This is a genomic window from Micromonospora sp. WMMD734 (genome assembly GCF_049178975.1).
GTDB lineage: Bacteria > Actinomycetota > Actinomycetes > Mycobacteriales > Micromonosporaceae > Micromonospora > Micromonospora wenchangensis.
Window position 1 is genome coordinate 6,784,034 of sequence record NZ_JBMHMK010000001.1, and the last position, 57,048, is coordinate 6,841,081.

Annotated in this window: 50 protein-coding genes and 2 tRNA genes (1 of these 52 running past the window's edge); 34 read left to right on the forward strand and 18 right to left on the reverse strand. The window is 73.7% G+C overall.

From position 1 onward, the window contains the following. Positions 1 to 164: 164 nt before the first annotated feature. From ACN267_RS29655 to ACN267_RS29665, 3 genes are all read left to right on the forward strand, one after another. On the forward strand, positions 165 to 368 hold the full coding sequence (locus tag ACN267_RS29655; RefSeq protein ID WP_067374184.1) for a cold-shock protein: 204 nt from the start codon (positions 165 to 167) through the stop codon (positions 366 to 368). 225 nt (positions 369 to 593) lie between these two features. Continuing rightward, a complete protein-coding gene (locus ACN267_RS29660; protein ID WP_204957842.1) occupies positions 594 to 1,961 on the forward strand; it encodes a DEAD/DEAH box helicase in 1,368 nt (455 codons plus the stop codon). A 264-nt stretch (positions 1,962 to 2,225) separates the two neighbouring features. Then, entirely contained in the window at positions 2,226 to 2,426 is a 201-nt protein-coding gene (locus ACN267_RS29665) for a hypothetical protein (protein ID WP_204957843.1), read from the forward strand. An 82-nt stretch (positions 2,427 to 2,508) separates the two neighbouring features. Here ACN267_RS29665 and ACN267_RS29670 read toward each other — a convergent pair whose 3' ends face one another. Genes ACN267_RS29670 through ACN267_RS29685 form a run of 4 tightly spaced genes read right to left on the reverse strand, consistent with a single transcriptional unit; the run spans position 2,509 to position 5,692 of the window. Next, positions 2,509 to 2,976, reverse strand: a complete 468-nt coding sequence (locus ACN267_RS29670) for an RrF2 family transcriptional regulator (RefSeq protein ID WP_421490133.1) — start codon at positions 2,974 to 2,976, stop codon at positions 2,509 to 2,511. Position 2,977: 1 nt separating this feature from the next. Continuing rightward, positions 2,978 to 3,862, reverse strand: a complete 885-nt coding sequence (locus tag ACN267_RS29675) for an ABC transporter permease (RefSeq protein ID WP_281894393.1) — start codon at positions 3,860 to 3,862, stop codon at positions 2,978 to 2,980. Continuing rightward, positions 3,852 to 4,631 (reverse strand): ABC transporter ATP-binding protein, encoded by a 780-nt coding sequence (locus ACN267_RS29680; protein WP_204957846.1) that lies wholly within the window; start codon positions 4,629 to 4,631, stop codon positions 3,852 to 3,854. The genes ACN267_RS29675 and ACN267_RS29680 overlap by 11 nt, the downstream gene beginning before the upstream one ends. After that, positions 4,628 to 5,692 carry an ABC transporter substrate-binding protein gene (locus ACN267_RS29685; RefSeq protein ID WP_204957847.1) on the reverse strand — a complete coding sequence of 355 codons (1,065 nt, stop codon included), beginning with the start codon at positions 5,690 to 5,692 and terminating at the stop codon, positions 4,628 to 4,630. Before ACN267_RS29685 ends, ACN267_RS29680 begins: the two co-directional genes overlap by 4 nt. A gap of 187 nt (positions 5,693 to 5,879) precedes the next feature. Between ACN267_RS29685 and ACN267_RS29690 the strand changes: the two genes are divergently transcribed. From ACN267_RS29690 to nudC, 4 genes are read left to right on the forward strand one after another with little or no spacing between them, the layout of a single operon-like run. Continuing rightward, positions 5,880 to 6,965 carry an LLM class flavin-dependent oxidoreductase gene (locus ACN267_RS29690; RefSeq protein WP_204957848.1) on the forward strand — a complete coding sequence of 362 codons (1,086 nt, stop codon included), beginning with the start codon at positions 5,880 to 5,882 and terminating at the stop codon, positions 6,963 to 6,965. A gap of 54 nt (positions 6,966 to 7,019) precedes the next feature. Then, a complete protein-coding gene (locus tag ACN267_RS29695; protein WP_204957849.1) occupies positions 7,020 to 8,330 on the forward strand; it encodes a M16 family metallopeptidase in 1,311 nt (436 codons plus the stop codon). Next, a complete protein-coding gene (locus ACN267_RS29700; RefSeq protein WP_204957850.1) occupies positions 8,327 to 9,652 on the forward strand; it encodes a M16 family metallopeptidase in 1,326 nt (441 codons plus the stop codon). The genes ACN267_RS29695 and ACN267_RS29700 overlap by 4 nt, the downstream gene beginning before the upstream one ends. After that, positions 9,649 to 10,596, forward strand: coding sequence for an NAD(+) diphosphatase (gene nudC / locus ACN267_RS29705; RefSeq protein ID WP_204957851.1), 948 nt, complete (start codon positions 9,649 to 9,651; stop codon positions 10,594 to 10,596). The genes ACN267_RS29700 and nudC overlap by 4 nt, the downstream gene beginning before the upstream one ends. 116 nt (positions 10,597 to 10,712) lie before the next feature. Here nudC and ACN267_RS29710 read toward each other — a convergent pair whose 3' ends face one another. The 3 genes from ACN267_RS29710 to ACN267_RS29720 form a co-directional block, all read right to left on the reverse strand. Beyond that, positions 10,713 to 10,976, reverse strand: a complete 264-nt coding sequence (locus ACN267_RS29710) for a hypothetical protein (RefSeq protein WP_204957852.1) — start codon at positions 10,974 to 10,976, stop codon at positions 10,713 to 10,715. Positions 10,977 to 11,213: 237 nt separating this feature from the next. Then, positions 11,214 to 11,432 (reverse strand): DUF397 domain-containing protein, encoded by a 219-nt coding sequence (locus ACN267_RS29715; RefSeq protein ID WP_204957853.1) that lies wholly within the window; start codon positions 11,430 to 11,432, stop codon positions 11,214 to 11,216. Between the two features lie 73 nt (positions 11,433 to 11,505). Then, on the reverse strand, positions 11,506 to 12,480 hold the full coding sequence (locus tag ACN267_RS29720; RefSeq protein WP_204958196.1) for a helix-turn-helix domain-containing protein: 975 nt from the start codon (positions 12,478 to 12,480) through the stop codon (positions 11,506 to 11,508). A 232-nt stretch (positions 12,481 to 12,712) separates the two neighbouring features. Between ACN267_RS29720 and ACN267_RS29725 the strand changes: the two genes are divergently transcribed. After that, on the forward strand, positions 12,713 to 13,999 hold the full coding sequence (locus tag ACN267_RS29725) for an MFS transporter (RefSeq protein ID WP_204957854.1): 1,287 nt from the start codon (positions 12,713 to 12,715) through the stop codon (positions 13,997 to 13,999). Between the two features lie 65 nt (positions 14,000 to 14,064). Here ACN267_RS29725 and ACN267_RS29730 read toward each other — a convergent pair whose 3' ends face one another. Beyond that, a complete protein-coding gene (locus tag ACN267_RS29730; RefSeq protein ID WP_204957855.1) occupies positions 14,065 to 14,307 on the reverse strand; it encodes a mycoredoxin in 243 nt (80 codons plus the stop codon). Between the two features lie 89 nt (positions 14,308 to 14,396). Between ACN267_RS29730 and ACN267_RS29735 the strand changes: the two genes are divergently transcribed. From ACN267_RS29735 to ACN267_RS29745, 3 genes are all read left to right on the forward strand, one after another. After that, positions 14,397 to 16,577, forward strand: a complete 2,181-nt coding sequence (locus ACN267_RS29735) for an ATP-dependent DNA helicase UvrD2 (RefSeq protein ID WP_421490134.1) — start codon at positions 14,397 to 14,399, stop codon at positions 16,575 to 16,577. A 124-nt stretch (positions 16,578 to 16,701) separates the two neighbouring features. Next, positions 16,702 to 16,959: a hypothetical protein gene (locus ACN267_RS29740; RefSeq protein WP_204957857.1), complete on the forward strand. Its 258-nt coding sequence runs from the start codon at positions 16,702 to 16,704 to the stop codon at positions 16,957 to 16,959. Positions 16,960 to 17,090: 131 nt separating this feature from the next. Next, positions 17,091 to 17,456 (forward strand): WhiB family transcriptional regulator, encoded by a 366-nt coding sequence (locus tag ACN267_RS29745; protein WP_204957858.1) that lies wholly within the window; start codon positions 17,091 to 17,093, stop codon positions 17,454 to 17,456. 314 nt (positions 17,457 to 17,770) lie between these two features. Here ACN267_RS29745 and ACN267_RS29750 read toward each other — a convergent pair whose 3' ends face one another. The 3 genes from ACN267_RS29750 to ACN267_RS29760 all read right to left on the reverse strand — a co-directional run bounded on the left by ACN267_RS29750 (position 17,771) and on the right by ACN267_RS29760 (position 20,812). Continuing rightward, on the reverse strand, positions 17,771 to 19,102 hold the full coding sequence (locus tag ACN267_RS29750; RefSeq protein ID WP_204957859.1) for an ABC1 kinase family protein: 1,332 nt from the start codon (positions 19,100 to 19,102) through the stop codon (positions 17,771 to 17,773). 181 nt (positions 19,103 to 19,283) lie between these two features. Then, positions 19,284 to 20,396: a ThiF family adenylyltransferase gene (locus tag ACN267_RS29755; protein WP_421490135.1), complete on the reverse strand. Its 1,113-nt coding sequence runs from the start codon at positions 20,394 to 20,396 to the stop codon at positions 19,284 to 19,286. Between the two features lie 248 nt (positions 20,397 to 20,644). Further along, the gene (locus ACN267_RS29760) at positions 20,645 to 20,812 is read right to left on the reverse strand and encodes a DUF5679 domain-containing protein (protein WP_007464795.1); all 168 of its coding nucleotides are present in this window, start codon (positions 20,810 to 20,812) and stop codon (positions 20,645 to 20,647) included. A gap of 511 nt (positions 20,813 to 21,323) precedes the next feature. Between ACN267_RS29760 and ACN267_RS29765 the strand changes: the two genes are divergently transcribed. Together ACN267_RS29765 and ACN267_RS29770 are read left to right on the forward strand one after the other, a co-directional pair. Then, on the forward strand, positions 21,324 to 21,854 hold the full coding sequence (locus tag ACN267_RS29765; RefSeq protein WP_204957861.1) for a M48 family metallopeptidase: 531 nt from the start codon (positions 21,324 to 21,326) through the stop codon (positions 21,852 to 21,854). A 136-nt stretch (positions 21,855 to 21,990) separates the two neighbouring features. Beyond that, on the forward strand, positions 21,991 to 22,590 hold the full coding sequence (locus ACN267_RS29770) for a hypothetical protein (RefSeq protein WP_204957862.1): 600 nt from the start codon (positions 21,991 to 21,993) through the stop codon (positions 22,588 to 22,590). Positions 22,591 to 22,722: 132 nt separating this feature from the next. On the opposite strand, the gene ACN267_RS29775 is transcribed toward ACN267_RS29770, so the two are convergent. Further along, positions 22,723 to 24,021, reverse strand: coding sequence for a zinc-dependent metalloprotease (locus tag ACN267_RS29775; RefSeq protein ID WP_421490136.1), 1,299 nt, complete (start codon positions 24,019 to 24,021; stop codon positions 22,723 to 22,725). Between the two features lie 113 nt (positions 24,022 to 24,134). Between ACN267_RS29775 and ACN267_RS29780 the strand changes: the two genes are divergently transcribed. The 7 genes from ACN267_RS29780 to ACN267_RS29810 all read left to right on the forward strand — a co-directional run bounded on the left by ACN267_RS29780 (position 24,135) and on the right by ACN267_RS29810 (position 30,702). Then, positions 24,135 to 25,148, forward strand: a complete 1,014-nt coding sequence (locus tag ACN267_RS29780) for a YlbL family protein (protein WP_204957863.1) — start codon at positions 24,135 to 24,137, stop codon at positions 25,146 to 25,148. Between the two features lie 129 nt (positions 25,149 to 25,277). Beyond that, positions 25,278 to 28,274, forward strand: a complete 2,997-nt coding sequence (locus ACN267_RS29785; RefSeq protein ID WP_421490137.1) for a UPF0182 family protein — start codon at positions 25,278 to 25,280, stop codon at positions 28,272 to 28,274. 144 nt (positions 28,275 to 28,418) lie between these two features. Beyond that, a complete protein-coding gene (locus ACN267_RS29790; RefSeq protein WP_204957865.1) occupies positions 28,419 to 28,928 on the forward strand; it encodes a SigE family RNA polymerase sigma factor in 510 nt (169 codons plus the stop codon). Beyond that, positions 28,918 to 29,862 (forward strand): hypothetical protein, encoded by a 945-nt coding sequence (locus ACN267_RS29795; RefSeq protein WP_421490138.1) that lies wholly within the window; start codon positions 28,918 to 28,920, stop codon positions 29,860 to 29,862. The genes ACN267_RS29790 and ACN267_RS29795 overlap by 11 nt, the downstream gene beginning before the upstream one ends. A 56-nt stretch (positions 29,863 to 29,918) precedes the next feature. Then, positions 29,919 to 29,992: transfer RNA gene (locus ACN267_RS29800), tRNA-Met, on the forward strand. A 214-nt stretch (positions 29,993 to 30,206) separates the two neighbouring features. After that, positions 30,207 to 30,280 (forward strand) — tRNA-Met (locus ACN267_RS29805). Between the two features lie 152 nt (positions 30,281 to 30,432). Further along, the gene (locus ACN267_RS29810; protein ID WP_281894357.1) at positions 30,433 to 30,702 is read left to right on the forward strand and encodes a hypothetical protein; all 270 of its coding nucleotides are present in this window, start codon (positions 30,433 to 30,435) and stop codon (positions 30,700 to 30,702) included. 36 nt (positions 30,703 to 30,738) lie between these two features. Here ACN267_RS29810 and ACN267_RS29815 read toward each other — a convergent pair whose 3' ends face one another. After that, the gene (locus ACN267_RS29815) at positions 30,739 to 32,070 is read right to left on the reverse strand and encodes an ABC transporter substrate-binding protein (RefSeq protein ID WP_421490139.1); all 1,332 of its coding nucleotides are present in this window, start codon (positions 32,068 to 32,070) and stop codon (positions 30,739 to 30,741) included. Positions 32,071 to 32,204: 134 nt separating this feature from the next. Here ACN267_RS29815 and ACN267_RS29820 point away from each other — a divergent pair, with 134 nt between their 5' ends. Beyond that, positions 32,205 to 33,038, forward strand: a complete 834-nt coding sequence (locus ACN267_RS29820; RefSeq protein ID WP_204957868.1) for a phosphoribosylaminoimidazolesuccinocarboxamide synthase — start codon at positions 32,205 to 32,207, stop codon at positions 33,036 to 33,038. A gap of 45 nt (positions 33,039 to 33,083) precedes the next feature. On the opposite strand, the gene ACN267_RS29825 is transcribed toward ACN267_RS29820, so the two are convergent. Both ACN267_RS29825 and ACN267_RS29830 read right to left on the reverse strand, forming a co-directional pair. Beyond that, complete coding sequence (locus ACN267_RS29825) at positions 33,084 to 35,093, reverse strand: hypothetical protein (RefSeq protein WP_421490140.1); 2,010 nt, start codon at positions 35,091 to 35,093, stop codon at positions 33,084 to 33,086. Between the two features lie 15 nt (positions 35,094 to 35,108). Beyond that, a complete protein-coding gene (locus ACN267_RS29830) occupies positions 35,109 to 36,155 on the reverse strand; it encodes a WXG100 family type VII secretion target (RefSeq protein ID WP_421490141.1) in 1,047 nt (348 codons plus the stop codon). Positions 36,156 to 36,403: 248 nt separating this feature from the next. Between ACN267_RS29830 and ACN267_RS29835 the strand changes: the two genes are divergently transcribed. The 10 genes from ACN267_RS29835 (at position 36,404) to ACN267_RS29880 (ending at position 50,840) form a co-directional block, all read left to right on the forward strand. Continuing rightward, positions 36,404 to 36,763 (forward strand): WXG100 family type VII secretion target, encoded by a 360-nt coding sequence (locus ACN267_RS29835; protein ID WP_421490142.1) that lies wholly within the window; start codon positions 36,404 to 36,406, stop codon positions 36,761 to 36,763. A 79-nt stretch (positions 36,764 to 36,842) separates the two neighbouring features. Continuing rightward, complete coding sequence (locus ACN267_RS29840) at positions 36,843 to 37,133, forward strand: WXG100 family type VII secretion target (protein ID WP_088644222.1); 291 nt, start codon at positions 36,843 to 36,845, stop codon at positions 37,131 to 37,133. Positions 37,134 to 37,243: 110 nt separating this feature from the next. Beyond that, on the forward strand, positions 37,244 to 37,645 hold the full coding sequence (locus tag ACN267_RS29845; RefSeq protein WP_204957871.1) for a YbaB/EbfC family nucleoid-associated protein: 402 nt from the start codon (positions 37,244 to 37,246) through the stop codon (positions 37,643 to 37,645). Then, positions 37,638 to 38,009 (forward strand): hypothetical protein, encoded by a 372-nt coding sequence (locus ACN267_RS29850; RefSeq protein ID WP_421490143.1) that lies wholly within the window; start codon positions 37,638 to 37,640, stop codon positions 38,007 to 38,009. Before ACN267_RS29845 ends, ACN267_RS29850 begins: the two co-directional genes overlap by 8 nt. Positions 38,010 to 38,057: 48 nt before the next feature. Beyond that, positions 38,058 to 47,867 (forward strand): hypothetical protein, encoded by a 9,810-nt coding sequence (locus tag ACN267_RS29855; protein ID WP_421490144.1) that lies wholly within the window; start codon positions 38,058 to 38,060, stop codon positions 47,865 to 47,867. A 2-nt stretch (positions 47,868 to 47,869) separates the two neighbouring features. Beyond that, positions 47,870 to 48,637, forward strand: a complete 768-nt coding sequence (locus ACN267_RS29860; RefSeq protein WP_421490145.1) for a hypothetical protein — start codon at positions 47,870 to 47,872, stop codon at positions 48,635 to 48,637. Positions 48,638 to 48,741: 104 nt separating this feature from the next. Continuing rightward, positions 48,742 to 49,404 (forward strand): hypothetical protein, encoded by a 663-nt coding sequence (locus ACN267_RS29865; protein ID WP_421490146.1) that lies wholly within the window; start codon positions 48,742 to 48,744, stop codon positions 49,402 to 49,404. Between the two features lie 103 nt (positions 49,405 to 49,507). Beyond that, positions 49,508 to 49,738 carry a hypothetical protein gene (locus ACN267_RS29870; protein ID WP_357929746.1) on the forward strand — a complete coding sequence of 77 codons (231 nt, stop codon included), beginning with the start codon at positions 49,508 to 49,510 and terminating at the stop codon, positions 49,736 to 49,738. Next, complete coding sequence (locus tag ACN267_RS29875) at positions 49,735 to 50,295, forward strand: hypothetical protein (protein ID WP_421490147.1); 561 nt, start codon at positions 49,735 to 49,737, stop codon at positions 50,293 to 50,295. The genes ACN267_RS29870 and ACN267_RS29875 overlap by 4 nt, the downstream gene beginning before the upstream one ends. Beyond that, positions 50,292 to 50,840, forward strand: a complete 549-nt coding sequence (locus ACN267_RS29880) for a hypothetical protein (RefSeq protein ID WP_421490148.1) — start codon at positions 50,292 to 50,294, stop codon at positions 50,838 to 50,840. Before ACN267_RS29875 ends, ACN267_RS29880 begins: the two co-directional genes overlap by 4 nt. A gap of 20 nt (positions 50,841 to 50,860) precedes the next feature. Here the strand turns inward: ACN267_RS29880 and ACN267_RS29885 are convergent, their stop codons facing one another. After that, positions 50,861 to 51,331: a hypothetical protein gene (locus ACN267_RS29885; protein WP_421490149.1), complete on the reverse strand. Its 471-nt coding sequence runs from the start codon at positions 51,329 to 51,331 to the stop codon at positions 50,861 to 50,863. A gap of 128 nt (positions 51,332 to 51,459) precedes the next feature. Between ACN267_RS29885 and ACN267_RS29890 the strand changes: the two genes are divergently transcribed. From ACN267_RS29890 to ACN267_RS29900, 3 genes are read left to right on the forward strand one after another with little or no spacing between them, the layout of a single operon-like run. Then, a complete protein-coding gene (locus ACN267_RS29890) occupies positions 51,460 to 52,395 on the forward strand; it encodes an SseB family protein (RefSeq protein WP_421490150.1) in 936 nt (311 codons plus the stop codon). Continuing rightward, positions 52,392 to 53,372: an SMI1/KNR4 family protein gene (locus ACN267_RS29895; protein ID WP_307821104.1), complete on the forward strand. Its 981-nt coding sequence runs from the start codon at positions 52,392 to 52,394 to the stop codon at positions 53,370 to 53,372. Before ACN267_RS29890 ends, ACN267_RS29895 begins: the two co-directional genes overlap by 4 nt. Before the next feature lie 19 nt (positions 53,373 to 53,391). Beyond that, entirely contained in the window at positions 53,392 to 54,663 is a 1,272-nt protein-coding gene (locus tag ACN267_RS29900; RefSeq protein WP_421490151.1) for a S8 family serine peptidase, read from the forward strand. 25 nt (positions 54,664 to 54,688) lie between these two features. On the opposite strand, the gene eccB is transcribed toward ACN267_RS29900, so the two are convergent. Then, positions 54,689 to 56,083 carry a type VII secretion protein EccB gene (eccB, locus tag ACN267_RS29905; protein WP_421490152.1) on the reverse strand — a complete coding sequence of 465 codons (1,395 nt, stop codon included), beginning with the start codon at positions 56,081 to 56,083 and terminating at the stop codon, positions 54,689 to 54,691. 7 nt (positions 56,084 to 56,090) lie between these two features. Next, on the reverse strand, positions 56,091 to 57,048 hold the 3' portion of the coding sequence (gene eccD / locus ACN267_RS29910) for a type VII secretion integral membrane protein EccD (RefSeq protein ID WP_421490153.1). Its footprint extends 419 nt past the window's final position; the window shows 958 of its 1,377 coding nt (coding positions 420-1,377); its start codon lies beyond the right edge, outside the window; its stop codon occupies positions 56,091 to 56,093.

Below are 57,048 nucleotides of genomic sequence, written 5' to 3' on the forward strand. Positions count from 1 at the left end.
GTGTGCGCCTGGCGGATTGTGGCCCCAGGCGCTCTTTGTTGTGTCCGGAGTTCTCCGGGCGGGGCGACCAAAAACAACAGGCGATTCGCGCATCCCGCGCGGAGCGCTCCTCTTCGGGCCCGCAACAGGTGCGGGTCCGACGTTCCGTCAAGGAGACGAAACAGATGGCAATTGGCACCGTCAAGTGGTTCAACGCTGACAAGGGCTTCGGCTTCATCACCCCGGACGGCGGCGGCGCCGACGTCTTCGCCCACTTCTCGGCGATCCAGACCTCCGGCTACCGGAGCCTGGACGAGAACCAGCGGGTCGAGTTCGAGGTGACCCAGGGCCAGAAGGGCCCGCAGGCGGAGAACATCCGCCCGCTCTGATCTTCGGATCGTCCGGTAACACCCTCCGGGTCCTCCGGGCCCGGTGACGGACCGGTCCGCCGCGCCGCCCCCCGCTCCGGCGGGACGCGGCGTGCTGCGGCGGACCGGCTCCCGTACCCCATCGGTTCGTGCTTGTGAGTCACCGACGGACAGCTCCGTCGGTGACCGCGCCGGCTCCCGGCGCCCTCCCTCGACACGTGCCGCGTCGAGGAAGGCCATTTCCGCATGACCATGACCGTTCCCACCTTCGCCGCGACCGGCCTCGCGCCGGCGCTGCTCGCCGAGCTGACCGCGCAGGGCATCACCGAGCCGTTCCCGATCCAGGCGGCCACCCTGCCGGATTCCCTGGCCGGCCGGGACGTGCTCGGCCGGGGCCGCACCGGCTCGGGCAAGACCCTCGCCTTCGGGCTTCCGCTGCTGCACCGCACCGCCGGACACCGGGCCCGCCCCGGCCGGCCGCTCGCCCTGGTGCTGGTCCCCACCCGTGAACTGGCCGCCCAGGTCACCACGGCACTGACCCCGTACGCCCGGGCGCTGGGGCTGCGCTGCGTCACCGTGGTCGGTGGCCTGTCCCTGCAACGGCAGGCGGACGCGCTGCGCGCCGGTGCCGAGGTGCTGGTCGCCACCCCGGGCCGGCTGCACGACCTGATCAACCGGGGTGACGCCCGGCTCGACCAGGTCGCCGTCACCGTGCTCGACGAGGCCGACCAGATGGCCGACATGGGCTTCCTGCCGCAGGTGACCAAGCTGCTGGAGCAGGTCGCCCCGAACGGCCAGCGGATGCTCTTCTCGGCGACCCTGGACGGCGGGGTGGACCGCCTCGTGCGCCGGTTCCTCAGCAACCCGGTGTCGCACTCGGTGGACCCGGGCACCGCCACGGTGACCGCGATGACCCACCACGTCCTGCACGTCGACGCGGCCGACAAGCCCGCCGCGCTGACCCAGATCGCCGCCCGGGAGGGCCGCACCATCCTGTTCATGGCGACCAAGCACCGCGCCGACCGGATGGCCCGGCAACTGCTCGCCAAGGGCGTACGCGCGGCGGCGCTGCACGGGGGGAAGTCCCAGCCGCAGCGCACCCGGATCCTGGAGCAGTTCCGCACCGGCCAGGTGACCGCGCTGGTCGCCACCGACGTGGCGGCCCGGGGCATCCACGTCGACGGCCTCGACATGGTGGTCAACGTGGACCCGCCGACCGAGGCGAAGGACTACCTGCACCGGGGTGGTCGTACCGCCCGTGCCGGTGAGGCGGGTCAGGTGGTCACCCTGGTCCTGCCGGAGCAGCGTCGGGACGTCTCCCGCCTGATGAGCGTGGCCGGCATCACCCCGCAGTCGACCCAGGTGCGCCTCGGCGACGGTGCGCTGGCCCGGGTGACCGGGGCCCGTGAGCCGTCCGGCGTGCCGGTGACCATCGTCGCCCCGACGCCGGCCCCGGCGGCCCGTCCGCGTGCCGGTGGCGAAGGCGGTCGTCCCCGGGCCGCAGGCGGCGAGGGCGGTCGTCCCCGGGCCGCCGTCGGTGGTGGCGGCGAGGGTGGCCGCCCACACCGCACGTCGGGCCGGTCCCGTCGCCCGCGTCGCCCGCGCACCGCCTGAGGTTCCCGGCCGCTGTCGAGCTGACGTCGCGGTTTCGGCGGGCGGGACGACGCAGCATCGGCTCAGCCTGAGTCGATCATGTCGGCACGCGGCGACGGGGACGGCGCGGGGTCGGGTGCGGACCCTCGGTGATCATGCATCGGGATGGGTCGGGTTGCCGGCGCTATTGCGTCCGATCGGTGACTGTTCCATTCGGTCCGGCTGGTCGAAGCTTGCTCCCGGGGGAAGAACCGGCCGGCACGGTCGGGCACGGGAGGGGTGACCATGGGGGGCGACGCTGAGTCGGGAGCGGGGCGCGAGCTACTGGTGGTGTTCGCCGTCGCGGGTGCCGGGCTCGTGCTCGCCATGGTCGCGGCGTTCGCGCCCTGGCACCCGAGGCCGGGGCGCGCCGCCCCGGCCGGGCTGGTCGAACTGCACAGCCCCGACGAGGGGCGTCCGCCGACGGTCGAGCTGACCGCCGGCTGAGCCCCCGCCGGGGGCGGTAGGTCAGGTCGTCCCGTCCGACCGTCGGGTCCTGGGGGACCGACGGTCGGACGGGCGGCCGACGTCAGCGGGCCGGGGCCTGCTCCTGGCGGATGAGCAGGTCGGTCAGCGTGGTCCGGTCCACCACCACGGCTATCGCACCGTCCACCGCCAGCCACACGTCGCGCAGGCCGGCGGCCACCCCGTGGTAGCCGGCGTCCTCGGCGGGCAGCCCCCGTACGGTGGTCAGCGACCCGGCGACGGCGCGCAGCACGTCCCCGACGCTGATCTGCGAGGCGGGACGGGTCAGCGCGTAGCCGCCCTCGGTGCCCCGGTGACTGTGCAGCAGTCCGGCACGACGCAGGTCGAGCAGGATGCCCTGGAGAAAACTCAGCGGGATGCCCTGCGTCCGCGCCAGGCTCGCCGCCTTGACCAGCTCCCCGGCGCCGTCGGGGCGTCCGCCGTCGTCGGGGCGGGTGGTCCCGCCGTCGCCGCCTGCGGCGACGGCGAGCATGGCCCGGAGCGCGTAGTCGCTGCGCGCGGAGATGTACACGTCACTGACCAGCCTGGTCCAGCACGCCCCAGCGGCGGCGGATCGCCCGGTCGGCCGCCCCGAAGGCGGCGTCGACCACCAGCCCGACCACCAGGATGACGATCATCGTGGCGAGCAGCCAGGGCGCGTCGGACAGCTCCCGGGAGTAGGTGAGCTGGGCCCCCAGGGACGTCTGCGAGATGCCGACCACCAGCAGCTCACCGGCCATCAGGCTGCGCCAGGAGAAGGCCCAGCCCTGCTTGAGTCCGGCGACGATGGCGGGCAGCGCGGCCGGCGCGATGACGTACCGGTAGAGGTTCAGCCCCCGGGCGCCGAGGTTGCGCCCGGCCCGGACCAGCAGCGGCGGCACGTAGTCGACCCCACTGATCACCCCGTTGGCGATGGACGGCGCGGCACCGAGCACCACCACGAAGAAGATCGCCTTCTCGCTCAGCTCGAACAGCAGGATGGCCAGCGGGAACCAGGCGATCGACGGCATCGTCTGTAATGCGGTGATCATCGAGCCGATCGCCGCCCGGAGCACCGTGAACCGGGCCACCGCCAGGCCGACCAGGAGGCCGACCGCGACGGAGAAGAGGTAACCGAGCGCCGCCCGTTGCAGCGTGGTGGCGAGTCCGTCCCAGAGTTGCCGGCCACCGGCCTGCCTGACCAGTTCCTCGGCCACGGTGACCGGGCCGGGCAGCGAGTACGGCGGCTTCCACCCGCTCCAGACCACCAGCTGCCACAGCCCGACGGCGATGGCGAGCGCGGCGAGCTTGGGCCAGGTGGACGCCCAGAGCCGGGCACCCCGGGAGACCTCCTTCTCCTGGCCGGCGATCTCCAGCGCGTCCAGCCCGGAGATCTCCGCGTCGGTGCGGGCCGCGCCGGTCAGGGTGTCATTTGCCATGGCGGCCCACCTCCGTACGGAGTCGGTCGGTGACCTCGGAGGCGATCGAGGCGACCTCGGGGGAGTCGATGCGCCGGGGCCGGGGGACGTTCACCTCGGTGGACCAGATGATCCGTCCGGGTCGGCTGCTGAGCAGGATGATCCGGTCGGCCAGCCGGGCCGCCTCCCGGACGTTGTGCGTCACGAACAGCACGGTGAGCTGCCGTTCCGCCCAGATCCGTTCCAGCTCGTCGTGCAGGATGTCCCGGGTCATCGCGTCGAGCGCACCGAACGGCTCGTCCATCAGCAGCACCGGGGTGTCCAGGGCGAGGGTGCGGGCCAGGGCGACCCGCTGCCGCATACCGCCGGAGAGCTGGTGCGGCCGTTTGCGGCCGAAGTCGGACAGGTGGACGGTGCTCAGCAGCTCCGCCACCCGTTCCCGGCGCTCGGCCCGCGGCAGCCCGCGCAGCTTCAACGGCACCTCGACGTTGGCCTCGACGGTCAGCCAGGGGAACAGCGCCGGCTCCTGGAACATCAGGCCGGGGTGGGCGTCGTCGGCCACCGTGATCGTGCCGCCCTGCGCGCGGTCCAGCCCGGCGACGAGGTTGAGCAACGTGCTCTTGCCGCAGCCGGACGCGCCGACGAGGCAGACGAACTCCCCGGGCCGGACGTCGAGGCTGACCCCGTCCAGGGCGAGGACGGCGTTCGTCCCGCGCCCGTACACCTTGGTCACACCGGCGAGCGCGACCGCGGTGGTCGCGCTCGGCGGCGGCGTCGTGGTCGACGTCACGGCTGGGTGACCTCGGCCTGGCCCTGCGTCTTGAGCACCTCGTTGAGGTACTTCAGGTCGTAGAGGCCGTTCAGGTCGACCGGCTGGGTCAGTTCGACCGCGACGGCGTGGTCGAGCCCGGTCTTGAGCGAGGACGCGATCGGGTCGTTGGTGAACAGCAGGGTGGGCCACGCCTGCTTGATCAGCTTCAGGTCCAGCGGCTTGCCGGTGATCTTGCCGATGTGGTCGGAGATGGCCTGCTGGGCCTCGTCCGGCTTGGTGTTGACGAAGTCGTTCGCCGCGACCTGCCCCTCGACCAGCTTCTTCACCGCCTCCGGGTGGGCCTTGAGGAACTTGGTGGAGACGATCAGGTTGGTGATGACGAACTTCTTGTCCGGCCAGAGGTCCCGCTCGTCGACGAGGACCTTGCCGCCGGCGTTGACCAGCCGGGAGACGAACGGCTCGGGCACCCACGCGCCGTCGATCGAGCCGCTGGCGAAGGTCTCGACCGTCTGGGCGTTCTCCTGCGGGACGATCTTGACGTCGCCGCCGCCCTCCTTGGTGGTCTTGAGGCCCTTCTCCTTGAGCCAGTAGCGGATGGCGACGTCCTGGGTGTTGCCGAGCTGCGGGGTGGCGATCTTCTTGCCGCGCAGCTGCTCGACCGAGGTGATCTCGGGCTTGACCACCAGGGCGACCCCGCCGGAGGCGGCGCCGGAGATGACCCGGACGGCCTCGCCCTTGGACTTGGAGAACGCGTTCACCGTCGGGTTCGGACCGATGTACGTGGCGTCGAGCGCGCCCGAGAAGATCGCCTCGATGGCGGCCGGGCCGGCGTTGAACGTCTTGGTCTCCAGCTTGACGCCATCGCCCAGCTTGTCCTCGAAGATCTTCTTCTCCACCCCCACCACTGCTGGAGCGTGGGTGATGTTGGGGAAGTAGCCCAGCCGCAGGGTGACCGGACCGGAGTCGCCGCCACCGGCGCTGTCGTCGTCACCGCACGCCGCGGTGGTTCCCATCGTGGCCACGCCGACGGCGGCGAGGGTGGCGAGGGAGAGCAGCCGACGGAAGGGGAGCCGTCTCATCATCTGTCCAATCCGCAGTATTCCTATTTAGTTGGTAGGAAGAGTGGGTGAGGAGTCCGGCGGCGTCAAGCACCGTCCGCATCGTGGGATATCTGGTCTCGAATATTCCTGGTTTTCCTACCTTCTTGATAGGTTTATCTGCCCCCGGCGAGATGGACCGGGCGGGACACGGCGAGAGGGCTCCGAGATGACCTTCCACTGGTTCCTTCCCACCTCCGGCGACGGCGACCAGGTCGGTGCCGCCACCGTCACCGCCGGCGCGGCCCGGCACGCACGGGCCGCCACCGTCGGATATCTGACCGAGGTGGCCCGGGCCGCCGAGGCGGGCGGATTCACCGCCCTGCTCACCCCGGTCGGCTCCGGCTGCCCCGACCCGTGGATCGTCTGCGCGGCGGTCGCCCAGCACACCGAGCGGATCGGCCTGCTGGTCGCCGTCCGCGCCGGCTTCGCCCTGCCCACCCTGGTCGCCCAGCAGGCCGAGGCGTTCCAGGCGGTCTCCGGCGGGCGGCTCGCGCTGAACGTCGTGACCGGCGGCGACCCCACCGAGCAGCGGGCGTACGGCGACTTCCTCGACCACGACGCCCGCTACGCCCGTACCGGTGAGTTCATCGAGGTGCTCCGTCGCTCCTGGCGCGGCGGCCCGTTCGACTTCGCCGGTGAGCACTACCGGATCGACGGCGGCGGGCTCTCCGGTCCGCTGGCCGACCCGCCGCCGGTCTACCTCGGTGGCGCGTCCCCGGCCGCCGAGGCGGTCGCCGCCCGGCAGGCCGACGCGTACCTGATGTGGGGGGAGCCGCCGGCGGCGATCGCCACCCGGGTGGCCCGGGTCCGGGCCCGTGCCGCCGAACACGGTCGTACCCTGCGCACCGGGCTGCGGCTGCACGTCATCGCCCGGCACACCGCCGCCGAGGCATGGGCCGAGGCCGACCGGCTCCGGGCCGGGATGAGCCCGGAGCGGATCGCCGCCGCCCAGGCCCGGTTCGGCCGGATGGACTCCGTCGGCCAGGCCCGGATGACCGCGCTGCACGGCGGCGGGAGCGGACGCCTCACCGTCGCGACGAACCTGTGGGCCGGCATCGGCCTGGTCCGCGAGGGTGCGGGCACCGCGCTGGTCGGCAGCTACGCCGAGGTCGCCGCCCGGATCGACGAGTACGCCCGCAGCGGCGTCGACGAGTTCATCCTCTCCGGCTGGCCGCACCGCGAGGAGGCGGAACGGGTCGGCGCGGAGGTGCTGCCCCGGGTCACCGCGCTGCGCGTCGCGGTGCCGCACTGAGACGCAGGCCGAGGACGCCCGTGTCACCGCTGGCGACACGCTAGGGTCGATCACGTGCCGACCCGGAGAGCGAGAATTCCAGCGACGAAGTACCCGGTCGAGCGGTTCACCCTCGACAACGGCCTGCGGGTGGTGCTCACCCCGGACCGCAGCGCCTCGGTGATCGGTGTGGCGGTCGTCTACGACGTCGGCATCCGCTCCGAGCCGCAGGGCCGCACCGGCTTCGCCCACCTCTTCGAGCACCTGATGTTCCAGGGTTCGGAGAACCTGGAGAAGCTGGCCCACTTCCGGCACGTGCAGGGTGCCGGCGGCACCTTCAACGGCTCCACCCACCTGGACTACACCGACTACTACGAGACGCTGCCCGGCAACGCCCTGGAACGGGCGCTGTTCCTGGAGGCCGACCGGATGCGCGGCCCCCGGCTGACCGAGGAGAACCTGCGCAACCAGGTCGACGTGGTCAAGGAGGAGATCCGGGTCAACGTGCTCAACCGGCCGTACGGAGGGTTCCCCTGGCTGACCCTGCCGCCGGTGATGTTCGACACCTTCCCCAACGCGCACGACGGCTACGGCTCCTTCGACGATCTGGAGTCCGCCACCGTCGCCGACGCCGCCGACTTCTTCCGCCGCTACTACGCCAGCGGCAACGCCGTGCTCGCGGTCAGCGGGGACATCGACGTCGCCGAGGCGACCACCCTGGTCGAACGGCACTTCGGCGACGTGCCGGCCCGCCCCGCCCCGCAGCGCCCCGACTTCACCGAGCCCGACCTGACCGCCGAGCGGCGCACCGCGTACACCGACCAGTTGGCGCCGCTGCCGGCGGTGGCCTCGGCGTGGCGGGTGCCCGACCCGGTCGGCGACTTCGCCGGCTACCTGCCCTACGTGGTGCTCGCCGAGGTGCTCACCGACGGGGACGCCTCCCGGCTGGTCGAGCGGATGGTGCAGCGCGACCGCAGCGTCACCGGCCTCGGCGGCTACCTCGGTTTCATGGGTGACCCGTTCGACGTCCGCGACCCCACCGCGTTGCTGCTCCAGGCGCACCTGCCGCCCGGCGGCGACGTGGACAAGGCGCTGCGCACGATCGACGAGGAGCTGGACCGGCTGGCCACCGACGGGCTGACCGACGGCGAGCTGGCCCGCACCCAGGCGCGGATGGCCACCCACCTGCTGCGGGACACCGACGCGGTGCTCGGCCGGGCGCTGCGGATGGCGGTGCTGGAGCAGCAGCGCGGCGAGCCGGGACTGCTCAACGACCTGCCCCGGCTGGTCGGCGAGGTCACCGACGACCAGGTCCGCGCCGCCGCCGCCACCCTGCGACCGGACCGCCGCGCCTCCATCGAGGTCATCCCCGGAGGTGCCAAATGACCACCGCCAACCGGGCACTTCCGCCGCTGGGGCCGACCCGGCGGCTCAAGCTGCCCCGGCAGGCCGAGCGGCGGCTCGCCAACGGGCTCACCGTGATCGCGGTACGCCGGCCCGCCGTACCCCTGGTCGAGCTGCGACTGTGGATGCCGTTCGGCCGTACCCACCTGGCCCGGGGCGCGATGCTCGCCGAGACGGTGCTGGCCGGCACCGGCACCCGCACCGCCACCGAGATCGCCGCCGAGTTGCAGCGGGTCGGCGGCGGGCTCTCGGCGGGGGCCGACCCGGACCGGCTGATGCTGTCCGGCGCGGGCCTGGTCACCGGGCTGGACCGGATGCTGGAGCTCCTGGCCGACGTGCTGACCGACGCCAGCTACCCGGCGGACTGGGTGCAGACCGAGCGGGACCGGCTGGTGGACCGCATCCAGGTGGCGTTGAGTCAGCCCGCCCACCTGGCCCGGACAGCGCTGCTGCGGCGGATCTACGGCCGGCACCCGTACGCGGTGCAGACCCCCGAGCCCGACCAGGTCCGCGCGGTCCGGCCGGCGGCGCTGCGCCGGCTGCACGCCGAGCGGGTGCACCCGGCCGAGGCGGTGCTGGTGCTGGTCGGTGACGTGCAACCGGAGCGGGCGCTGGACGCGGCGGAGAAGGCGCTGGGCGGCTGGACCGGGGACAGCCGGGGTGCCGAGCTGCCACCCGCGCCACCGCTGGAACCGGGTCCGTTGCTGCTGGTGGACCGGCCCGGTTCGGTGCAGTCCTCGCTGCGGATCGCGTTGCCGGCGGTGCCCCGCACCCATCCGGACCATGCCGCGCTGCAACTGGCGAACCTGATCTTCGGCGGCTATTTCTCGTCCCGCTGGACGGAGAACATCCGGGAGGACAAGGGCTACACCTACGGCCCGCACTCCTCGGTGGAGCATTCGGTGGCCGGGTCGGTGCTGGTCGCCGGGGCCGAGGTGGCGACCGAGGTGACCGGGCCGGCCCTGCTGGAGACCACGTACGAGTTGGGCCGGCTGGCCTCGGTGCCGCCCGGGACCGACGAGTTGGAACAGGCCCGCCAGTACGCCCTGGGCACCCTCCAGCTCGGCATCTCCACCCAGGCCGGGCTGGCCGCGCTGACCAGTGCGTACGCGGGTAGCGGCCTGCGGTTGGACTTCCTCGCCGAGCACGCCGCCCGGCTGGCGAAGGTCACCGTCGACGATGTCGCCGAGGTGGGTGCCCGTTACCTCGCCCCGGCGCGGGCGGTGGTGGTGGTGCTCGGTGACGCCGAACGGATCGCCGGTCCGCTGGCCGCCCTCACCCCGGTCCGGACGGAGTCGGCGTGAGCGGGGAGACCGCGCCGCCACTGGCCCGGTCCACCCTGGACCGGGCGGCGCACCGGCGTACCGACCCGCAGTGGTTGGCGCAGGCGTGGCAGCGGGCCCGGGTGCTGGTGCTGGATTCGACCCGGGACGGTCGCGCCCTGGTCCGGGCCGACGCGAACCCGCCCGTGCTGGTGTTGCGGGACGCCGCCGAGGTCGGCCCGACTCCGCAGGCGTACCGGCTCTTCCTGGGGGTGGAGCCGGACGGGGTGCCGGTCTTCGCGGTGGACGCCCCGCTGCCGGAGCTGCCGGGGACCCGGGAGGCCAACCTGCGGGAGATCGGCCACCTGCTCGACGACCGGGACGCGGGGATCTTCACCACCGCGCTCGCCCTGGTCAACTGGCACCTGGGGCACGGCTGGTCACCCCGCAGCGGACACCGGACGGAGGTGGACGAGGGTGGCTGGACGCGGGTGGGCACGGACGGCCACCGGATGTGGCCGCGTACCGATCCGGCGATGATCGTGCTGGTGCACGACGGGGTGGACGGCCCGGACGGGCGTTGCCTGCTCGGCAACAACGCCACCTGGCCACGGACCCCGGGGCAGCGGCGGTTCTCCTGCCTCGCCGGGTACGTCGAGCCGGGGGAGTCCGTCGAGGCGGCCGTGCTGCGCGAGGTCCGCGAGGAGGTCGGCGTCGGGGTCGGGCGGATCACGTACGCGGGCAGCCAGGCCTGGCCGTTCCCCGGCTCGCTGATGTTGGGCTACCTGGCCGAGGCGGACCCCCGGGAGCCGGTGCGGGTCGACCCGACGGAGATCGCGTACGCCCGCTGGTTCACCAGGCGGGAGATCGGTGCGGTGCTGGCCGGCCGGGCGGTGGACGCCGGGGACGGCGAGCGGGTGATCCTGCCGCCGCCGTCGTCGATCGCGTTGTTCCTGATCCACCGCTGGCTCGACGGCCACTGCTGACCGGTCCCGGCCCCGGGCCGTCGTTGCCGCGACGGGCCCCGGGCCGGGAACGCGGGTCGTCGTGGCCGGGCGGGGAGTCGACCCGGCGGGCCGGACCGGCCACGACGGACGGCGGGTCAGCCGGGCGGGTTCCGGTGCCGTCGGCCGGGTTCGCCGAGCGGCAGCACCTTGACCCGCTGCCGGCCGGCGCGGACCGCACCCACGGTGGACAGGGCCCGGGCCAGCAGCAGAGCGGCGTCCCGGTCCTCGGCGTGCACGGTCTGTCGGCGTGGTTCGGGGGTGGTGGTCTCGTTGCGTAGGCAACCTCCGCCGGCCCAGGCGGCGGCGAGGTCGATGTCGGCGGCGGTGCGGATGTCGGTACGGACGATCAGGTAACGCATGGTGGTCTCCGGACGGAGCGCGGGTGGCCGGCTACGTTGTGGAACTTCCACGTCACTGGATCGTCATGTTACGCCCGCCGATGCTCCTGGCAAGGCGAACGTGGGCCTTCGGCCGGGGTCCTGTCCGATCATCCGATGCCTGCTCAGGTGGGTCGGCCGGGCGGAGTGGACGGGTGCGGCGACGCGACGACGCGGGGCCGCCGGCAGGCTGCCGACGGCCCCGTTGTGGTGACCGGATCAGTCCAGGGCGAACTGGCCGTCCTTGGTGCCCCGGAGGAAGCCGAGCCAGCCGGCGCGCGGGAACAGCAGCACCGGGCCGTCCGGGTCCTTGCTGTCCCGCAGCGCCACCTCGGTCGTCGCGGTACGCAGCCGGGCGACCTCCACGCAGTTGGAGGTCTGGCTACGGCTGCTCTTGTGCCAGCGCAGGTCGGCGGGCACGGTCTGGGTCTCGTTCATGGCTCTGCTCCTGGTTCCTGGAACTGCTTCGACGAAACGAGCGGCGGTCGCCCGGCCCCGACGGGTCGGTGTGTCACCGCTCCGTCAGGCGTCCAGGTTGCCGGCGGCGTTGGGCCGGCGCTGCTGTCGGACCCGGGACCGTCGAGGACGAGGCCGCCGTGTCGGTCAGCCGTCCCGTCGCCGTGAAGAGCCAGGAAAGGGTGTCCGATGCGGAGAGCGCCGCCGAGCTTAGCCACTCAAACGCCACTTTATAGCGATTTACCGTAGATGCCTCGGTTGACATGACGTCGATGAAGCCTCCTTCGATCGCCAGCGTCTCCGGGTCCTGCGAATCGGTGAACCGGTAGAGCGAGAAGGCTGTCGGCGGCAGGTAGAACTCGCCGATCCGGGTGTCGCGCAGCAGCAGGTGCAGCGTCACGTTCGGCAGCATGGCCAGCTCGCAGAGGTGGGCGAGCTGATCCCGCAGCACGTCGGGCGGGCAGGCCCGGCGACCCAGCGCCGCCTCCTCCAGCACCGCCGTGTAGCGGGGACCGTCCGGCCGGTCCAGCAGGGACTGCCGGCCCAACCGCGCCTTGACCTCGGTCTCCGGGTCGTCCCCGGCGGACGGGTCGGCCGACGCGGCGGCGGCGTTGGCCGAGACGATCCGCAGCCGGGCGTACCCCTCGGTCTGCAACAGCCCCGGCACCAGGACCGGGTTGTACTCGCGGATGTGGGCGCAGCCCGCCTCCAGCTCCGCCCAGCCCAGCTGCTGCTGGGTCATCACCGGGTACGACTTGCGCCAGGCGCGCATGTCACCTGCCTCCTCGGTGATGACCAGCAACTCCTCCCGCAGGGCGGGGGCGGCCCGGTAGAGGTCGAGCAGGATGGCGACGTCCTCCGGATCGGGCCGGCTGCGGCCGTTCTCCAGCCGGGACAGCTTCGACGCCGACGCCCAGCCGATGCGTTCGATCACCTGGTCGCCGGTGAGTCCCGCCGCCTCGCGTAGGCGACGCAGGTCAGTGCCGAGCCTGCGGCGACGCAGGATCGGGCTCGGTACGGCAGGAGGCACGGTGTCCTCGATTCCGTAGACCGCCACGAGACGCGACGGTAACTGTATGAAACTCGACCCCCACGGTCAGTATGGACGGCGCGACCGGCGTCGGAGGTCCCGGCGAGGGCGTGTCTTGCGACAGAAAGACGACTGTGGAACGTGTCAGCCGGGCCCGGGACGACGCCGTCCCCACCGGCGGCAGTTCCCCCGTACGCGTCCAGCCGGACGCCACCCCCGCCGGAGGGAACCCATGCGCACCGTCCTGCGCCGCCCCGACTTCCGTCTGCTCTTCGTCGCGCTGCTGGCCAGCATGGCGGCCGAGTCGATGCTGCTGCTCGCCCTGGCCATCTGGGTCAAGGACCTGACCGGCTCCGACGGGCTGGCCGGCGCGACCATCTTCGCGATCATCGCGCCGATGATCCTGGCCCCGCTGATCGGCTGGGTGGTCGACCGCTACCGCCGCCGACCGTTCTTCGTGATCGCGAACCTGGGCACGGCCCTGCTGCTCAGCCCACTCTTCGCGGTCCACGACAGGTCCGACGTCTGGGTCATCTACGTGGTGGCCGCCTGCTATGGGCTGTCCTACCTGACCCTGCACGCGACCCTGAGCGGGCTGCTCCGCCAGCTCGTGCCGAGCGAGCTGCTGGCCGACGCGAACGGGGCGTTGCAGACCGTACGGCAGGGCCTGCGCCTCGGCGGCCCGCTGGCCGGCGCGGCCCTCTACGCCGCGGTCGGCGGCTGGCTGCTGACCAGCCTGGCGATGACCGGGTTCGTGGTCGCCGCCGCCGTGGTGGGGCTGCTCCGGGTGACCGAGCACCCGCCGGCCGCCGCCGCCCTGCGCTGGCCGGCCGAACTGGGGGCGGGGCTGCGCCACCTGACCCACGAGGCCGCCCTGCGCCGGGCCCTGCTCGGCTACGGCCTGGGCTCGCTCGTGATGGGCTTCACCGAGTCACTGATCTTCGCGTACGTCGACCAGGGGCTGCGCCGTGACGCCGCCTTCGTCGGGGTGCTGATCGCCGTGCAGGGGATCGGCGGCCTGGTGGGCGGCCTGCTCTCGTCGACGGTGGTGCGCCGGGTCGGCGAACTGGGCGCACTCGCCGTCGGGGTGACCCTGTTCGGTCCGGCCGCGCTGATCCTGGCCTGGCCGGACCTCCGGCTCGGCGTGCTGGCCCTGCTGCTCGCCGGGCTGTCCCTGCCGCTGACCATGGTGGGGCTGACCACGCTGGTCCAGCGGCGTACCCCGCCGGGGCTGCTCGGCCGGGTCACCGCCGCCTCCGAGGCGCTGGTCAGCGGGCCGCAGGCGGTCTCCATCGGGGCCGGGGCGCTGCTCGTCGGCGTGTTCGACTACCGGCTGCTCTTCGTGCTCGTCGGGGTGGTCACCACAGCCGCCGGCCTGTGGCTCTGGCGGGGACGTCGGCTCAGCCCACCGGTCCCGCCGAAGCCGCCGGTCCCGCCCACGACACCGCCCGTGGCCCGCATCCCGGCCCCCCGTCGTCCGCTGCCCGACCCGACCGCCGACCGGCTGCCCGGGCGCTGACCCCCACGACACGACGCAGCGGCCGGCCCCGGTGCGGGCCGGCCGCTGCACGAGACGGGGCGGGCTCAGCCCGCGATCGTGGCCAGGTGCTGCTTGACCTGGGTGATGGAGGGGTTGGTCAGGGCGCTGCCGTCGTCGAAGCGCAGCGTCGGCACGGTCTGGTTGCCGCCGTTGACGCCCATCACGAACTCCGCGGCCTTCGGGTCCTGCTCGATGTCGACCACCTCGTACCCGATGCCTTCCCGGTCCAGCTGCGACTTCAGCCGGTGGCAGTAGCCGCACCACGAGGTGGAATACATGGTCAACATCGTCGGATCCTCCAAGGGTCACCGCGCCGGCCCGGGTCAGGCCAGGCTAACCGGTGCAACACCGGCCGGAGCTGAGATGATTCCTCGCTGTGGTGGTTCACTCAGCGGCGGAGACGGTGCTCGCCGGGCTGGACCCGGAGCAGCGGTCGGTGGTGACCGCCCCGGCCGGCCCGGTCTGCGTCCTGGCCGGCGCCGGCACCGGCAAGACCCGGGCGGTGACCTCCCGGATCGCCCACCGGGTACTGACCGGCGGGATCTCCGGGCGGCACGTGCTCGCGGTCACCTTCACCGCCCGCGCCGCCGCCGAGATGCGGCACCGGCTGGCCCTGATCGGGGTGCCGGGCGTACAGGCCCGGACGTTCCACGCGGCGGCGCTGCGCCAGGTGCGCTACTTCGCGCCCCGGCTGCTGTCCGGGCGGGCCATGCCGGAGCTGCTGGACAGCAAGGTCCGGGTGGTGACCCTGGCCGCCGCCAAGGTCGGCCTGCGGGCCGACCGGGCCGCCGCCCGGGACCTGGCCGGCGAGATCGAGTGGGCCAAGTCGTCGCTGGTCGAGCCGGGGGAGTACGTGGTCGCCGCGATCCGGGCACTGCGCGAGACGCCGTACGAGCCGGCGAAGGTGGCCGAGGTGTTCACCGCGTACGAGCGGCTGAAACGCTCCTCCGGGGTGATCGACTTCGAGGACATGCTGCGGGCCGCGGTGTGGGGCATCGAGGAGCACCCGGACGTCGCCGAGCAGGTACGCGGCCAGTACCGGCACTTCGTCGTGGACGAGTACCAGGACGTCAACCCGCTCCAGCAGCGGCTGCTCGACGCCTGGCTGGGCGGCCGGGACGACGTGACGGTGGTCGGTGACGCCAGCCAGACGATCTACTCGTTCACCGGGGCCACCTCGGCGTACCTGATCGACTTCCCGCGCCGGCACCGGGCGGCCACGGTGGTCCGGCTGGTCCGTGACTACCGGTCCACCCCGCAGGTGGTGGGGCTGGCCAACGCGGTGATCGGGCAGGCCCGGGGCACCGAGGCGCGGCTGCGGCTGGAGCTGCACGGCCAGCGCCCGCCCGGCCCCGAACCGGAGCTGCGGATCTTCACCGACGAACCGGCCGAGGCGTCCGCGGTGGCGGCCCGCTGCCGGGTGCTCGTCGACGGCGGCACCCCGGCGAAGGAGATCGCCGTGCTGTTCCGCACCAACGCCCAGTCCGAGGCGTACGAGAAGGCGTTGACCGAGGTCGGCGTCCCGTACGTGGTGCAGGGGGCGGAACGGTTCTTCGAGCGTGCCGAGGTCCGCCAGGCGATGGTGGCGCTGCGCGCCGCCACCCGCTCGATCCCGGGCGAGACGCCGCTGCCGATCGCCGTCCGGGAGGCGCTGACCGCCGTCGGCTGGACGCCCGACACCGCCCCACCCGGTGGCGCCGCCCGGGAACGCTGGGAGGCGCTCGCCGCCCTGGTCCAGCTCGCCGAGGAGTACGCGGCCACCCCCGAGGTGCTGCCGATCGGCGAGGCCGCGACGGTGGAACGTCAGGCCAGCCTGGCCGACTTCAACGACGAGCTGGCCCGGCGGGCCGCCCAGCAGCACGTGCCGACGGTGGACGGGGTCACCCTGGCCTCCCTGCACTCGGCCAAGGGGCTGGAGTGGGACGCGGTCTTCCTGGTCGGGCTCTCCGAGGGCACCCTGCCCACCTCGTACGCGCGCACCCCGGAGCAGGTCGAGGAGGAGCGGCGGCTGCTCTACGTCGGGATCACCCGGGCCCGGCAGTGGCTCTGGCTGTCGTACGCGTCGGCCCGCTCCCCGGGTGGGCGGGCCCGCCGTCCGTCGCGGTTCCTGCCCCAGCTGGACCGCAGCGGTGGCGGCGAGCGGGCCGGCACGGCCCGGTCGGGCGGGGCGAGCGCGGCGAAGCGGGCGGTCGAGCGGCGGCGGGCCCCGGTGGTCTCCTGCCGGATCTGTGGCGCGACCCTGCTCGCCGGTGCCGACCGCAAGCTGGGCCGTTGCCCCACCTGCCCGTCCGACATCGACGAGCAGCTCTACGAGCGGCTGTCCGACTGGCGGGCCCGGGTGGCCGGGGCTCAGCGGGTCCCGGCATACGTGGTCTTCACCGACGCGACCCTGGTCGCGCTGGCCGAACGGCGACCGGGCCGGGTCGAGGAGCTGATCGCGATCGCCGGCATCGGCCCGCGCAAACTCGGCCTGTACGGCGAGGCGGTGCTGGCGTTGGTGGCCGGCGCGACGGTCGACGAGATCGGCCCGGAAAAAACTCTCGAAATCTCGTCGTAAATTCGTTTGCCCTCGCCCCGTGGCGAGGAATAGCCTCAGGACGCACCTCAGGAGCAGCGCCATAACGGCTGCTCACGGGGGCTGAGTCCAAATCGGCACGAGGAACGTGAGGGAGGTGGCACCCGTGGAGATCATCACTTATGAGCGTCCGGCGGCGATGCCAGCTGCCTGCGCTCCGCTGTCGGCTGCGTGGGTGGCCCCTGCCGCTCCGCGACCGTCGATCCCGCAGGTGCACCAGGTCTCGGTTCAGGCCGAGCTGAACCTGACTGTTGCGCCGACTGCGGGTGTCGAGGGGACCAGTGGCTTCACGGGTCTGGGCATCGATGTCGCCACGAAGCGCATGGATGTCCGCGGCGTTCCACCTCGAGGTAGACCGGTCTGACACTCAGACCACCGGCTCACCTCGAGGCCGCGGAACCCGCTCACCGGGATCCGCGGCCTCAGTTTTTTGCCCGTCGAAGTACGTCGGAAATGCGATCCACGAGATCGAAGTGAGAGAGAGGTGACCGGGAGATGAGTCTGGCGTTGGCCCCCCTCGACGTGAGCGTCGAGCTGGAGGCGAACCTGCCCTGTCGGAAGTTCGACCCCGACCTGTGGTTCTCCGACTCGCCCACCGACCTGGAGCTGGCCAAGTCGCTCTGCGGGGACTGCCCGCTGCGCGTCGAGTGCCTGGCCGGGGCGGTCGAGCGGGCCGAGCCGTGGGGCGTCTGGGGCGGCGAGATCTTCGAGCGTGGCGCGGTCGTCCCGCGTAAGCGGCCCCGGGGCCGTCCGCGCAAGGAGGACCTCGCCCGCGACGCCGCCCTCCGGGTCGAGGCCGAGGCGCGACTGGCGGCCAATGGTCTGGCCACCTCGCGCAGCGCGGTACGACTGGCAGCCTGACCCACCCGATCCGTTCCACCCACCGCCGACAGTCGTCGGCCCAGAGAGAGAGTTGACCCCGATGCTGCACCTGCCGAACGGAACCGAGATGCAACTACTCCACGAAGCGTTGTCCCGGGCTCGAATGCGCCGGCCTCAGGCCGGTCGTACCACCACGAGCACTGAGGCGCACCGTTCCGCCCGTACCGTCGCGATGGACAGCCGGAGCCAGTCGGCTCGCGACCTGGGCGTTCTCTGAAACCACCACTGATACGCGGGGGCGGTGACCGGATCACGGTCACCGCCCCCGCGTCGTGTCGGTCGGCCGTCGCCGGTCAGGCGACCGGGGCGAAGCCGGGCAGCCAGCGCTCCAGGATCCCCCGGTAGGGGGCCTTCGCCTCCAACTGGCAGAGCACCCCGATCGAGCCCAGCGTCACCCGGTGGATCAGCAGGTACGACGGCGGCAGGTTGAGCTGTCGGCTGAACTGGAAGGCCGGCGACTTGGGGCTGGCCAGCCGGGTCGCCTCGGCGCGCAGCCAGGCCCGGGTGAACCGGAACTCCTCCTGCGCCACCGGGTCCAGCATCGGACGGATGTAGTCCAGCAGCGCCTGCGCGTCGATCGGCTCGGTCGGGTTGACGAAACCTTCCTCGCGCAACCCGGCGACGACCGCGTCGGCGTCGCCGCGCAACGACAGCCCGAGCAGCCGGCCGATCGGCTCCGGGGTGCCCTCGGGCATCCGGGCCACCGCGCCGAAGTCGATCACACCGAGCCGGCCGTCCGGCAGCAACCGGAAGTTGCCCGGGTGCGGGTCGGCGTGCAGCAGCCCGGCCCGGGGCGGGGCGGACAGGTGCAGGGTCGCCATCAACCGGCCGGCCGTGTCGCGCTGCGCCTCGGTGCCCTCCCGGATGATGTCCGCCAGCGGTGTCCCCTCGATCCACTCGGTGACCAGCACCCGGGGCGACGACGAGAGCACCGCCGGGATGAAGATCTCCGGGTCGTCGGCGTACGCGGCGGCGAAGGCGCGCTGCGACTCGGCCTCCAGCTCGTAGTCCAGCTCCTCGGTGATCCGTTCCCGCAGCTCGGCCAGGAGCGGCTTGACGTCCAGGCCGGGCTGGATGACGCGGAACATCCCGCCCAGCCGGGAGAGCTGCTTGAGGTCGGCGAGCAACGCGTCCCCCGCGCCCGGGTACTGGATCTTGACGGCGGCGGACCGGGACACCCCGGTCTCCGGGTCCCGCCACACCGCCCGGTGCACCTGGCCGATGCTGGCCGCCGCGGCCGGCGCGTCGTCGAACTCGACGAACCGGTCCCGCCAGTCCGGCCCGAGCTGCTCCGCGAGCACCTTGTGCACACTCGCCACCGGCAGCGGCGGGGCGGCCTCCTGGAGCTTCGTCAACGCCTGCCGGTAGGGTGCCGCGATCTCGTCCGGCAGGGCCGCCTCGAACACCGACAGGGCCTGGCCGAACTTCATCGCCCCGCCCTTGAGCTGCCCGAGGACGCTGAAGAGCTGCTCGGCGGTGCGCTGCTGGATCTCGGCGGAGATGACGTCGGAGGCGATGCCGGTGACGCGCTTGCCCATCCCGAGGACGGTCCGACCGGCGAAACCGAGCGGCAGAGCGGCGAGCTTGGCGGTCCGGGACACGGCGCGGCGCGGGATGTCGGTCACCTGGCCATTGTTACCGACTTGGTGGCCCCGCTGCTGCGCTGAAGCCGGGCTGGGTGGCCCCGTCCCCCGTTCCGTGCTCCCGCGACCCCCGTCCGCCGCCCCCACCGCGCCCCGGACGGGCCGGCCGGAGGCGTACGCCGCGGACCGGACCCGGTTGTGGCCGGCGGGCGTCCGGCCGGCGTCAACGGCCCGAGCAGGAGCAGTCCGGGTGCGGGGCCCAGGCCCGCCGGCGTAACCGGCCGCCCGGTCCGACCTCCACCGTGCAGCCGACCGTCTCCGGGGTGCCGCCGTCGAGCTGGGCGAGCGCCTCGGCGACCGCGTACCCGGCGGCGGTGAGCAGGGTGGCGGTGCCACAGGACTGGTCCGCCGGACCGGTGGCGAGCTGGGCGGCCAGGCCGGGCCAGCCCGGGTCACGATCGGTGCGGTGCAGCTCCAGACAGTGCAGGCAGGGCCCCACCGGCGGCCGGACCAGGGGGCCGACCACAGGTGTCCCCTCCCGCAGGGTGAGCAGCAGGTGGGGCTGGCGACGCCTGGCGTACCCGGTGGCGAGCAGGGCCGCCGGACGGTCCGTGCCGAGTTGCACCACCAGCTCGACCCGGCGTCGGTCGGCCGGGCGGGTGCGGGTGCCCGGGGCGGCCCGGTCGATGGCGGCCCGGACGGCATCGGCCAGTGGCTGCCCGACGTCGGCGGCGGCCAGCCCGGTGCCCACCAGGTCACCCGGCTGCACCGGACCGGTCAACCCGACCGTCACCTGCCCGACGCCGGCCTGGGCCAGAGCCACGGCGACGGGCGCACCGAGCCGGCCCGCCCCGGCCACCACCACCCGGGCGGCGCGGCGACGCCGGAGCACCTGGGCCGGGGTGCCGGGCAGGGCGGGCGCGGCCAGGGCGAGCGCCCCGGCCTCCGCGGCCAGCCGGCTCCGGTCCGGGCCGGTCAGGTCGCGGGGGAGCAGGGTGTGCGCCGGTACGACCAGCCCTGCGGCGTGCAGGGTGTCGATCAATCCCCGGGCCTGGCCCGGGTCGACCCGGGCGCTCGCCGCGTCCGCCAGCACGCCACGTTCACTGCGGGTGCCGTCGAGCAGGTCGAGCAGCCGGGTGACCCGCGAGTCGGCCACCTCCAGCAGGACGGCCCGGCCGGGCGTCAGCCCCAGTTGCAGGGTGTGCCGGTCCCGCCAGAGCCGGGTCAGGCCCGGCACCAGTGCCGGACGCAACAGCGCGGTACGGGAGGGCACGGCATGGGTTGGTACGGCGTGGTCGGGCACCGGGTGGGTGGGCACGGCGTGGGGCGGGCTCATGACGACGAATCGTGACCGAGTCCCTGCGGTGCGTCGCTCGTTGTCCACAGGTGTGCAGCGCCAGATCCAGCGTTGTCCACAGGATCCCGCGAGTTATCCACAGATCACGCGGAGTTATGTCAGGCAGCCGACAGATCTGCCGCTCGGATGGTGGGCGACGGCGGCTGCCACGGTCGGGCGGGGTGGGGTGCGGGCGCGGGAGGGGCGGCCCACCGGGCCGCCCCTCCCGCGCCGTACCCGTACGGGTGTCAGACCTTGGCCTTGCCCAGGATGCGGTTCACTGTTGTGCCGCACACCGGACACTTGCCCTTGGCCATGTTCATCCCGGTCTTCGAGACCTCGACGTGCCCCTCGAAGTCCCGCTTCTCCTTGCACTTCACGCAGTAACCGTTGTAGGTCTGGGCCTGGTCGGCCACGGTAGCCTCCTCGTCTCGTCCGCCGGGCACGTCGGTCCGGCGGTGCTCCCGGCGGCGGGCCTGGGGGGCGCCGGCACCGGGTCCTTCTCCGCGGCCACCCACGTGACCGCCGGTTGGCGGACCCTACCCAGCTCTGGGCGGTTCCATGTCAGCGGTGCATCGACACTGTGAGCAAGTCGACGTCGAGAGTGTGCATCCCGAAAAGGGCGGGATAAGTGAGTTTGCCGGGGACACGCCGTGTGGAGCCCTCTGGGAGGTCCCCCGGACGGGGGTGCGGTGACGCCGTCGGGACCGATCACCTACCGTGGAGATCGCGCCCGCGGGTGGCTTCCGGTGTCGCCACGAAGGGTGACGGTGGTCCGGCTCCATGGTCACCACCAGTTTTTTTCGGACTCCTTACTACTAACCACCATTTTCCGGGCGCGTGTCGGGGTGTTGACTCTTGCGGACCCCTGGTCAGTACGCATTAGCTTTCCATCGTGGCAGGAAACCACGGCTGCGCGGCCCACTGATGGCGGCGGCGCGGAAGCCAGTCGTCGAGGTACGGCGCAGTCAGCGCCGGCGACGCACGGTGTCCGCCTACCGGGACGGCGAGCGGGTCGTGGTGCTCATCCCGGACCAGTTCTCCCGGGCCGAGGAGAGCGAGTGGGTCGACCGGATGCTCGCCCGGCTCGCCGCCCGGGAAGGCCGACTGGCCCGCAACGACACCGAACTGCTCGACCGGGCCCTGCGCCTGATCAATCTCTACCTGGCCGACCAGGGTGGCGACGCCCTGCCGGCAAGCGTCCGCTGGGTCACCAACCAGAACGGTCGATGGGGTTCCTGCACCCCCGCCGACCGGACCATCCGGATCTCGCACCGGCTTCAGGAGATGCCCGACTGGGTGCTCGACTACGTGTTGCTGCACGAGTTGGCGCACCTGATCGTGCCGAGCCACAACGCCCGCTTCTGGGCCCTGGTCGGCCGGTACGCCAAGACCGAACGGGCCCGGGGCTACCTGGAGGGCGTGGCCGCCGCCTCGGCCGTCCCGGTCGCCGGCTGACCGCCCCACCCGTCGGCCGCCCTGCCGGGGGTGATCAACTTATCTGCGCGCAGGTAGCGGTGTCCGGGCGGCGTCGACGGCGCTACTCCGGCCCACAGGAGTCGATCACCCTCGGGCCGCCCACTACAGTCGGGGAATGGTCCGACGGGTGGTGGTCGCGTTGCTCGCTCCGGTGGCCTGGTCGCCGCCCGGCGTCGAGCTGATCCGCTGGCGTACCGCGCTGGCCGAGGACGTGGTGGACCTGTTCGCCACCCTCGCCGAAGTGGAGACCGCGCTCGCGGTGACCCCGGCCGACCGCTGGCTGGCCGACGCGGTGCGCTGGCCCGACACTCCCGTCTACGAGGTGCCCGAGCCGACCGTCACCGCCGTGCTGGCCGCCCTCGACGGGTACGACCAGGCCGCCGTGGTCGCCGCCGACGCCCCCGACCTGCCGGGGCTCGTCCTGGGCAAGCTGCTGCGACCGCTGACCAGCCGACCCGTCGCCGTCGCCCCCGTCGAGGGCGGGCCGGGACTGCTCGGCGTGGCGTCCCGGCTGCCCGTACCCGGGTGGCTGCCGGCGCTGGACCTGGACGTCGCCGGGCCGGCGGACCTGCGGCGCGTGGCGTCGGCCCCGGCCGACGTGGCGGTCACCCCCGGCTGGCACCGGCTGCGCGGCCCGGCCGACCTGGCCGCCCTGGACCCGGCCGTCGAGGGCTGGGAGGCGACCCGCGCCCTGCTCTCCGGCCACCGAACCTGACCGGCCCGACCATCGCAGCCGGCCCGACTACCGCACCCGGCCCGACCAGCGCAGCCGGCCGACGGACGGCGACCGGCCGGGCCCGCCCGGGAGTCGGGCGGTCCGGCCGGTGTCGCGGCTGATCGGTAGCGGTCAGGGCCGGTCGGTGTCGCCGTCGGTGTCGTCGGGGCGGGGCCGGCTGCCCGGTGCCTGTTCCTCCGGACCGCCCGGGGCGGTGAAGTCGAACGTGGCCAGCTCGTCGTCGAGGTCGGTCGAGGTGGTCGCGAACGCCACCGGGTCGGCGAAGTCGGCGTCCGACGGGAGCAGGTCGGGGTGGCCCCAGACGGCGTCCCGGCCGGCGATGCCCCGGTGCTCGGTCAGCGCCGCCCACAGCGCCGACGCCTCCCGCAGCCGGCGCGGACGCAGCTCCAGGCCGACCAGCGCGGCGAAGGTCTGCTCGGCCGGCCCGCCGGCCGCCCGGCGGCGACGGAACGCCTCACCGAGGCGGACCACGTTGGGCAGCCGGTCGGTCGCCGCGCTGTCCACCACGTGGCAGACCCAGCCCTCGACCAGCGCGAGCACCGTCTCCAGCCGGGCCAGGGACGCCTTCTGCGCCGGGGTGTCCTCCGGGGTGAAGATCCCTTCCAGGGCGATCGCCTGCATCGACTCCGGGTCGGTCGGGTCGACCCGGCCCATCGCCTCCTCGATCGCCTCCCGGTTGACCCGGATGCCTGACGCGTAGTTCTCGACCGCGGTCAGCACGTGCCCGCGCAGCCACGGGACGTGCTCGAAGAGCCGCTGGTGGGCCGCCTCGCGCAGGGCGACGTAGAGGCGTACCTCGTCCTCCGGCAGCTCCAGGCCCCCGCCGTACACCCGGATGTTGGCCGGGATCAGCGCGGCGGTGCCGGCCGGGCCGAGCGGCAGGCCGATGTCACCGGCGGAGAGCACCTCGGCGGCGAGCTGCCCGAGGGCCTGGCCGAGCTGGCCGCCGAAGAGCGCCCCGCCCAGGGTGGCGACCATCGACTGCATCGGGCCGAGCTGCGCGCGCGCCTCCGGCGGGACCAGGTCGCCCATCGCACCGACCATCCGGCTGGCCACCGGGTCGCAGAGCTTGCGCCAGACGTCGAGCGTCTTGTAGATCCACTCGTTGCGGTTCCAGGCCAGGGAGGTGCGGATGCCCGTCGGCCAGGCCGAGGCCGGCTCCAGCCAGAGGTCGGCCAGGCGCAGCGCCTCCTCCACCGCGTGCCGTTCGTAGGGGGAGGCCATCGGGTCACCCGTGGCCGCGAGCTGGCTGGCGGCCACCTGGCGGGCCAGGTCCCAGTTGACCGGCCCGCTGCCCGGCGCGGAGAGCAGGTGCTGCAACTGCGACATGAACTGCTGCATCTGCGCGGGATCGTTGGGGTCTGGTGGTTGCCCACCCGGGAGCGCGAAACCGAACGGAATATCAGGCACGACGTCTACGGTACGCGCGCCGCGCCCCTGGTAACCGCAGCTGGCGTTGCGCTGAGGGCGAAGTCGGCCGCAGCCCGCCGGACCCACCGCCACCGGTCGGTACGCTCTGCCGCATGAGACGTCGTGGCGTGACCGTCCTCCTCGGTGCTCTGCTCACCACCCTGCTGAGCATCGGCGTGCTCGGCGCGCCCATCCCGTACGTGGTGCTCGGCCCCGGCCCGACGGTGAACACCCTGGGCACCAACGACGGCCGGGAGGTCATCCAGGTCAGCGGCCGGGAGACCTCCACCTCCGCCGGTCAGCTCCGGATGACCACGGTCGGGGTGCAGCCGACGGTGAAGCTGCGCGCCGCGATCGCCGGCTGGCTGTCCAAGGACGAGGCTGTGGTCCCCCGGGAACTGGTCTACCCACCGGGCGAGTCGCAGGAGGAGGTCGAGAAGCGCAACGCGGAGGACTTCCAGAACTCGCAGAGCAGCGCCGAGACCGCCGCGCTGGTCAAGCTCGGCTACCCGGTCGAGGTGGTGGCCAAGGAGGTCGCCGCGGACGGGCCGGCGGCCGGCGCGCTCAAGGCCGGCGACGTGGTCACCACCGTCGACGGCGCGCAGGTCACCTCGGCGTCCCGGCTGGTCGAGCTGGTCCGGGGCAAGCCCGCCGGCACCGCGCTGACCATCGGGTACGTCCGTGACGGCGCGGCCGGCACCGCCACCGTGACCAGCCGGGAATCCGACGGCCACCCGCGTATCGGGGTGGTCCCCGACCAGCGGCAGCCGCACCCGTTCACCCTGAAGATCGACCTGAAGGACATCGGCGGCCCGAGCGCCGGGCTGATGTTCGCCCTCGGCATCATCGACAAGCTCAAGCCGGAGGACCTGACCGGCGGGAAGATCATCGCCGGCACCGGCACGATCGACGACGAGGGCCGGGTCGGTCCGATCGGCGGCATCGCCCAGAAGCTGGTCGGGGCGAAGAAGGCCGGGGCCAAGGTGTTCCTGGTCCCCGCCGACAACTGCGCCGAGGCGGTCCGCAACCCGCAACCCGGTCTGCCCATGCTCAAGGTCGGTTCGTTGGACGAGGCATTGACCGCGTTGGACACGTTGCGCGCCGGTGGGGAACCGACCCGCTGCTGAGGGCGGGGCCACGCCGGGGACACCGGGGCGACCCGGGCACGACCTGACCCGACACGTTCAGGAACACCCCGTACTCTGGGTGCCTGTCCGGAGCCGATCACATCGAGCGTGCGGAGCCAAACAGTGGCCATGCGTAGCAGCCCCCTGCCGAGGATGAGTCGGCGCGGACGCGTCACCATCGGGGTCCTGGTCGGGGTGTTCCTCCTGTTCACCCTGCTGGGCTGGGGGGTGCAGGCGTGGACCGACTGGCTGTGGTTCGACGAGGTCCGCTACACCCAGGTGTTCACCGGTGTGCTGCTCACCCGGCTGCTGCTCTTCCTCGCCGTCGGGTTCGGCCTGGCCGCGTTCGTGGGCGGGAACCTGTGGCTGGCGTACCGGCTGCGGCCGAAGCTGCGCCCGCACTCGCTGGAGCAGGCCACCCTGGAGCGGTACCGGATGCTGCTCACCCCGCGCATCGGCACCTGGATCAGCCTCACCGCCGTGGTGCTCGGCCTGTTCGCCGGGCTCTCCGCGCAGGGCCGGTGGAGCCAGTGGCTGCTGTTCCGCAACGGGGGCGACTTCGGCGTCAAGGACCCGGAGTTCGGCATCGACGTCGGCTTCTACGTCTTCCAGCTGCCGTTCTGGCGCTACCTGCTCGGGGTCGGTTTCACCGCCGTGGTGCTGGCGCTGATCGGCGCGCTGGCCGTGCACTACATCTTCGGCGGGGTGCGCCTACAGGGTGTCGGCGACCGGATGACCAACTCCGCGCGCGCCCACCTGAGCACGCTGGTCGCGGTCTTCGTCCTGCTCAAGGCCGTGGCGTACGTGCTGGACCGGCGGGCCATGCTGCTGGAGTACAACGAGGGCGCCAAGCTGTACGGCGCCGGCTACGCCGACGTCAACGCGCTGCTGCCGGCCAAGGAGATCCTGGCGTACATCTCGGTGGTGGTGGCGATCGCCATCATCGTGTTCTCCAACGCGGTGATGCGGAACCTGGTCTGGCCGGGCATCTCGCTGGCGCTGCTCGGGGTGTCGGCCGTCGCGATCGGCGGCATCTACCCGTGGGCGGTGCAGACCTTCGAGGTCAAGCCGAGCGCCCGGGACAAGGAGGCCCCGTACATCCAGCGCAGCATCGACGCCACCCGGGCCGCGTTCGACATATCCGACGTGCAGACCGAGGGGTACGCGGCGAGCAACCTGGTGCCCCCGGCCAGCCTGGCCACCGACACCTCGGTGGTGCCGAACGTCCGGCTGCTCGACCCGCAACTGGTCTCCGAGACGTACACCCAGCTCCAGCAGGTCCGGGGGTTCTACGACTTCGGCCCCAAGCTGGACATCGACAGGTACTCGGTGGAGAACAAGACCTCCGACTACGTGGTCGGGGTCCGCGAGATCAACTACGGCGAGCTGACCGACCAGCAGAACAACTGGATCAACCGGCACACCGTCTACACCCACGGCTACGGACTGGTCGCGGCCCCGGCCAACCAGGTGGTCTGCGGCGGGCAGCCGTACTTCGTCTCCGGCTTCCTCGGCGAGAAGGCGCAGGAGGCGTGCTCCTCGCAGGCCGAGCAGATCCCGGCCAGCCAGCCGCGGATCTACTACGGCGAGCGGATGCAGCCCGACGACTACGCCATCGTCGGCCAGACCAGCGCGGACAAGGACGTCGAGTTCGACCGGCCCACCCCGACCACCGGCGGCGAGCAGTACTACACCTACACCGGTGAGGGCGGCGTCGAGATCGGCTCGTTCACCCGCCGGCTGCTCTACTCGATCAAGGAGCAGGAGACGAACTTCCTGCTCTCCGAGGCGGTCAACGACAACTCCAAACTGCTCTACGTGCGCAACCCCCGGGACCGGGTGGAGAAGGTCGCGCCGTTCCTCACCCTCGACGGCGACCCGTACCCGGCGGTGGTGGGCGGCAAGGTCCAGTGGATCATCGACGGCTACACCACGGCCGCGACCTACCCGTACGCCGAGCGGATCAACCTCCAGCAGGAGACCACCGACGAGTTGACCAACCGGGGCACCTTCCAGCTCGCCCGGGAGAACGTCAACTACATGCGCAACTCGGTGAAGGCCACCGTCGACGCGTACGACGGCACGGTCCGGCTCTACGAGTTCGACGACGGCGACCCGGTGCTCAAGGCATGGAACAAGGCGTTCGGCGGTGACCTGGTGCTGCCCAAGAGCGCCATCCCGGCCGACCTGGCCGCCCACTTCCGCTACCCGGCCGACATGTTCAAGGTGCAGCGCAACCTGCTCACCAAGTTCCACGTCACCAACCCCGGCGACTTCTACTCCGGCCAGGACTTCTGGCAGGTGCCGAACGTGCCGGACGCGCCGGACAGCGGGCAGAAGCAGCCGCCGTACTACCTGTTCACCCAGTTCCCCAACCAGGACGCCCCCCGGTTCCAGCTCACCTCGGCGGTCACCCCGAACGGCAGGCAGAACCTCGCCGCGCTGATCTCCGGCTCGTACGTCGACGGGCAGCCGAAGCTGGAGGTGCTGGAACTGCCCGACCAGACCCGGATCTCCGGCCCGGTGCAGGTGCACCAGCAGATGACCAACAACGCGACCATCCGGACCGAGCTGAACCTGCTCTCCTCCAACCAGGCCCAGGTGCAGTACGGCAACCTGCTGTCCCTGCCGTTCGGCAACGGGATGCTCTACGTGGAGCCGGTCTACGTCAAGAGCAACCAGCAGGACGCGTACCCGCTGTTGCAGAAGGTGCTCCTGTCGTACGGCGACGGCGGCTCGTACGTGGTGCTGGCCAACAACGTCACCGACGGCATCAAGCAGCTCGTCGAGCAGGGTAAACGGGCCGGGCAGGGGACCACCCCGCCACCGGGTGGCGAGACGCCGCCGCCCTCGGGCGGCACCCCGCCCTCGCCCTCGCCGACGGCCTCGCCCGGGGCGAGCAGCCCACCGGCCAGCGCCGACCTGGCCGCCGCCACGCAGCGGGTCCAGGCGGCGATCGCCGAGGTCAAGGCCGCGCAGGCGTCCGGCGACTTCGAGCGGTACGGCCGCGCGTTGAAGGCGCTGGACGAGGCGATCACCGCCTTCCAGCAGGCCCAACAGGGCAACCCGGCGGGCACGTCCAGCGGTAACCCGCCCGCCACACCGACGCCGTCCGGCGGCGGCTGACCCGCCTGGTCCCGCGTCGACGGGGCCCACGATCCGTACCGGGATCGTGGGCCCCGTCGTTTTTCCGACCGGTTGTCCCGCAACCTCACGATGCCGCTGACCGTCTCCAGTGCAGTGGCCGGGACGGGGGGACGTGGTGCGGGCATGAGGGACGAGCGGAGTTTCGACGAGTTCTACCGGAGCACCTCGGCGCGGACCCTGCGCTACGGTCACGCCGTGGCGGGCGACCACGGTGAGGCGCAGGACCTCGTCCAGGAGGCGTACGCCCGCGCCTGGCGGCAGTGGGGCCGGCTGGCGCAGCACCCCGCGCCGGAGGCGTGGCTGCGGCTGGTGATCAGCCGGCTGGCCGCCGACCGGTTCCGCCGGTTACGCAGCTGGCGGACGGCGCTGAGCCGCACCGGGCCACCGGAGGACGTGCGGCCACCCGGCGAGGACACCGTGCTGCTGGTGGCCGCGCTGCGGCAGCTACCCGCCAACCAGCGTCAGGCGCTGGCCCTGCACTACCTGTTCGACATGCCGGTGGAGGAGATCGCCCGCGAAGCCCGGGTGCCCAGCGGCACCGTGAAGTCGTGGCTGTCCCGGGGGCGGTCCCGGCTGGCCGAGCTGCTCCCCGGCGTCTCGGCGAAGGAGTTGGAGGTCAACGATGTCGCGTGAGCTGCACCGTTTCTACCAATCGTTGGCGCAGGACACCGACCCGGGCGGCCTGGTCTCGCCCGACCTGGTCCGTCGGTACGCCGACCGGCGGGCCCGGCTGCGGGCGGCGGCCGGGGTGCTGGTCGTGGCGGCCCTGGTGGGCGGGACGGCGGCCGGCACCCGGTTCGTGCTCACCGCCGCGCCCGGCCCGCCCGCCGGGCCGCCGGCCCTCCCACCCACCACCGCCGTGTCGGTGCCCGCCCCGGCGGTGTCGCCGGCGGCGACGGTGACCTCCGTCCCGGCCGCGTCCGCGCTCACCGGTTCGGCCGGCCGGTCGTCGGCCGGCCCGGCCAACCCGGCCGTCACGTCGCCGTCCGACCAACCGCCGACCGCGATCCCCGACGCGGCGTTCTTCACCCTCGCCGCGGCCAACGACACCGGAATCCGGGCGACGTTCGACGCCGGCCCGACGCTGCCGCAGCTCTGCGGCGCGCACCCCGGCGACTCGGGTGTCGTCCAGCGCCGGGGCCGCGCCCTGGCCTTCCGGTACGCCGACACCCCGAAGGGGTACGTCCCGGACGGCAGCTACCGGCACACCATCACCGTCTACCGGTCCGGTCACGCCGGGGAGGCGCTCGGCGAACTGCGGGCGGCGGTGCGGGACTGCCCGATCCAGCAGTCGTCGGACACCCCGGGGGTGACGTCCCGGTACCGGCTGCTCGGCGGGGGCGGCTACGGCGACGAGTCGGTGCTGTTCGAGCTGCGTCGGTCGTACTCCGAAGGGGCGGGCGACCCGGTCGGCGGGGAGGAGGTCCGGCTGGTCCGGGCGATCCGGCTCGGGGACGTGGTGACCGTGCTCTGGGAGCAGGGCTGGGAGGGCACGTCCAGTGACCGGTCGCAGGTGGACGCGGACAGCGGGCGGGCGGTGGACGCGTTGCGGGCCTGGTTGGACTGACCGCCGGGTGCCGTTTTGCGGGCCCGGGGGTCGGTAGGCTACGGTTAACCAGCCGACGCGGGGTGGAGCAGCTCGGTAGCTCGCTGGGCTCATAACCCAGAGGTCGCAGGTTCAAATCCTGTCCCCGCTACTCGTTCGACAGGCCCCGGAGTTCGTCTCCGGGGCCTGTCGCCGTTTCCGTCGACGGGTCCGCCGTCGTGGGGTCGGTAACCGGCGTACCGCGGCCGGCGGGTGGGGCGGCACGGGCGGCGGTGGTCTCCGGTGGGCGTCCTGAGCTGGGTGGACGCCGGATCGGGGGGCCGGCCGATCTCCGTCGGGCGGATGGGTTAGGCTTAACGGGCCGACGCGGGGTGGAGCAGCTCGGTAGCTCGCTGGGCTCATAACCCAGAGGTCGCAGGTTCAAATCCTGTCCCCGCTACTCGTTCGACAGGCCCCGGAGTTCGTCTCCGGGGCCTGTCGCCGTTTCCGCCCCGGCATCGTTGGGCCCGCGCCGGTCTCCGGGTACCCGCGTCCGGAAACCGGCCCGGGCTTCGGCGTGCCGGAGTTGCCGGCCTCGGTCAGGATGAGGGCATGTCTACTGAGATCAGGACGTCAACTCCGATTACATGGTGGGGCCGGCTGAGCGCGGTCCTCGGCGCGGTCGTGCTGTCGGTCTTCGTGCCGGTGGCCGCGTGGGCGTCCACCGGCACCGGCGAGTTGGTGGTGGAGGCGGCCCGGCGACGGTCCAGGGCCGGCGGGTTCGGCGTCTTCGGGCTGCTCTGCTGCCTGGTGGTCGTCGGCGGCATCGTCCTGCTGGTGGTGCTGCTGACCCGCAACCGGCGCAACCGTCCGCCCCGCTGACCCGCGACCGGCGTCACCGCCCGTCCCGCCGACCCGTCAGCGGGCCAGGGCCGCCTGGGCCCGGGCCATGAACTGTGTCGTCGCCGCCCGCGCCCCGGAGCGTCCCGCGCGGATGCTCCGGGCCGCCTCGGTGAGCAGGGCACGCACCTCGTTGTGCCCTCTCGGGGGTGGCGCGGGTGCGGGGCCGACCTGCTGGTGCAGCGCCTCACCGAGGGCGGCGACCTGTTCGGCCAGCGGATCGTCGAGGGTCTGCACGACCGCTTGGCGTACGGTCAGGCTGGCCGGCAGGCCCCGCTCGGTGCCGAGCAGCCGGCCCACCTCCACGCTGCCGGTGAGGAAGTCGACCACGTCGGCCACCACCTGCGGGTGCCGGGTGCCCCGGAACCCGGCCCAGTACATCGACGCCCGGTCCCACTGGGCGGCCCGGGGGCCGGGGAAGCCGACCAGGGCCAGCTCGTCCCTGCTGTAGCGCTGCAACTCGGGAAACTGGTGCGACCAGGCGAACGAGGCGGCAGTGTGCCCGCTGACCACCAGTTGCCGGGCCGGCTCGCCACCGTCGGCGCGGTCCACCAGGGCGGCGGCCGGGGTGGCCCGTTGGCTGCGGGCCCGCTCCCAGAACTCGAACCAGTCCAGCAGCGCGGCCGAACCGAAGCCCAACTGGCGGCCCTGGTAGAACCGGGTGCCCAGCCCACGCAGCCACAGCCACAGCGCCCGGTGGTCGCCCGACGGGTCCATCGAGCCGGCGACCCGGCCCCGGCCGGCCCGGGTCACCCCGGCGGCCCAGCTCAGATAGTCGGCCCAGGTCATCGAGGTGGTCGGGGCGGCGACCCCGAGCCGGTCGAGTAGGTCGCGGTTGAACACCACGGCGGGGTGGGTCTGCGCGGCCGCGACGCCGTACACCCGGTCGTCGATCTTCCCGTAGTCGATCAGGCCGGTCGGCAGGGTGTTCAGGTTGATCCGGCCGTCGTCGACGTAGCCGCCGAGGTCGAGCAGGATGCCGCGCTGGGCGTAGTCGCCGAGCATCGAGTCGTCGATCTGGAACAGGTCGGGCGCGTTGCCGCCACCGGCCTGGGTGGCGAGCCGCTCGTAGTAGCCGCCCTGCCCCTGCCAGGTCACCCGGAAGGTGACCTGCGGGTTGCGGGCCGAGTACAGCCGCAGGGCCCGTTCGGTGGCCTCGGCCCGTCGGGTGCCGCCGTACCAGAAGACCGACAGCTCCACCGGGCCGTCAGGCGTCGGCGACTCCGCCTCGCCGCCGCACCCGCTCAGCCCGCCGGCAACCAGCACCGGGACCCCGAGCAGTGCGCCGAGCAGCCGCCGCCGGGCCGGGTCGACGCCGGGCCGGACCAGCGGGGGACGCACAGCGGACACGTGGTGCTCCTGGGGACGGTCGGGCCGGTAGCCGGACCATTCACGCAGGTGGCGCGGCCGGGTGTCAACGCCCGCCCGCCGGCCGCACGGGTGGGCGACCCGGCCGGCGTGGTCCCCGTGGTGTACTAGGGCACGTGGAACTTCTGCACTCGGGCAAGGTCCGGGACGTCTACGCGGACGGCGAGGACCTGATCCTGGTCGCCTCCGACCGGATCTCCGTCTACGACGTGGTGCTGCCCACCCCGGTCCCGGACAAGGGACGGCTGCTCACCGCCCTGTCGCTCTGGTGGTTCGAGCAGCTCGCCGATCTGGTGCCGCACCACGTCGTCTCGACCACCGACGTGCCGGCCGAGTTCGCCGGCCGGGCGATCCGCTGCCGCCGGCTGGACATGGTGCCCGTCGAGTGCGTCGCCCGGGGCTACCTGACCGGTGGCGGCCTCAAGGAGTACGAGCGCACCGGCGCGGTCTCCGGCGTGCCGCTGCCGCGTGGCCTGGTCGAGGCGTCGATCCTGCCGGAGCCGATCTTCACCCCGTCGACCAAGGCGCCGGCCGGGGAGCACGACGAGCCGATCACCTTCGCCGACGTGGTGGACAAGGTGGGTGCGGAGACCGCCGAGCGGCTGCGCCAGATCACCCTGGACGTCTACCGGCGGGGTGCGGAACTCGCCGCCGACCGGGGCATCCTGGTCGCCGACACCAAGATCGAACTGGGCTGGGCGGCGGACGGCACGCTGGTCCTCGGCGACGAGGTGCTCACCTCGGACTCCTCCCGCTACTGGCCGGCCGAGTCGTACCAGCCGGGCCGCACCCAGTTCTCCTACGACAAGCAGTACGTCCGGGACTGGGCGACCAGCAGCGGCTGGGACAAGCGGTCCCCCGCGCCCGAGGTCCCGGCCGACGTGGTCGAGGCGACCCGGGCCCGTTACGTCGACGTCTACGAACGGTTGACCGGCGAACGCTGGTCCTGACCTACCGCGTCCCGGCCGGCCCGTGTCGGGCCGGCCGGAACGCGCTCAGTTGCCGCCCAGCGCGGTCTTCGGTTCGGCCCGGTAGGAGCGGTCCTCGGCCTGCTTGCCGAGCACCCCACCACCCGGCGTCTCCACACTGAACGCCTGCTCGTCGGTGACGATCCCCGGACCGTCACCGGGCCCCTCCCGGTCGTCCCGCTTCGCGGCGGTGGTCCGCCGGGGCGTCAGCTCCGGCGGCACCGGCTGGCCGCCGCGCGCCCGCCGGGGTGCCGGCTCGGCCGCCGGCCGGCCCCGCAACGCGCCAGGCACCTCCTCCAGCCGGGACACCCGCCCCCCGGACAGCGGCGCGGCCGGCGCGTCCAGCACCGGTGCGGTCGCCTCCGACCGCCCGTCACCCAACCACCCGCCGCCCGGCGTCGCCGGTTGCGCCGCACCGGTCCGGTCCCGGCGCTTCGAGCGGGGCGAACCGGTCACCCCGGCACCCCGTGCCGAGCTGCCCAGCACCGGCGGGGCGGTCCCCGGCCGGGTCGGCGTCGAGGCGTCGCCGGCCTGCGTACCGGCGGAATCGCCGGACGTGCGCCGCGCGTCCGGCCGCCGGTTCTGCAACACCGGCGCGGTGGTCTCCCCGGCCGGCCGGCCGAACAGGTCCTCGTCGCCGGCACCCGCACGGACGGTGCCCCGCCGGGCCGGGTCCGCCTGCTGCCCGCTGCCCGGCCGGCCGGAGGCCGGGGAGTGCGGGGAACCGGCCGCCGGGGTGCCCCGGGCACCGGTCGGCGGGGCCGCCGTCGACCTGGCACCGGGACCACGCAGCCCGTTCGGCGGCGCAGCCCGGCCGCCGGTCGGTGGCGGGGTGGCGTTCGCGCCGGGGGACCGCAGCGACGCCTGGGGCGGCTCGCTGACCGCCGGCGCTCCGGCACCACCGCGCAGCACGCCGCTGCGCAGCCCGGCACGCTCACCGGCGAGCCCGTCGAGGCCCGGCGGCCGGGCCAGCCCGGCCCGGCCCGTGCCGGTGGCGTTGGCGGTCACACCGCTCAACCCGGGTGCCCCGGTGGACAGGCCGGGTGGCGGTGCGACCAGCGGCGGCGGCACCACCGGCGGCGGCGTCACGGCGGGACCCGCCCGCCCGTCGGTCCCGGGCGTCGGTGCCGGCGCGCCGGCCTCCGGTGGCGGCCGGAGGGTGTCCAGCACCTGTCGGGCCAACTGGTCCGGATCACCCGGACGGGGCACCGGCCGCACTGACGCCGCTGGCGGGGTCGTCCCCACCCCCGGCGGGCGGGCACCGGGCGGCCCCACCGGCGGCGGCGCGCCGACCGGCCCGCGCCACGGCGGGTGACCGACCGGGTTGAGCACCGCGTCCATCGGGAAGAACGGCGGACCGTGCCCGCCACTGACCTTGCTCAACGTGTCGAAGTAGTCGTCGGCGGTGCGTCGGGCCAACTCCTGCGCCCGGCGGTTGTACTCCTCCTGCTTCTCCTGCACCGCCTCGGCCTCGGCCGCCTGGATGCCCTTCTCGCCGTCGTACAGGCCCAGGGTGAAGCCCTGCTTGAAGCCCTCCGAGAACTGCGTCCAGCCGTCGGAGTTCTTCGCGTCGTCGATGGCCTCCCGGTATTCCGTCCAGAGCCGCTCCATCTCGGCCCGGGAGTCGCGGGCGATGCCGACCATCGCGCGCAGCGCGGTCACGTTGTGCTGGGCCGCGTCCATCCACTCGTCGAGGTACGCCAGCGTCTTGCCCGGCCCCGCCTTGAGGAACGCGTCACGGGCCTGCGGTGACTTCCAGTGCTCGTCGTGCAGGGTCTGGCTGGCGGACAGCAGTTGCTGGTGGATGCTCTGCAGCAGGTTGTAGGCGTTCTGCCACTGGTCGGCCAGCGCCGAGATGTCCTCCGGGTGCTGCCCCAGCACCTGCTGGCGGACCGCCTCGATGGTGGCCCCGCCCGCACCACCCGGTGCCGGGGTGAACTTCAGGTCCGGGTTCTCCGGCGGCATGACGTACCGGGTGCCCTCGCCGCGCGGGCCACCGTGCGCGTACGTCGCCTGGGCACCCCAGTAGTCGGCCATGGTGTCCTCCCGGGCTCAGATGCCGTAGTCGTGCTGCTTGATCTCGTCCAGGGCCCGCTTGGCGGGGGATTCGGTCAGCTCGGCCGGGTCCACGCCCTCGGTGTCCTCGCCGATGTGCAGCTCCTGGGTGACGGTGCCCTTGCCGTCGGTCGTGGTGATCGTGTGCGTCCCGTCGGCGTGCTGCGCGTCGACCCGGGTGGCGGTCGGCTTGTCCCCGGCGTCGAGCTGCTCGCTGGTCACCGTACGACCGCCGTCGACGCCGTACGACGTGGTCTCCCGACTGCCGCCGGTGCGCCGGCCCTCGGCGTCGGTGTTGGTGGTGGTGACCACCGTCGAGTTGCCGGTGACGACGGTGGTCGTCCGGCTGGTGCTGCTGTCGAGCACCTTGCCGGTGGCGTCGGTCGTGGTGGTGACCGTCTCGGTGCCCACGCCGCCGGGCAACGACCGCTGCACGATGGTGCGCACCACGCCGCCGGGGCCGAGCGCGGTGAAGGTGATGCTGCCGTCCGGGGCGACCCGGGGCTGGCCCTGGTCGACGAACTGCTCGGGGGTCGGCGCGGCATTGGCCTGACCGCTCGACACCGTTTCGAGGTACTGGTCCCACCAGGTCTTGCCGGAGACGAACGGCGGCAGCCCGGCGGGGCGCGGCGCGTCGGCCTCGCCGAAGGCGAACCGGACCGCGTCCAGCGAGGCCGCCGACCAGCCGTCGGTGTTGGCGTAGGCGTCCGCCACCGTCTGCGCGGCCATGCCGATGTTGGTCAGCGCCGCACCCAGGTAGGTCAGGTACTGCTGGAACTCGGCGTAGTTGAGGGTGAGCTGGGTGCGGACGTAGACGCCCTCGGGCAGCGCGGCACCCTCCCAGGCGCGGTGCGGCAACTGGCCGAGCTGGCTCAACCGGCCGCCGTGGCTCTGCAGATTTTCCTGGATGACGACCATGTTCTTGCCGTAGTCGACCAGCCCGTCCGGATCGACGTCGACGGGTTTCTGGTCGGCCAGCCAGTCGGTCCGGGTGTTCTGGTCGGTCTCGTGCTGGTACGGGTTGCTGCCGTCGTCCTGCGCCACCGAACCTCCCCTGGTGCGGCGGGCCCCCGCCCGGGTCTCACCGGAAATCGCCCCGAGCGTAACCGCTGCCGACCACCGGCGGGACCCGGTACCACCACTGTCGGCGCACCGACCAGCCACTTCGGACGAAGTGAGGTGGCCCGATTCGTTACGGGGCGCTACCGTCAGGGTCGGCCATGACGGCCACCACCATCAAGGGGACGCTTCCCTGACCGGGGGGCGCAAGCAGAGGAGCGGGTGAGTCCACCTTGACCGACACTCCTGGACTGGGTCAGGTTCACGCCACCCAGGAACAGCTGAACCAGATGGCGACGCGCTGCAACGAAACCGGTGAGGGCCTCGCGCTGGGCATGGCACGGCTCATCGAGCGGGTGCAGGCGCTGGGCGGCAGCGGCATGCGGGGCTCGGCGAACAATGCGCTTCAGGACGTCTCCATTCAGCTCAACGACGGCCTCAAGAAGATCATCTCGGCCCTCGACGAGCTGTCCGGCAAGATGACCAGCGCCGCCACCCAGTACGGCATGAACGACGAGGACGCCGCGACCGAGATCCGCCAGGCCGCCGCCGAGACCGGCGACGCCAGCGTGATGAGCATCCTGCGCGGCTGACGCCGCCGGTATCCGCCGCGGCCACGTCGACCCGCCCGGGCGACCCGTGCCGCTGTGACCAGCGAAAGGTGACCTTCCAGTGAGCAGTCCCATCACCTACAACTTCGCCCAGATCTCCGACGTGGCCACCGCCATCGGCACCTACCAGGGCCAGATGGACGGCAGCCTCCAGGACCTCTACACCCAGTTCACCCAGCTCTTCGCGCAGGACTGGCAGGGGCCGGCGGGGCAGGCGTGCGACGAGGCCCGGCAGAAGTGGAACCAGGGCGCCACCGAGATCAAGGAGGCGCTGACCCGGGTCGGCGTGAAGCTCGGCGCGTCGGCCGAGCGGATGCAGCAGGTCGACCAGCAGATCGCCGCCGGAATGTGACAGTCCGGTCCGATGCCCTCCCGGCCGGGAGGGCATCGGACCGGCGGGGCGGCCGGTGCCGGGCCGTCCCGGCTAGGCTGCCCGGCGGAAGGGACCTCGGGGGAGGGACGATGGAGGAACGACCGAACTTCGGCGCGTTGACCGCCATGATCGGTGACCTCAAGAAGGCCTGGTCCGGAATGGACGACGTGCAGCGCCGGATGCTCCGGGTGACCGGCACGGCCTGGTCGGACGACCGCACCGTCAAGGCGGTCGTCGGCCCCCGGGGGCACCTGCTGGAGCTGGACATCGACCCCCGGGTGTTCCGTAACCCCAACTCCAGGGCGTTGGCCGCCACCATCGTGGCGACCGTCCGGCTCGCCGTCGAGGACGCCGCCGAGCAGTCCAAGGAGATCCTCGACGACAGCATCGCCCCCGACCTGCGCCGGCTGGCCCCCGGCGGCGCGCAGCTGGAGAAGCTGCTGCACAGCCACGACGCCGACGTGCGCCTGAAGGGGGACGACGATGAGTAGCTTCGTCGAGATCAAGACGAGCGTGGCCGACATCCTCGGCATCGCCAACCGGCTGCGGTTCGCCGGGCAGTCGATGTCCAGCACGATGGACTGCAGGCTCAATGCGATCACCGGGTTGGAGGCCGCGCCCGGGACGCTGCCGCGCGACGAGTTCACCGAGGAGTTCCTCAAGACGTACCACAAGTCGGTCGAGGTCCCCGGCGGTGGTGGGCAGCAGATGAACGAGGCGATCAAGACCACCGTGCCCCAGCTCGGCACGGCGATGGACAAGCTCGGTGCGTACGTGGCCGACGCGATGTGGAGCTACACCGGCACCGACGACGACAACGCCACCGACATCGACCGGGCCGGTGGCCGGCACTGACCCGAGGCGGCCGGCCGGGCAATCCGACGGTGCCGCGGAGGACCCCGCGTGAGCGAGAGTGACCACGCCCTCGCCGAGATCCTGGAGTGGTTCTCCGACCTCGAAGCCGCCATCCCGGGCGTCCGTTCCACCGTCGGTGAGATCCTCATCGGCAAGATCCCCGAGTCGGACATCGACGCGGTCTACGAGCTCTCCGACGCCTGGGGCGCCGCGACGCAGGAACTCGCCGCCTTCTACACCGAGGCGGTACACGCGGCCGACGGCATCCTGACCAACTGGAGCGGCGACGGGGCCGCCGAGGCGTTCACCCGGGAATGGCTCGCCTACCTGGAGTCGCTCGCCGGCACGGTCGACACCCTCGCCTCCATGGAGGAGGCGGTGCAGAGCTTCGGGCTCCAGATCGAGCTGATGAAGTTCATGGCCCTGCTCGGCCTGATCATGCTGGCCGTCTCGCTGTTCCTGCTGGTCGCCGCCGCCATCCCGTCCCTCGGCCTGTCCACCGCCGGCATTCCGGGGGCGTTCGCCGCCTGCCGCGCCGCGATCGGGGCCGCCGCCACCAACGCGGTACGGGCCATCGGCAGCATCTCCGTCCGCGCCGCGCTCGCCGAGGTGACCGCGCTGTTGACCCGTACGCTGCCGACCCTGGTGCGGACCCAGTTGCCGAACCTGGTCCGTACCCAGGTCCCCCGGCTGGTCACCACCCAGCTGCCGCGCTTCGCGCGCACCCAGGTCCCCACCTTCGTCCGGCAGACCCTGCCGACGGTGATCCGGCAGGGCGCGGGCACCCTCGCCCGCAACACCCTGCCGCGCAACGTCATCGCCCGGTCGGTCGCCGACCGGATGGCCGGTCAGTGGCTGCGCGGCGTCACCAACCGGGAACTGCTGCGCCAACTCGGCCGGGAGGCCGGGCTGGAGTCCCGTCGGTTGGCCGGGCGCAGCCTGCTCGCCGCCCGCAACCAGCTCGCCCGGGAGATCGAGGAACAGCTGCTGCGCAAGTTCGGTGCCCGGGTCGGCACCGACCTCGCCACCCGCGGCGGCGTACGACTGGCCGGCACCGAGGCGTTCGAGCAGCTCAGCCGGGCCACCCTGAGCCAGTACGCGACCCGCGAGATCGCCACCACCACCTTCGGCCGGGAGCTGACCAAGTACCTGGGCCAGCGGGTGGCGTTCGGGGCGGCGTTCATGGGCGGGGGCAACCTGCTGGGCCAGATGTACCAGATCGCCGGTGGCGAACGGGCCAGCCTCGACCTCGGTCAGCTCGGCGTCTCCACCGTCCAGGGTGGGCTGTTCGGGGCGTCGATGTTCGGCGGCATCCCCGGCCACGTCATCGGTGGCGGGGTCACCGGTGCGCTGGTGACCGGCGCGACCGACGCCGCCCAGGGGAAGTTCGACCTGCAGAACATGCTGCACGGGGGCGCCGAGGGGGCCAAGGCCGGCGTCGTCTTCGGCGCGCAGAACAAACTGGACACCGTCCGGGTCGGCGGGACGAACCTGCGGATCGGGCGGGACGTGATGGTGCTCCCCGAGGGGATGGCCGCCGTCGACCGGGCCGCCGGCCTGCGGGTCACCTACAGCGAGCGGGGCGCGGTCTGGACCCACGTCGACGGCGACGGCCAGCGGATCGACGGTGGGGCGATCGCCGCCGACGGCACCGTGCTCGCCCGCGACGGCGTCCGGTCGCCCGACCCGACGGTGGTCGACGGCGACGGCCCCACCCCGGGCGGCCCGGGTGGCCCGCACCCGCCGCGACCCGAGCTGCCCCCGGCCGACCTGCCGCAACGCACCGACCTGGTCGGCGGCACCGGAGGCGGGGACGGTGGCGGCCCGCGCCACCCCGCGCCGGTACGCACCCCGGAGGCCGGGACCCGCCTCGCCGACCCGGCCCGCCCGTCTCTCGACCCGGCCCGTCCACCTGCCGATCCGGTGCGGCCCGGGGGCGAGCGGACGCCGGGGGAGTGGTCCCGCCCGGGTGGCGACCGGGTGGCGGGGGAGTCGACCCCGCCGACCGGCGGGCGGACGGCCGGTGACCCGGTGACCCGGCCGACACCGGCCGACACCGCGCCGCCGCGTGGACCCGTCGACGGTGCTCCCACCCGCCCCGAAGCACCGGTGACCACTGCCCGGGACCACCCGGCGGCCACCGGTGCCGACCGGACCGGGCCGGCCACCGACCCGACCGGGGTGACCCGGGCCGAACCCCACCCGGACCACCCCCGCCCGGACCACCCCCGCCCGGACCACCCCCGCCCGGACCACCCCCGCCCGGACCACCCCCGCCCGGACCACCCCCGCCCGGACCACCCCCGCCCGGACCACCCCCGCCCGGGGGACCACCCGGCCGCCGACCGGCCCCCACCGGACCGGCCCCCCGAGGATCGGGGGGCGGGGGACCGGGGGCCCGAGGAGCAGGACGCGCAGACCGGGGCCGCGATCCGTCCCCGGGACGAACTCCGGGCGATGGAGTGGGCGGACCGGGCCTACGACCGGTTCCGGGCAGATCCGGGGGACATCGCGGACATCGCGGCGAACCTCGCCACCGTCGCCCGGCCCGGCGGCACGACAGGGTTCACCCACGCCGAGATCGCCCGGGTGAAACAGCACCTCATGGTCGACGAGCACGTGCTGCGGGACTACCCGGACGGCTGGGTCCGCCGACGTTTCGACGCGGACGAGGACATCGCCGAGGCGTGGATCAGGCTGCGGGAGGGCCGCCCGCTCGAACCCGACCTGATCCTGCTGGAGCACGAGCTGGCCGAGTCGGGCTACCTGCTGTTGCACCCGGACGCCACCTACCCGGATGCCCACGCGTACGCCCAGAGCCTGTTCAATTGGGAGCGGGTCGCGCCCGGCCGGACCGGAGAGGACCTGGACAACTCGTGGCCGAGGAGAACCGGTGATGGCGATTCTGGTGGACTTCGAACTGGTCCGGGAGGACAGTCGGGAGGTCGAGTACAGCTTCGGCCACCCGGAGAAGGACCGTCGGCTGGTCATCCAGAAGGAGTCCCGGGAGGGGCAGGTGCTGGACGGGCCGGCGGATATGCAGTACCGGAAGGCGTACGGCAAGATCCTGCGGATGCAGGCCGAGGCGGCGAGCTGGCCGCCGGGGGGCAGCTACGCGGCGTAGCGCAGGGACACGTCCCGGTCGAGCTGGTGCCGACCGGGTCGCACCCGATCGGGCCCTCGGTGCCGTTGCCCGAGGCGGTGCGATCGACGTTCGACGGGCACGTCGGGGAGTTGCTGGCCGGCCGGGACGCCGGGCCGGTGGACCAGCCGCACCGGGCCAGCTGGGACGAGTCGTCCCGGCTGCTCACCGTCGAGTACCCGGACGGGCTGCGGGTCGGGGTGGTGCTCCAGGTCAACTCGGCGCTGCCACCCGGACAGCCGGTGGTGCTGCGGCCGGGAATGGCGGTCGAGCACGGGCGGTGGGTGCAGCGGGAGCCGGCCGGGGTGGTGCTGCCGGAGCACCTGCCGGCCGACCCGGCCACCCGGGCCGCCTTCGTCGACAGGCAGCTCGGCGACGCCTGGCGCACCCTGCACCGCGAGATCCACCAGGTGTTCGACCGCCCGGTCGAGCCCGGCCGGTCCGGGGTGCCGGCGGACGGCGTACCGGAAGGGGGTCGGGCCGGGGCGACGACGCCGGACGGGCCGACGCGACCCGGACCGGCGCGGACGATGCCGGAGCCGTCGCTTGCGCCGTTGGAGGCACCGGCGCGGCCGGACCCGCCGGTGCTGGACGCCGACGCGGTCAGCTTCCGGGACGCCACCGCCCCGACGCCGGCGCCACCCCGGCCCCTCAGCCCGGACACGGTGCGCGGCCTGCTCGCCGGCGACCCGACGACCCCCGGGCAGCTGCGCGACTGGGCCCGGGAATACCTGGCGGTGCGCCAGGAGGACGGCTCCTACCTGCCGCGCAGCCAGGCGGAGATCGACGCCGTGGTGGCCCGGCTGCGCGCGGAGACGACGGCGCTGGTCGCCCAGCGAAGCCCGGCCGACCCGACCGCCACGCCGCCGGCCGTCCCACCCCGGACGGGCGACGAGTTGCCGATCAGCCAGGAACTCGCGCCGAGCGGCAACTTCCCGGCGCACCGCCCCCGGACCGGCGCGGAACTGCCCGAGCAGGTGCACGAGCTGGTGGGCAGGGCGAAGGAGAACCTGCTCGGCCGGTACCCGCAGGCGGCGGTGGCCCGCCGGATCGCCGACCTCGACGCGGTGGCCGGGCAGGCCGACCGGTTGCAGGCGGCCGCCGACCGGGCCCGCGCCGGCGGCCCGCTCGGTGACGTCGTCCGGGAGGTACGCGCGCTGAGCCGGGCGGTCGACGGGTACGCCGACCGGTACCGCGACTGGCGGGACTTCTCCCGGGGCGGGGAACACGCCGACCCGGGCTGGCGGGACCTGGACGGGGTGGACCCGCTCAACGCCGTCGAGATGGCCCATCGGGTGGTCAGCGTGGACCCGGTCACCCACCGGTTCCACGTCATCGACCAGGCGATCGCGGTGGCGAAGATCGGCGACGTGCTCGGGCCGGCCTTCGAGCGGCACGCCGCCGACACCTTCGACCGGCTGATCCCCAAGGACCCGGAGAGCGTCGCGGCGCTGCTCCCACCGGAGCTGCGCCACCCGGAGCTGGACGCGTGGATCCGCGGACCGGCGCGCGGCGGCTTCGACACCCGGACCGAGATCCTCTATGTCGACCCCCGCGACGGCGCCACCTTCCGACCGATCAGCGCGGTCGCCGCGACCGTCGTGCACGAGAGCATGCACCGGCTCCAGCCCGGCCCCGACGTGGTGGGCGACGTCCTGGCCCAGGGAGTCGCCGAAGGACGCTACGGCGACGACATCTCGGCGCAGGTGCTGGTGCCGTTCCGGTTCGAAGGCGAGTTCCAGGCGTTCGCCGTCCAGCAGCACTTCCTGCGGGGGCTGGCCGGTTTCCGCGCCACCGACCACGCAGGGGACCCGCGCCTACCCCGCAGTGACGCCTACCAGGAGATGGCCGACTGGACCCCGCAGCAGATGCGGGACTACGTCCTCGACCGGTACGTGCTGGATCCGGCCGAGCGGGCCGTCCTGCCCCGGGAACTGCTCGACCGGGCGGTCGACCAACCTGTCGCGCAGATCGTGGAACGGGCCCGCCTGGCCATCGCCGAGGCGAACCATCCGATGCCCGGCGAGCGTCGTGGCGGCGCCTTCCACGGCCCGCTGAGCCGGGAGATCGCCGACCGGTACGGCATCGACCTCGACGCGATCGGACAGGAGCAGTCGGGACGGTCGCTGCCCGCGCTCCGCGACCGTCCGGCCGCCCCGGACGGGTCGGCCCCACCCCGCTCCGACCCCGGTGTGCCACCGCTCGCCGAGTGGGGGCCGGCACGCGACGGTGGCCCGGCGGACCGGCCGGCGGGGCATCGCCCGGGAGTGTTGGGTCGGGCCCTGCACCGGATCACCGGCCTCCTCGGCGGGGCCGATCCGACCCCGCTCCCGCCGGAGCGGGGAGCGGCACCCCGGTGGGGCACCGGCGAAGCGGGGACGCCGCGACCGGGTGGACCGGGCGAGGGGACCGTCGGATCGTGGTCGCCTCCGGGGCGGGCCGCGGACCACCGGACGTGGGCACCGGAACCGGGGCCGGGCTGGCCCGCTGCGGAGCCGGTCCGTCCGGCGGGCCAGCCGGGTGCGGGGCGCGGGGCGGCCGACGCGGTGGCCCCGGATGGACGGACCCTGCTCGGGCTGACCGAGCGCCGGTGCGTCGTCGACGAGCTGCGGGCGGCGACCGACCCGATCGACCGGGCCCGGCTCCGGGAGGACCTCCACCGGCTCGACGCCGACCTGGCCCGACGCGGGTACCCCGTGCACGAGCTGGAGCAGGTGCCGCAGGCGGACGGGGAGACACCTGCCGACGGGCGGGAGCCCGCCCGCAACGACGAGATGTGGTCCGACCCGCCGTGGCGGCGGGAGGACCGGCGTCCGTCGCTCGACGAACTGATCCCCGCCAGCCGGGAGGAGGCCGACGCCTGGGGTGACGCCGTCCGCCGGGAGTTCGCCGACCAGCTCGACGGACGCGAGTTCGCCGGGCTGCGCGTCCGGGTGGAACTAGACGATCCGTACAGCGTCAGTGTGCACCGCGACGAGGTCGTCGTCCGGGCCGCCGTGCACGATCCGGACGGCGTGCCCGTCGGTCGGGTGGTGCGGTCCTTCCACCGTGACCACGACGGCAGCCTGTTCGTCGAACACGTCTCGCTGAAGCTCAGCGAACGGGTCCAGGGTCAGGGCTTCGCCCGGGAGTGGAACGGCCATCTCACCGACTGGTACCGGTACTCCGGCGTCGAACGGGTCGAGGTGCACGCCGCCTCCACCGTCGGCGGGTACGCGTGGGCGCGCGACGGATTCGACTGGGCGTCGAACACCGGGCACCGGGCCGAGGGCGTGCTCGACCGGCTCCGAGATGAGCTGCGTGCGGTGGACGTCGACATCGCGCTGGCCCGGCGGGCGGCCGACGGCGACGACCCCGTCGACGTCGACCGGCTCCGGGAACGCTACGGCACCAGCGAACCGGAGCAGGTGCTCACCGAGGCGTACCGGCAGCGGGAGGCGGGACGGGAGATCCTGGACCGGGCCCGCAGCCACCCCTTCGGCAGCGGCCGGTACCCGACGCCGTTCGAGATCAGCCAGGCCGGCTGGGGGGAGCACCACCGGGGGCGGGACGCCTCCTGGATCGGCAAGCGGGCCCTGCTCGGCGCCGACTGGAAGGGCGTCAAGTCGATCAGTGACACCGGTCCGTTGCACCCCCGGTCGGCGTACACCGCCGGGCTGCCCCGGGTGCCCGACCCGTCGGCGATCCACGGGCTGCTCCGTGGGGACGGCCCTGCGCCGGTCACCGCCGCCCGGGTGCCCGACGCGCAGTTCCACGGGTACGGCCGGGAGGTGGCTGCGCCGGAACTGGTACGTCGACTCGGCGACGAGGCGTTGCGCCTGCTGATCGACCGGTTGCCGGCGGACGGCACGCTGCGCGGCGTACGGCTGGACCTGACCGCCGTGCCGGCGGACGCCCTGCCCGACGGCGCGGTGGCCCGGTCGGTGCCGGTCGACGCGGACGGCCGGGACCTGCCGCACGGCACCGTGCCACCGGAGGGGGGCGGCTGGCGGATCGAGCTGTCCGACCGGGCTGCCGACGTCAACGTGGCGCGGGCCGTCGCCCACGAGGCGGCCGAGCTGGCAGCGATCAGGCAGCGGGCCGCCGGTGGGCTGGACCCGTTCGCGCCGGACGCTCTCACCCCGGGTGTGCTGGCCGACGGCATCGGTCCCAGCCCGCACGACCTGGGCCGGCTGGCCGAGGTGGAGGTGCTGGCCGACCTGCTGCGCGACCCGGCGCAGGCGACGTACGCCCGCGTCGAACTGCGGGCCCTGCGCGACCATCTCGGCCTGCGTCCGGACGATCCGGGGTCGGCGGCCCGGCTGCGGCTGCTCGACGGGCGGATCGGCGACGCCGGCCGGGACGCGCTGCTGGGCCGGGAGGGCCCACCGGACGAGCGTGCCGGTCCCTCCGGCGGCGGCCCGCCGGGGCGTGCCCGCGACGGCGATGTGCTGCCGCCGGAGGTCCACCCGTCGAAGCCCACGGGAGACCTGGCTCCGGCGACCTATCCGGCCCGGGTCAGTCGGGTGCCGTTCGAGTTCGCGCGGTTCCTGCACGATCCCCGCTGGTCCACGGAGGCGACCCGGTTCGAGCAGCGGTTGGGGGCGCACTATTTCCGCGACCCGCAGGTGCAGGACACGGTACGGACGGCGCTGACCCGGATGCGTGACATCCTGGTGGCACTGACCGGGCCGGCGCACCCGGGGGAGACCCGCGCCGAGGTGGTCGCCCGGGTGGAGAGCGCCTTCTTCCGGGACGACGCCCCCGACAGCGCCGGTCAGGTGGGCACCTCGGTGAGCTTCGATCGGCTGCTCGCCGAGGGTAACCTCCGGGAGACGATGACCGCCTTCTACAACGCGGCCTACTGCAACTGGAAGAGCCCGTACACCCTTTCCCACGTGCTGCTGTCGGTGCTCGACGGGGGCCGGTGGGAGCAGGCCCGGGACGCGGGCGTCGACGTGGCGGCGGTCCGTCGGATGGGGGACCTGCTCGACGGTACGGTGAACCGGTTGCTGCCGGACCCGCTGCGGGACAGGCTGAAGTTCGGCCGGGACTTCTTCGCCACCGGCAACGTGGCGCGGAACTCGGAGCACGGCATCCGGGACCTGGCCGAGATGACGGCGAGTCAGTCCCCCCGCCGGCCCCGCTCGGATGACGAACAGTTGGCACTGGCCAACACCCCCGACCACTATGCCCGGCTGGGGACTCCGCTCGGTCGGCTCGAACGGGCCTACGTCGACCAGGTGAACAGGGAGAGGTCCGGCGCTCCGCTCGGTGACGACAGCCTGCTGCCGTGGCGTGAGGGGGTGACCGCGCACGACACCGACCATGGGCCGTGGGCCCGCTGGGTGGGTCGGGACGGCTTCCCGGTCATCGACGGGGTCTCCGGCACCACCGCCCGGATGCTCACCGCCGCCCGGTTCGTGGGGCTCGACGGCCGGCAGACCGAGCGGTTCCTGAGCGGCCTGATGGGCTGGATGCTGCCGGCCCGGGACCATTCGCTCTTCGAGATCCTGCGCGGAGCGGAGATCGCCGGTGTCAAGCGGGTGGAGCTGCGCCCGCCCGACACCCGCCTGACGGCGGTGGACCTCTACCGCAGCCTGCCCGACGTCGACCTGCCCACGCTGCGGGCCGAGGTGACGGTGGACGGGCTCTTCCCCCACGAGGCCCGTTACCTGGATCATGCCGTCGACCCGCAGGGTTTCTCGGAGACCCAGCACAAGGTCCCGGCGATCGCGGACCGGCTGTGGCCCCAACTGGAGAGCGGTCAGGTGCGGGACGCCGACCTCGCCGGTTGGCTGCGGCGCAACGGCATCGACCCGGCCGACACCGCAGCCGTGCGCAGTCTGGGTCAGCGGCTGTCGAAGCCCCACGTCATGGCGCTGGCCGTCTACACCCGACACAGCCACTACCTGATCAACAACGTGATCCGTACCCACCTGTTCACCGCAGGGGTGGCGGAGCGGCCGACGAGGGAGGTGTTCGACCGGAAGGTCGACGAACTCGTCCGGAACTACCTGGGCGCTGTCGCTGCCGGCACCAAGGCGTTGCCGTTGCCGTTGCTGCTCCGTGCGGTGGTGCACGAGGGGGCGGGTCACCTCACCGTACGCTCGCCGCTCAGTGACCCGGCCGCGCGGTGGGTGCAGGCGCAACGGCGCATGACGGCGGCCAGGCAGCAGGCGCGGGCCCAGCCGGGCGCCCAGAGCACCGTCGAGCGGGTCCGGGCCGCCCAGGCGCTCGACAGGGCCTGGGACGACCTCACCGGCCGGCTCCGCTCGGTGTCACCCCGGTTGTTCGACGAGGTGCGGTGGCACGCTGACATGGTGCACGACGCGATGATGCAGTTGCCCGCCGTCGGTAGTCCGGACCGGCCGGTGGTCGCCTATCGGGGTGACTGGACCACCCCGGTGTACTCCCCGATCTACGGCAATTCGTGGCTGCCGACCGGTAGGGCGCGGGAGTTCCTCAGCGTCAGTCGTCGCCTCGACGTGGCGGTACGGTTCATGGCCGAGAACCCTGCCTCGGGCGGGAGAATCCTGGTGGTCTACCGGCTCACCGGGCAGCAGGCCCGCGACATATCGGTGTTCTCGTCCTTCGCCGTCGATGAGGAGGCGGTCTTCCCCCCACGCTCGCGGATGCGTCGCACGTCCGATCCTGACCTTGAGGAACAGGTACGGGCCCGGTTGCCTGCCGAGTTCCAGGACAACTGCACGATAATCATCATGGAAGAGATCTGACAGTGATCGACAGTCCTGTATGGGATGAGGCGGACGACCTCTTCGCCGCCGTACACCGCATGCTGTTGCGGTTGGCGGGGCGGTTCCCTGACGAAGTGGTGACCCAGCTGCGAAAACTCCTCGGCGACGGGGATCTGCGGCACCTTCCGGACGCGGTGTCGGTGGCGACGGTGCAGTACGCCGTACCGATCTCCGCTGCGGACCGGGAGCTGCTGGGCCGTATCCTGCGCACGCTGGATGTGCCGGGCGGTGAGCCCCAGTTGTACGACGAGGTGCCGGTCTCCGAGCAGACGCCGTCGGCGGACGCCTTCCGTTTCCTGCCGGCGCGGACAGCGGTTGTCGAGCGCGCCGGGAACCGGCTGCCGAATCCGTTGGACCTGACCGGTGGTGACCCGGAGGACCTCACCCGGTTGCCGGCCCGGCTCGGTCACCTCGCCGATCTGGCCTACGAGCTGACCGACTGGCCCGACACCCGGTTCGTGGTGAGTGTTTCCCGTCATCCCGGTGTCCGGGGTATCTGGCGGGCGTGGCGGTCGGCGGTCGGCGGCTCACCGGTGGAACGGCGGGTCTGCCTCGCCGAGTTGAGCCCTGGGATGCGGGCCTGGGACATCACCTACGATGCCCAGCGCGCCCTCGCCGAGGAGGACGAGGAGACGCCGCAGGTGGAGACGTTCTGGGCAGGTGAACCACTGCCGCCGTACCAGCGGGCGGCGCTGGCGGGCGCGGCCCTGCTGTGGACGCCTGGACCACCCGGCCCGGTCGCGGGATGACACCGGCAGCCGCAGCGGGCCCGTTCCGACGCCCGACCGGGACGGCCGGGTGCGTCGCTGTGGCAGGATGACGTGCGCCGACGGCCGTGACGGGGAGGTTGCTGGTGGACACGGAGCGGACGACCGAGGCGCTCCAGCGGTACGTGCTGGCGTCGGGCGAATCCACCGAGCGGGTGTGGGTCGGTCCGGAGTCGGTGACCGTGCGGACCGCCCGCTTCCGCTACCTGGCCCGCCCGGCGCGGTGGGCGGTCGCCGACGAGGAGTGGGTGGCCGACGCGGTCCGGGTGGTGGCCGCGCGACAGCCGATCTTCGTCACCCATGCCCTGCTTTTCACCGCGTCGGGCGGGGCGCTGCATCTCAACCGGCCCGAGGTGATGGGTGAACTGGGTCGCCGGGTGGGCGTCGGGCTGGACCCGCTGGCCTACGCGGAGCTGCTCGGTGAGCTGTACTCGGCGTGGGAGATCGACGGCCCGGTGGTATGCCCGTTCTCGGTGACCGAGGGCACCCGCGCCGGTTGGCTGGTCCGTGACCCCGACCACTTCACCCGGGTGCTGGCGGTGCCGGACGCTCCGGCGGTGACGCCCCCGACGTTCGTGCCGGACCCGGACGGGGGCTGGACTCTGCGGTTCTTCTCGCACAACCATTACCTGTTGGAGATCCGCTCCGCGGTCGATGTGTACCGGTGGACGGTGACGGGCGGGCCGGACCGGGCGGCGACCTGGGCCCGGGAGACCGTCGCCGAGCGGGTGGAGCGTCCGCTGCCGTGACGGGTGGTGCCGCGTGCGACCTACCGGCCAGGAGAGACCAAGCACGGTCGCTGGTCCGGGCGAGCGGTTCGCCCACCGGCGGCCGGTGTCCGGAGGTGACCCGATGGCGATGAACGTCGATCCGGAACGGCAACGCCGGCTGCGGGAGCTGGCCGAACTGCACGCCCGGTGGCAGGCCACGCACCGGGTGGACGACGTCGACTTCACCCCCGAGGGTGCCGACTCGGCGCAGCGCCGGTCGCCGTCGGCGCAGGCGCAGCGCGAGTACATGCGCCAGGCCCGGGAGATCATGGGTCTCGACCCGGACACCGGCCACTACCGGGACGCGGAATGAGCCTGCTGCCCGCCGTCCGGAGCCGGGACGAGGCCGACCTCTACCTGGAGCTGCATCCGTGTGGCCGGTGCGGGTCGATGGAGGCCGCCTGGACCGGGACGGCGACGGCGCAGGGGAGCCGACCGGCCTACCGGTACTCCGGCCGCTGCGCCGAGTGCCAGGAGCAGCGCGAGTTCGTCTTCGCCCTGCCCGACGGACGGACGACGCCCGCCGATGCCGGGCCGCACCCCACCACCCGGTTCGGCGGTCCGCAGCCGTCCGCCCTGCTCGACCCCGGTGAGTGGCTGCTCGTCGCCGACTGGTGCGGCCAGGCGGCGGAGGTGGCCGAACGGGAGGGTGACGACGCCGAGGCGGCTGACCTGCGCTGGACGGCCGTGGCCGCGTTGGAGGAGATCGGCAAGTTCCTGCCCGACGGCGGCGATGCGGTGCCCGAGGCGGCGTTCTGGTCGACCCGGGGACGGACTGTCTACCACCGGGAACCGGGACGGTTCCGCCGCCGCCGCATCGAGGTCGTGCGGGACTTCCACCTGGACCACATGCCGTGGAGCCCGTCGTGATCCCGTTGGCCGCGCGGTCCCTCCACGAGGCCCACCTCTACATGGACCTGCAACCGTGCGGCTGCGGGCAGGGGCGGTTCCCGCGCGCCTCCACCGTGCTCACCCTGCCCGACGGTGACCTGGCCCGCCGCTACACCGGCGCGTGCCAGGGATGCGGCACGGCCCGCGAGTTCCTGTTCCGGCTGCCCGCCGGGCCCGTCGAGGTCGAGGAGGGCTTCCGGTACGGCGGCCCGGAGCCGTCCCGGCTGATCGACGCCGGGGAGTGGCTGTGGGTGGCCGGGCACCACGCCCGGGGGGTGCCGGCCGGGGCGCACACCCTGCCGGAGGCGGACCGGCAGCGGTGCCGGTCCCGGCTGACCGCCGCCGTCGCCGCGCTCGACGAGGTGGTGAAGTTCGTGCCGCCCGGCGGTGCCCGGGTGCCGTTCACCGCGGTCTGGACGGCGCTGGGCCGCACGGTCTACCAGCGGGAGCCGGGGCGGTTCCGGGCCGGCCGGCTGGTCGCGGTGCGGTCGGCGTACGTCGGGGCGCTGCGCCGGCTGGGCTGAGCCGTCGGGAGTGGCCGCGGTCAGTCGGCGGTGCCACCCGACCGCTGCCCGGGGGCGGGGGTCCGGCCGGCCGGTGGGCTGGCCGCCAGGTTCGCCTCGCACGTCGGGGAGATGCTGCTCTGGTCCTGCACGAGCCGGTCGCCGAACAGGATCGTGCAGTGCAACGTCGGGGGCCCGCCGGCGTACGCCAACCGTTCGTCGACCCCCGGGCGGACCTGCGGCGTCGCCGACACCCACACCCGTTCGACGTCCGGATAACGCAGCGTCACCGCGTGGGACCAGGCCCAGGCCAGGCTGGTGGCGGACTGTGTCTCCACCCCGCTGTGTCCCCAGGTGACCGCCATCCCGAACAGCCCACCCCCGCCGCCGACCACCTCGACGGTGAGCGTAACCACGTGGTCCACCGGGGCCGGTGCCGGGGCGGGTGACGGACCGGCGGAACAACCGGCCACAGTGGCGGCCAGGGCGGCGACCGCGACGACACGTCGCATGGAACCTCCTGCGGAACGTGGGCGGACGGCGACCGGCCCGTAGCCTAGCGTGCGCCCGTTGCGGGTCCCGCCCGCCGCCGGGACATCGCTAGGCTCAGGTCGACACCGGGCAGGGAGGGAGACCCGTCGTGGACGAGTCGTGGCAGCCGGCCAACGACACCGAACGGGCGTTGCTGCGCGCGGCCCGCGACGACGACCGCACCGGGTTCTTCCGCATCCTCACCCGGGCCGAGCTGTTCCTGCCGCAGGTGCGCGACGACGACCCGGCCGACGGCGGCCAGCGGTTCGTCACGATGGACCTCTTCGGAGCGCCGTTCCTGCCCGTGTTCACCTCGCTGGAGGCGATGGTGCCGCAGGTCGCCGGGGTCGCCGACGCGTACACCGTGACCGGGTACGACGAGCTGTGCGAACGGTGGCCGGTGGCCGGCTGGCGGCTGGCGGTCAACCCGGGCACCCCGCTGGACGCGTACCTGCCGGTGGAGGCGGTCCGGGCGGCGGCGGCCGGCGAGCTGACCGTGCCCGCCGGGGCGGAACTGCTCACCGAGCTGGCCGAGGCGGCGGCCGACGACGAGATCGCCGCCGCAACCGCCGACGGGCCGGACGACCCGGCCGCCGGGTTCGCCCCACCGGCCCCCGCCCCCGGTCCGGCGGACGGGCCGGACACCGCCGTGCTGTTGCGGGACGCGGCCGAGCGCGGTGACTCCGTCGGCTACCTGGACGCGCTGCTCGACGCGCTGGTGGTGCTCCCCACCGCCGCCCCGGTGTCCGACCCGGCCCGGCTGGTCGACCCGGATTTTCCGTGGCGGGCGGTCGGCGCGGGGGAGTCGCCGGTGATCGAGGTGTTCACCGCCCCGGAACGTTTCGCGCGGGCCTACCCGGACGGCACGCCGAGCCTGCGGGCGACGCTTGCCGCCCTGCTCACCGTCTGGCCGCCGGGGCACGCCCTGGCCGTCGACCCGGACTCCCCGGCCGGTGTCACCGTCCCCGCCGACCAGGTCCCGTTCCTGCTGCTCTGGCCCACCCCCGACGAGACCGTCCCCGGCCCGGACGGGGGGGACCGGTGAGCGGGGGCGGGCCGATCCCCGCAGCCCGGTACGCCTTCGGGGTGGCCCACCCGGTCGCGCCGATGCTGCGGGTCCGCTACCGGCAGGGCGTGCCGGTCGACCCGTACGGCTTTCCCGACTGGACGCCGTACGCGCGGGCGGTGGTCGAGCTGCCGCCGCTGCCGCCCGGCATCGGGGTGGACGAGGCCCGGGTGCTGGACGTGCTCACCGCCAACCTGGCGGTGCCCGACCCGGCCGATCCGCAGGCGTCGGGACGTACCCCGGCGGGGTGGGTCTGGGCGCACCTGCCGCGCAGCCGGCGGCTCGCGCTGGTGCCGGCGGAACTGCACGCGGCGCTGCGGCACCTGGGCGGGGTGAGCACCGGCGACGCCGACCACCGCCGACGCGGCCTGCCGGTGGACTCCGTCACCCCGCCGCCGCTGCGGTTCGCGCAACGGCTCACCCCGCAGGCGGTGACCCGCGTCGAGCAGCGGCTCGGCTTCGCCCTCCCGGCCGGCTACCGGGACTTCCTGGCCCGCACCAACGGCGGCTGGCCGGACTGGCCGGCCGTGCACCCCCGGTTCGGGTTCGTGGTCGACCAGCCGCTGTTCGGGGTGGCACGGGCCGACTGGATGCAGGACCTGTGCCACGCCAACGCCTGGTTCACCGACCGGTTCACCGCCGACTGGCTGGCCGTCGGGCACGTGCAGGGCGGCCTGCTCGCCGTGCGGGTCGCCGGCGGCGACGAGGGGTCGGTCTGGTACTGGGACGACGACGATCCCCGGGCCCGCGACGACGACACCGCCGCCGACGTGGGCGACCGGCTGCTGCACCGCTGCGCCGACAGCTTCGGCGTCTTCTGGCACGACCTGCGGGCGGTGCCCGGGTCGCTGCGTGACCTGGCCGTCGGCGCGGTGACCGGCGGCCTGGTCGGTCGGGTCGACGACGGGCGGACCGGGTCGGCGCTGCCGCCCGCCCGCCGCCGGCCCGCAGCGTGAGACGGGGACGGAGGAACACATGACGGGATACCGGCGACGGCGGATGACGGCGGCCGGCCTGGTGCGTCAGGCGGCGGGCGGGCTCGTCGTCGGGCTCGTCGCCGCGACCCTGGCCGGCCCGGTGCGGCCCGCCCCGGCGGCACCGGCGTGCGCGCCGGCCGGTGGGCAGGTCGGCACGCCGTCCTGGGCGCAGCAGGTGCTCGCCCCGGAGCAGGTGTGGCCGTTCAGCCAGGGGGCCGGGATCACCGTCGCGGTGCTCGGCTCCGGGGTGGACGCCGACCACCCGCAGTTGCGGGGGCGGGTCGGCAGCGGCTTCGACGCGGTCCGGGGCAGCGGCCCGGCCGACACCGACTGCACCGGGCAGGGCACCCGGGTGGCCGGGCTGATCGTCGCCCGGCAGGCCGACGGGTCGCCGTTCGCGGGCCTCGCGCCGAGCGCCCGGGTGCTGCCGGTACGGGTGGTCGACGACCTGGCGTTCGGGGCCGCCCCGGTCGACCCGGCGGTGCTCGCCCGGGGCATCGACTGGGCGGTCGACCGGGGTGCCCGGGTGGTCGCGGTGACCGTGGCCGCCGACCGGGACGCCGCGACCCTGCGGACGTCGGTGCGGCGGGCCGTCGACCGGGGCGTCCTGGTGGTGGCGGCCAGCGGTGACCGGGGCTCCGACGGCAACCCGGTGTCCTATCCGGCCGGCTACCCGGAGGTGCTCGCCGTCGGGGCGATCGGCCCGGACGGGCGGCGCTGGCCGAAGTCGCAGTACGGGCCGTACCTGGACCTGGTCGCGCCGGGCGTGGCGGTGACCACCACCCAGCGCGGTACCGGACTGGTCGAGGCCGCCGACGGCACCGCACTGGCCTGCGGGTTCGTGGCCGGTGCGGGGGCGCTGACCCTCGCCAAACGGTCCGGAACGCCGCGCAGCGAACTGGTCAGGCTGTTGACCGTGACGGCGGTCCCCGGTGCCGACCGCACCGAGTACGGCCACGGCACGGTCAACCCGTACGGGGCGGTCAACGACCAGTTGCTGCCGCAGGCCCGGCCGGCCCCGCTGCCCCGGTTCCGGCCCGCCGACGACCGGCCCGACCCGGCGGTCCGGGAGAGCCGACGGATCGCCCTGGCCGGTGCCGCGCTCGCCCTGGCCACCGTGCTGGTGGTGTGCGCCGTCGCGCTGACCCTGCCCCGGGTGCGGCGTCGCCGGTGGCGGGCGGCCGTCGCGCCGGCACCCGCCCGGTCGACGCCGCCGACCGAACCCGGCCCGCCGGTGCAGCTCTTCGACGATCCGACACCCGGCCGCTGACCCCATCACGGCGGACGGTCGGCGGTCAGCCGCCGGTGGTGATCGGCGCGGGTCGGACCGCGGCCAGCGGGTCCAGGGTGGGGCCGGTCGGGACCAGCATGGTCAGGCTCGGCGGCACCGTCAGCGCCCCCTGGGCCGGGTAGCCGAGCAGGCGCAACGCCTCGGCGGACGGCACCGGGTAGCGGATGCCCAGGTCGGTGACGATGCTGTACGCGCCGGGGCTGCCGAGCAGGCGCAGCACGGTGACCCGGCCGGCGGGGGCGGCGATCCGGTCGGCCAGCGGGATGCCGTCGGGGGAGACGGAACCGGTCGGCGCGGCCCGGTCCGCGTCGGGCAGGGTGCCGCCCACGGTCAACTCCGGCGGGGTGCCGGCGTCGGCGGTGGCGGCGCAGATCTGCTGCCCCGGCTCGGGGCCGAGCAGCTTCGGCGGGGTGGCGGGCGGCTGGCCCCGGTCCGGCGGGCGGGGGACCCGCTGGCTCTTGGGCAGCGACGTGACGTCGGAGACGGCGACCGGGACGGGTTGCCGCCCCGACTGGCCGGTCTGGATGGCCTGCTGCACCGGGGTGATCGGGGCGACCCCGTCGGCGAGCACCAGGTAGTGCTGCGGGCCGGAAGCGGTCTGGGTGACCAGCACGTCGCCGTTGCGCCGCCCGGACACCTCCCGGGACGGGTCCCCCCGGTCGGCGACGGGCAGCGCGGCGAGGTCCACCCCGGCGGGCAGCGCGTTCAGCCAGGCGGTGCCGACCGGGGTCGGGGTGACCGCCCCGAACAGCGCGGGCACGACCACCCGGGAACCCTGCACCAGGTGCCGGCGGCCGTGCCAGACCAGGTAGTTCATGCCCAGCGTGGCGTCCTTGACGAGCAGCCCGTCGTCGCCGACGCCCTGCCCACCGGCCGGCCGGGCGGCCAACGCCAGGGTCACCGTGTCGGTGGTGCGGCCGGTGTCGTCGGTCGTCGGGGTGGAGCAGACCGTCCACGGCAGACCGGCCCGCCGGTTCGCCGCCGGCAGCGAGGCGGGCGCGTTCGGGATGCCCATCGTCACCCCGCGCGGCACCGTGCCGAGGGTGCTGGCGGAGACGCGTACCACCGGGGTGCCGGGGCGGCCGGCGGCCAGCAGCGCCGACGCGTAGTTGAGCGTCGGGTGCAGCCGGCCATCCAGGTAGATGTAGGTCGCGCCGCTCTCCTTCTCGACCACCACCGCGCCGGGCTGCCGCCAACTGTTCCCGCCGACCTTGGTGAGCAGCCCGTAGATGCCGACCCCGGCGGCGACCAGGACGGCGACCATCAGCCCGCCGAAGAGCGCGCCGATGCCCCGGCGCAGCGGCGACTGCTGCGGGTCGGTCTCGCGCATCACGAACGCGGACATCACCCGCTGGGTCATGAACTGGTACGACTGGAGCTGGTCCCGTCGCGTCGTCATCGTCGTCTCACCCGCCGATCGAGGCGAACATCCCCCGGATCGCCCCGAACAGGCCGATGACCGCGCAGGCCAGTGGGATCAGCGCCATGATGGCGAGCACGTCGGCGAGGTCGGCGGCCCGACCCAGGTAGGGCGACGGCCGGCGTCGACTGTAGACCAGCCCGGCGACCAGCGTCAGCGCCGCCGCGGCGACCACCCCGAGCCAGACGAGCACCCGGCCACCACCCGGTGCGGTGCCCAGCAGCGCGGCGACCGCCAGCGCCGACAACCCCAGCAGGCCGCTGACCAGCAGCGGCACCCGCTGCGCGGCGGTGGGGAAGAGCCGCCCCCGCAGCAGCAGCGCGCCGGCACCGCAGAGCGCCAGCAGCGCGCCGGCCGGGGTACGGTCAGCGGTCAGCAGGAACGCGATGGCCAGCGCGCCGCAGACCGAGGCGGACAGCAGCATCCCGGTGAGCAGTTCGGTGGCCCGCGCAACGGTCACGAAGACCTTCGCCCGCTCGGGCACCGGCCGGTCCTTGAGGATCTCCTCCGGCCGGTCGGGCAGTTCCGGCACCGGCAGCCTGCCCAACCAGCCGGCGATCAGCGGATAGCCGGGCAGCAGCCCGATCACCGTGGTCAGCGTCGCCGCCGCCGAGCCGGCGGGGGAGACCCCGCCGTAGCAGAGCAGCGCGGCCAGCACGCCGGTGAGCCCGGCCGCCGCCCCGGCCATGAACAGCCGCTGCACCCCACCGACCGCCGCGTAGCCGACGATGCCGAAGACCAGCAGCGCGGCGGAACCGAGCAGCAGGCTCGGTGCCCCCAGGTCGACCAGCCGGGCGTCGTCCGGTGCGCCGAGCAGCGCCCCGCCGAGCAGCGCGTAGGGCAGGCCGGCGGCGGCCACCACGGCCCCGGCGGTGGCGTCGGGCACGGCCCGCGACAGCACCGGGCCGACGACCGCCAGCAACGCCGCGACCCCCAGCGCCAGC

Excerpts from the sequence above, each read along its gene's own strand:
- ACN267_RS29655 (WP_067374184.1), top strand. The coding sequence starts at position 165 with ATGGCAATTGGCACCGTCAAGTGGTTCAACGCTGACAAGGGCTTCGGC.
- ACN267_RS29660 (WP_204957842.1), top strand. The coding sequence starts at position 594 with ATGACCATGACCGTTCCCACCTTCGCCGCGACCGGCCTCGCGCCGGCG.
- ACN267_RS29665 (WP_204957843.1), top strand. The coding sequence starts at position 2,226 with ATGGGGGGCGACGCTGAGTCGGGAGCGGGGCGCGAGCTACTGGTGGTG.
- ACN267_RS29675 (WP_281894393.1), bottom strand. The coding sequence starts at position 3,862 with ATGGCAAATGACACCCTGACCGGCGCGGCCCGCACCGACGCGGAGATC.
- ACN267_RS29685 (WP_204957847.1), bottom strand. The coding sequence starts at position 5,692 with ATGAGACGGCTCCCCTTCCGTCGGCTGCTCTCCCTCGCCACCCTCGCC.
- ACN267_RS29690 (WP_204957848.1), top strand. The coding sequence starts at position 5,880 with ATGACCTTCCACTGGTTCCTTCCCACCTCCGGCGACGGCGACCAGGTC.
- ACN267_RS29700 (WP_204957850.1), top strand. The coding sequence starts at position 8,327 with ATGACCACCGCCAACCGGGCACTTCCGCCGCTGGGGCCGACCCGGCGG.
- ACN267_RS29710 (WP_204957852.1), bottom strand. The coding sequence starts at position 10,976 with ATGCGTTACCTGATCGTCCGTACCGACATCCGCACCGCCGCCGACATC.
- ACN267_RS29715 (WP_204957853.1), bottom strand. The coding sequence starts at position 11,432 with ATGAACGAGACCCAGACCGTGCCCGCCGACCTGCGCTGGCACAAGAGC.
- ACN267_RS29725 (WP_204957854.1), top strand. The coding sequence starts at position 12,713 with ATGCGCACCGTCCTGCGCCGCCCCGACTTCCGTCTGCTCTTCGTCGCG.
- ACN267_RS29730 (WP_204957855.1), bottom strand. The coding sequence starts at position 14,307 with ATGTTGACCATGTATTCCACCTCGTGGTGCGGCTACTGCCACCGGCTG.
- ACN267_RS29745 (WP_204957858.1), top strand. The coding sequence starts at position 17,091 with ATGAGTCTGGCGTTGGCCCCCCTCGACGTGAGCGTCGAGCTGGAGGCG.
- ACN267_RS29755 (WP_421490135.1), bottom strand. The coding sequence starts at position 20,396 with ATGAGCCCGCCCCACGCCGTGCCCACCCACCCGGTGCCCGACCACGCC.
- ACN267_RS29765 (WP_204957861.1), top strand. The coding sequence starts at position 21,324 with ATGGCGGCGGCGCGGAAGCCAGTCGTCGAGGTACGGCGCAGTCAGCGC.
- ACN267_RS29770 (WP_204957862.1), top strand. The coding sequence starts at position 21,991 with ATGGTCCGACGGGTGGTGGTCGCGTTGCTCGCTCCGGTGGCCTGGTCG.
- ACN267_RS29780 (WP_204957863.1), top strand. The coding sequence starts at position 24,135 with ATGAGACGTCGTGGCGTGACCGTCCTCCTCGGTGCTCTGCTCACCACC.
- ACN267_RS29785 (WP_421490137.1), top strand. The coding sequence starts at position 25,278 with ATGCGTAGCAGCCCCCTGCCGAGGATGAGTCGGCGCGGACGCGTCACC.
- ACN267_RS29790 (WP_204957865.1), top strand. The coding sequence starts at position 28,419 with ATGAGGGACGAGCGGAGTTTCGACGAGTTCTACCGGAGCACCTCGGCG.
- ACN267_RS29795 (WP_421490138.1), top strand. The coding sequence starts at position 28,918 with ATGTCGCGTGAGCTGCACCGTTTCTACCAATCGTTGGCGCAGGACACC.
- ACN267_RS29810 (WP_281894357.1), top strand. The coding sequence starts at position 30,433 with ATGTCTACTGAGATCAGGACGTCAACTCCGATTACATGGTGGGGCCGG.
- ACN267_RS29825 (WP_421490140.1), bottom strand. The coding sequence starts at position 35,093 with ATGGCCGACTACTGGGGTGCCCAGGCGACGTACGCGCACGGTGGCCCG.
- ACN267_RS29845 (WP_204957871.1), top strand. The coding sequence starts at position 37,244 with ATGGAGGAACGACCGAACTTCGGCGCGTTGACCGCCATGATCGGTGAC.
- ACN267_RS29850 (WP_421490143.1), top strand. The coding sequence starts at position 37,638 with ATGAGTAGCTTCGTCGAGATCAAGACGAGCGTGGCCGACATCCTCGGC.
- ACN267_RS29870 (WP_357929746.1), top strand. The coding sequence starts at position 49,508 with ATGGCGATGAACGTCGATCCGGAACGGCAACGCCGGCTGCGGGAGCTG.
- ACN267_RS29875 (WP_421490147.1), top strand. The coding sequence starts at position 49,735 with ATGAGCCTGCTGCCCGCCGTCCGGAGCCGGGACGAGGCCGACCTCTAC.
- ACN267_RS29885 (WP_421490149.1), bottom strand. The coding sequence starts at position 51,331 with ATGCGACGTGTCGTCGCGGTCGCCGCCCTGGCCGCCACTGTGGCCGGT.
- ACN267_RS29900 (WP_421490151.1), top strand. The coding sequence starts at position 53,392 with ATGACGGGATACCGGCGACGGCGGATGACGGCGGCCGGCCTGGTGCGT.
- eccB (WP_421490152.1), bottom strand. The coding sequence starts at position 56,083 with ATGACGACGCGACGGGACCAGCTCCAGTCGTACCAGTTCATGACCCAG.